This window comes from Mesorhizobium sp. WSM4816 (assembly GCF_055811535.1).
Genome location: NZ_JBVVQR010000008.1, coordinates 1 through 57,671 on the forward strand (window position 1 = coordinate 1; position 57,671 = coordinate 57,671).

A 57,671-nucleotide genomic window follows, 5' to 3' on the forward strand; every position below is an offset into this window, starting at 1 on the left:
ACACGATCGACCATCCGAATCATCTCCCTCTCTTCCTTACCCCCGGAATCATCAATCCGATTCTGTGCAAAGGCCTCCTATGGGCAGACCCGCATCGCCAACGAAATGCGCAAGCGCGGCCACTCGGTCTCGCCGTCGGGCGTCCGCGGGGTGTGGCGTCACGATCTGGAGACGATGAAGAAGCGGCTGAAGGCGCTGGAGGCCAAGGTCGCCCAGGACGTATCGTGCTCACCGAGAGCCAATTGGCGGCGCTGGAAAAGGCCAAGCTGGACAAGGAGGCGCATGGTGAGTTCGAGAGTGAATGCCCGGGCTATTGCGGCGACCAGGACACCTTTTACGTCGGCAACATGAAGTGGGTGGAACGCATCTATCAGCAGACCTTCCTCGACACCTATTCGAAGGTCGCCTTCGCCCAAGCTCGATGACCGCAAGACGCCGATTACCGCCGCCGATCTCCTCAACGATCGCGTGGTGCCGTTCTTCGACGCCCACGACGGTAAGCTAAGCCGGGTGCTGGCCGACCGCGGCACCGAATATCGCGGCAATTCCGAACACCACGAGTACGAGCTCTATCTGGCGGTCGAGGACGTGGATCATTCCCGCACCAAGACCAAGAACCCGCAGACCAATGGCATCGTGGAACGCTTCCACAAGACGGTGCTGGACGAGTTCAACCGGGTCGCCTTCAGGAAGAAGATCTACGGCTCGATCGAGGAGCTGCAGGCCGATTTGGATGAATGGGTCAGAAGTTACAATGAGCAACGCCCACATCAGGGCCGCTGGTGCTTCGGCAAGACGCCGATGCAGATCTTCCTTGACACGGCCCCGCTGGCGATCGCTGCCTGATCCTATCGGACAGGCAAAACCGACCATTCTCAGATGCCAACTATCCGATCAAGTGAAAACTTCTCCACGTCAGCTGCTTTTCGAGTGAACCGTCGTCATGGGCTTTGGCTAGCATCGCCACGAGCGTGGCCGCCGTGACGAACTGGACGCTGTAGTTCTGCCGGATCGCCTCGCGCCCGAGAGCCACCGCCAGATGTGTATTGCCCGTACCCGGAGGTCCAAGGAACAGGACCGTGTCGCCATGAACAATCCAGCGGCAGGTCGCCAGCTCCCGGATTTGGCGCTGATCCGCGACGGTTGCGCGTCGAAGTCGAAGCCGTCGAGTTCGCGCACAAACGGGAACTGCGCGATCTTGCCTGCCATGGAGATCCGCCGCTCGTCGCGCCTCGCGATCTCGCGCGTCACCAAGGAAGGCCAAAGCCTCACGCAAGGTCATCTCCGAACGCGCCGCTTCGTCCAGCAGCGTATCGAGCTGATCCCGGATCGCGTTCAGCTTCAGCCGGTCGAGCTGAGCCACCAACATCTCATGATCGATCGCCGTCATCACCAGCCGCTTCCCACCAGTGCCTCATATTCGGCCAGTGGCCGCAACAGAGCGGAAGGCGCAACAATCTCCGCCGTCGTCGATCGTACCGGCCCAGCAGCGCCAACCACGCCAGCAACATGCGCGCGCTCGACAATCCGTTGGCGACGTCTCCGGCACAAGGCATGATCCGCCACCACCTCGCCCGTATGACGCACGATAACCCGGCCGCCCAGCACCACGACTTGGACGCTCTCCCCGATCAGCCGCCCGGAACCGAGTAGCTGTTCGTGTCCAGGTCGATTGCGCAGTCCGCCTGGACCTTGCGCACGAGATCCCGCAGCTGCCCGAACGGCGCCCGGCCGCCGAGCAGGCGAAGCGCCACGGCCTCTTCGGCAAAGCGCTCCGCAGGAGCCACGCCGGTCGTGCCATGCACACGCTGATCGGCAATCTCACGCGTCCACCGGTCCAGAAGCGCCTCGAACGCCGCCCAGTTCTCGAACCGGCGGCCGGCAATTACATTGCGCTTGACGTAGCCGACCCTCAGGAATTGTAGGGCCACGCGGCTCGCCCCGCAAGACCGACAGCCCTCGACTTGGCCGCCCAGTTCGGCGGTTCCGGCACAACTCGATGGCGCTCATCGTGCGGCGCTCGACGCGTCCGAGATGACCGTCATTAGCCTGCCGATACGCCCTCGCCATGGCGGCGGAAGATATCCGCCACCTCCAGTATCGTAGCGCTGCCCTTGCGCCAGGCCCAGTCGTCGATGCCGACCACCCGCGGCGCGTCCGGCGGCTCGAACCTGGCTGCGCGGATCATCGGCAGCAGCGTATCGCCGCTTACCGGCATGGCGAGTTTGCGACAGGCGCGAGCCGGATTCACCGCCGACCGCGAAGCCGATCACCAACTGGAGCTCGACGAGGCGGGCGGTGCATCTCGCCTTCGGCTGCACCGTTTCCGGCAACCGTTCCGTAAAGATCCGCTGACCGCATTGCGGATCGGCGCAACGGAACCGCCTGGCGTGAAGCCGGGTTTCGACAACCCGTCCCTGCCACGGCAGATCAGCCACCCGGCGCATGTAGTGGCTGTGGACGCGACCGGTTCGGCAGCCGCAGGACTATCGACTTTGGCCGGGCCACAAGCACCACCTTGTCGGCCTGTGGGAGGATTTGGACAATCGAAAGCTCGGGCGAGACCAGAGAGCGGAAGGCATGGAGCACGGGCGAATCACCAGCGTCGACTGCGATTCCGACTCTATGGACTCATTCGCACCGCCCGTGAATCCCGGCACCTGCACCAGATATGCGGAAGATCCCCACATTGTGTGATTGATTGAGGCCAATTCGTCGACCGTGAACATGAGATTGGTCAGGCTTCGATCTCGTTTGGCTGACTTTGAGAGGCGGCGAGGAGAAGCCACAGACGAGCCTTCAGCCACCTGAGCAGGAGGCAGAAGATGATATGGGGCGAGCGGCGAGGGTGTGGCATCCTTCGGCGCTCCAAGAACATCCAGCAGAAGGAGCGTCCCTATGTCGCAATCTTTTGACGCGAGCCGGTCCCTTACCGCTCTTGAGCAGAATAACACGATCATCACCATCATCGAAATGAGCAAGGCGAAGTGGCTGGTTGCCGCGCTTGTTCCGGGCCTCAAGCGCCAGCCGCTCAAGAAGCTCGATGCCGACGCGCCAGCACTGTTGAAGCTGCTGCAGCGCTGGCGCGACGAAGCCGGCCAGGCCGGGCACGCGATCAAGCGGATCGCCGTCGCCTATGAGGCGGCGACGGCTTCTGGTTGGCGCGCTTTTTGCGGGCGCACGGCATCGAGGCATACGCCATCCATCCCGCCAGCGTTGCGGTGTCGCGCGAGCACCGCCGCGCCAAGACCGATCGCCTCGACACCGAGGTGTTGATGCGTGCCTTTCTTGGCTGGCTGCGCGGCGAGAAACGTCATTGCTCCATGGCTGCGATCCCGACCATCGAAGAGGAGGACGCGCGACGGCCGAGCCGCGAGCGGGAGAGCCTGGTCGGCGAGCAGACGCGGCTTATCAACCGCATCAAGGCAGTGCTCGCCCGCTTCGGCATCCACAGCTTCCGGCTGAGCCTGCGCTGCGCGGCGGATAGGCTCGAGAATATCCGCACGGCTGAGGGGACGGCGCTGCCGCACAACACCCGCGCCGAGGTCCACCGCTTCCTCGAGCGGCTCAACCTGGTGCGCCAGCAGTCCGCGCGATCGAACAGGAAAGGGAGCGCAAGCTCTCGGCCGTCCCGGCGGCGGAAAACGGCCCGTATGCGATGGTTCGCCTCATCGCGCGGATTATCGGCATCGGCGTCGAGACGGCGGACATGCTGGTCCACGAGATCCTGTCGCGCGGCTTGCGCGATCGCCGCGCCGTGGCGCGCTATGCCGGGCTGACGGGGTCGCCGGACGAGAGCGGCAAACGCCGCCGCGAGAAAGGGCTGGCACGCGCCGGCAATGCCCGCGTGCGGCGCGGCATGATCCAGTTGGCCTGGCGGTTTCTGCGCTTCCAAAAAGACAGTGCCCTGGCCCAATGGTTCCAGGCGCGCACGAACGACGGCCGCAAGACGAAGCGCAAGACGATGATCGTAGCGCTGGCCCGCAAGCTGCTGATCGCGCTGTGGTGTCTCGTCACCGCGGGCGAGGTGCCGCAAGGCGTCAGTTTGCGCGCGGCGTGACAGCCACATGGGAAGAGGAGAACAAGGCACAATCCTATTGGCGGGCATCTAGCAAGGTCTGCCGATGACGATCCGAGGTGGCGGTGACCCGCGCTACAACATGGTGTTTTACAGGCCGTGCTGAAGAATGGGCCCGCCGCCCCGGAGCTTCGCCACCGATGCGCATGCTGCATCATGGTTCAGATCCACGGGGGATCTACCGCATACAAGTCTGCCGCGCGACCTCCGCGCCTGGCTCGGCGAGCTCGCCTCGGAATCCATCGTCGGCTTTTTGGCCCCCTGCAAGAAAGGGGCTCACCCGACCCCGACAAAGCCTGCCGCCGGTGCTCGTGACCGTCAAGGACAAGTCGCTGCACGATGGGCCTGCGCCCCCACCCTTGACCGTCCCTGCGCGCGGCGGCCCGTTCGAAGCAGGTCGGGACGAGGAGATGGGTCGCCAGTTGGCCGAACCAGGAGATGAGGAAACGAACCACGAACCAAGCTTGACAATCATCGCCCCATACAAGTTGTAGCCGGCGGCGGCCAGAATGGCGTTGACGGCGTCGCCTTGCTTGCTGGCGAGATAGTTGCGGCCCATCCGGTGCTCAGCCTTGATGTGGCCGATCACGGCTCGATCGCGGAGCGGCGGCGCATCTGGCGCTTGATGGCTGGGGTGACGCGGCGCTTCTGACCGCTGGTGAAGACCCTGAACTTGTGGCTCTGCGGTGCGTTGTGGCCGCGATAGCCGGCGTCGGCGAGAACGCGGCTGATCTCGTTGCCGATGGTCTTTTCCATGTCAGGGATGATCGCTGCGAGCGTGTGGCCGTCATAGGGATCGCCGGGCAGCGCTTTTGCATGCAGGGCGAACTGGCCACCCTTTGAGCGCTTCAGCGTGGTGGCCACGGACACTTTCACCCCGAACTCGTAGGGCGAGGGCGCATGCGCCTTGCCCTTACCGATGCATTCCACCTCGTGCGCATGCAGGCTGTAGATTTTGCGGCCGCGCTGGCGCTGGCGCTGCTCGAGAACGGTGGCCGCCTGGTAGAGCGGCCATTTGAAGAGCGCGTCCAGCCCCGCATCGCCGGCGATCTGGCGAGAGATGTCGCGAATGGTCCGGCCGAGATAGGTCTTGAGCCTGCGCAGCGCCTTGTTCGCCCGCTTGAACTGCTTGGCGTGGGCATAGCGCTGGTGGCTGATCAGCGCCAGCTTGCCGACCCGCACATAGCTCTGGCGCAAATGGAGCCCGTTCCTCTTGGCCAGCCGCACCAGCCGTTCGCGGGCCCGGTGGATGAGCTTGGCGTCGGTCGGGAACATGACGTTCTTCGGCTGCACGGTCGTGTCGACGATGACCTGGCGCGTGTCGGCCGGCTTCATCGCCCCGGTCTTGACCGCAAGGCTGAGGCTCTCCTGCAACAGCGCCACGATCCGCTCCTCGCCCATACGGCTGCGCCAACGCGGAGCGGTCAAAGGGCAGTGCGTGGCGGAAGAACTCCTCACCGCACAGATACTGGAAGTAGGGGTTTTCCACCCAGCGCTCGCACAGCCTCGTCCGACTGACCTGCCACCGGATTTTCATCCAGCCGCAATTAGAGCCTCGGCGGGTTTTACGCCGTATGGCGCGGGTTGAGCAACGGGCGATCGGCGGAGCTGGTCGGGGTTGCGCAGCCGATCGTCCGTTGCGGTGAGATTGGCGGCATAGGCCGCGGGCGTGAGATATCCGACGCTGAATGTGGGCGTGATCGGTTGTAGTCGTCCCTCCATTCGGCAATCGTCGTGCGGGCATGGTCGAGGCCGAAGAACAGGGTCTCGTTCAAGAGTTCATCCCGCATACGCCCGTTGAAGCTCTCGCAGAAAACCGTTCTGCATCGGCTTTCCCGGTGCGATGTAGTGCCATTCCACCTGATGGTCCTTCGACCAGGCGAGCATGGCGTTCGAGGTGAATTCCGTGCCGTGATCGGAGACGAGCATGCCGGGCTTGCCGCGGCGGGCGATCAGGTCCGTCAGTTCGCGCGCCACACGCCGGCCCGAGATCGAGGTGTCGGGGATCGCCGCCAGGCACTCTCGCGTCACGTCGTCGACGACGTTGAGAATGCGGAAGCGCCTGCCACAGGCGAACTGGTCGTGGACAAAATCCAGCGACCAGCGCGCGTTCGGCTTCGCCTCAACCAGGATCGGCGCCCGGGTGCCGACCGCACGCCGTCGCGCACGCCGTTTGCGCACCGCCAGCCCTTCCTCGCGGTAGAGCCGGTAAATGCGGTTGATCCCCGCCGGCTCGCCATCCTGCCGCAGCAGGATGAACAGCCGCCGGTAGCCGAAGCGGCGGCGTGCGTTGGCGAGATCACGCAGCCGGCCGCGCAACTCCGTCTCCGGCGGCCGCCGCGGCCGGTAGCGGATCATCTTGCGCTCGGCGCCGACAATGGAACAGGCCCGACGCTCCGACAGACCCAGCACGGTCTGCAGATGCGCGACGGCTTCGCGCTTGGCGGCGGGCCCTACCATTTTTTTGACAGGAGCTCGCGCAACGCCGAGGCTTCCAGCATCTGGTCGGCCAGAAGCTTCTTCAGCCTGGCGTTCTCCTCCTCCAGCGCCTTCAGCCCCTTGGCGTCGGAGACCTCCATGCCGCCATACTTCGCCTTCCAGTTATACAGCGTCGCCTCGGAGATCCCGTGCTTGCGGGCCACATCGCCCGCCTTCGCCCCCGCCTCGTGCTCGCGCAAAACCGCGATGATCTGCTCTTCCGTAAAGCGCTTTCTCTTCATCTGTCCGTCCTTCAATCAGGCCGGACTCTAATCAAAGCCGGAGGAAATTACCCGTGGCAGGTCACGACAGGTTGAAGGTGTGCTTGAGGATCGCCAGCCCCGCCATCAGCCGGGTCGGCAGCGGCGGCATGCCGGGACCGTCCGAATAGACCGCACCGAAACGCCCCTCCAGCATCGGCCAGTCGATCGCCTGCGCCAGGCGCACCAGCTCGTGCTTCATGTTGATGATCTGATCGAGCCTGGAGCGGAAAAGATCCTGCTCTCCCGTCTCGCGCTTCTCGCGTGGCCTGGACATTCGCCGTCCCCTCGATTCGCCGCCGCCGACCGAGTGAATCACGCTCCGCGGCACAAGGGAATCTGGAAACCCGAATTGCAGGAAAACAGCGCCCAAACACCGAAAATCCTGCAATTCCAAACCTGACTTCCGCTTCAATCAACGTGCCAGATCAACGACTTGCGGATAGTTCACGGCCGACCAATTCTGCTTCTGTGTTCGACGTGGGATTTTTATCGCGAGACAGGCGGCGCGCGATTCTTAGCCGAAGATCATCCCTTCGCCGGGACGCGAATTCTTACTCGGTTACTCCGTCGGTAGTTCAACAACTGTCAGACCACCAAACGACCACGTCCGCCGACGGGCGCGTGAGAATGCGGTGTAAAGCGAAGCGCGGTTGAGTGACGGATCTATTCTTCACTGCTTCGCTCTGTTATTTGATGGTATGTTCATCTCCTTGCCGACGCTGCGATGAGATTCGTTGCCCTCCCTTGACGAGTTATTATCGGATATTGATCAGCCTGTGATGAACGAATGTATCAAGCCCTCTGCGCCCACCTTCATATCCGTAGCCACTTTCCTTCACGCCACAGAACGGCGTGAATTCCGTAACAGTGGCGGTCGTGTTGACGAACACACCACCTACATCGAGGTTTTCAGTCAAACGTTCAATGCGTTCGCGTGATTGCGTGTAGACATAAGCGGCTAATCCGTAGGGCAACGCGTTCGCGATGCGCACCGCCTGCATCTCATTGTTGAACCCGATGATCGGCGCGAGTGGCGCGAAATATTCGTCGCGCATTACAAGGCTGTCAAGGGCCGCTTCGCACAGTACTGTGGGTTCAAAGAAATAACCTGGACCCTTGACTCTATTGCCACCGGTGATGATCCGAGCTCCACCCGCTATTGCGTCTTCAACCACCGCCACTGTGCCATCAATTCTACGCGAGTGCGTGAGTGGACCGATATCTGTGTCCGGATCCAGTCCATTTCCGATCCTTAAGCTCCGGACTTTGCACAAGAACGCGTCCAAGAAACTGTCATAAGCCGGCATTTCGATGAGAAGTCGACTAGGAGCGGTGCAGATCTGGCCGGCGTTTGCAAATTTGGATGCAGCAAGTTCACTTGCTGCTTGCTCTATATCAGCATCTGCGAAGACAAGTGCAGCTGAGTGCCCGCCCAATTCCATGCTGGCGGATTTCATTCCCTCGGCCGCCAGACGCGCAAGGGATTTGCCAACTGGGATGGAGCCAGTAAGCGAGATTTTTCGAACCACCGGCGATGCGATCAATTGCCTTGAAATCTCAGCGGGATTGCCAAAGACTAGATTCAGATATCCATTGGGCAAGCCGGCTTCCTGAAGGGCTTGTGCGAGCTCAATTGCTGCCGAAGGCGTTTCCTCTGCCGCCTTCAAGATAACGGGACAGCCAGCAGCTATTGCCATCGCCAGCTTGCGCCCCGGCAGCACCAGAGGAAAATTCCAGGCGGTAAAGGCTGCAACGACACCGATCGGCACTGGTTTCGACGAACGCCTAATCGCTTGTCGGTTATCCCCAAGATCGGCATCACACAATTCCAGCGCCAGTTGCGCATAATATCGAAACAGCTCGACGACCCGGCCGACCTCGGCCCGGGCCTGGCCCAGTGGCTTGCCCTGCTCCAGAACTATACGCAATGAAATCGAGGCTTCCCTTTCCGCAAGGATATCGGCTGCTCGTTCCAATACTTGCTTCCGGTTCTCAGGCAAGAATCGGCGCGAGGACCCGAACGCGCGCTCAGCCGAATGCAGCGCCTTTTCCAGCAATTGGGGAGTGGCCGAAGGGAGAAGACCTAACATTGTCTCGTCAGCTGGGTTTATCACTTCCTTGGGCGCAGCAAAGCTGGACTCGATAAGTTCACCATCGATGAACATTCCGAGGGTCGGGTAGCCTGAATTTGCTCCGGCAATCGTCGAGTTATGCAGACCTGTCACCTTGGTGCTATGCATTGGCTTGTACCATTTGCCAAGTTTCGGCTAAGGCCGCATCAAACCGTCGGAACATCTCGTCTATTTCGGGTTCTGAGATGATCAGCGGGGGGCAAAAAGCGATAATGTCCCCGATACTCCGGATGATCAGTCCATGGTTCTGGCACTGCTGGTTACAGAATGGACCTACTTTCAGCGACTTGTCGAATTGCGCCTTAATGGCTGGGTCAGGCGAGAATTCAATCGCGCCGAGCAGACCGACCCGTCGAATATCCCCAACCATGGGATGGCTGGCGAAGGAATCAATGCGCTGCGCAAAATGATCTCCGACAGACTGGACGTGCTGGAAAATCGAGCGTTCTTCATAAATTTCGAGGGTCCGGAGCGCGACCGCCGCGGAAACCGGATGACCCGAATACGTAAAGCCGTGAGCGAATGCGCCATATTTCTCGCTGCCGCTTATGAGCGGTTCCCAGATAGTCGGCGCCACAATTGCGGCCGAGATCGGCAGATAGGCGGAGGACAGGGCCTTGGCGACTGTGATAACATCTGGCTGCAGATGGTATGTATCGGAGGCAAATGCGCGCCCGGTGCGCCCGAAGCCGCAGATGACCTCGTCCGCCACGAACAGAATCTGATTTTCCTTCAGGATTTTCTTAACTCTATCGAAGTAGCCGGCTGGCGGCGGCACCACGCCGCCGCCGGCTATTACCGGATCGGCGTAGAATGCGGCGATTGTGCCCGCGCCCTCGCGCTCGATCAACTTTCTAAGATCGTCCGCGCAGCGCTCGGAAAACTGCTCTTCGCTTTCGCCCGATAGGCCCTCGCGATAGTAATCTGGGCACATGCATTTTAGAAACCGATCGAGCGGCAGGTCGAAACCATTGTGACACGGTTCCAACCCTGTCATGGAAGCTGTCGCGAGCGTGACGCCGTGATAGCTCCGCAGACGCGTAATGATCTTCTTCTTCTCTGGAAGGCCCAGAATATTGTTGGTGTACCAGATCAGCTTGATAACCGTGTCGTTGATTTCAGACCCGGAATTGGCAAAAAAGACACGCCCGTCAGATATGGGAACCATATCCTTTAGGCGATCGGCGACTTCGATCATTGGTCGAGTCGCCATGCCGTTGAAGCTATGATATGTCGGCAACTTATCGAACTGCTTGGCAGCCGCGGCCGCAAGTTCGGGTTCGCTGAAGCCAAGCGAAGTGCTCCATAGCCCAGCCAGCCCTTCAATATAGCTCTTGCCATTCTCGTCGATGACATGGATGCCGTCACCACGCTCAATTAGCAACGGGCCAGTGCGCTGATGGTCGGCAAGATTTGTGTATGGATGGATCAGCGCATGCTTATCCAAATCCACAAGTGACCTGTTCTTATCGTGCATTTTTCCTCCACATTTCCCGGCCGAGCGGAGCTAACCAACTGCGAATGGGAACGCACTCTGTGTCACAGTTTTGGTTCGTAGCCGTAGTCCTGAATTGCGCCTTCGACGGTAATAAAGCCGTCTGTGATATCGTCTTCGATTGCATTTCTATCGCGCTGCAACGCATCACCGTATCCGCCGCCCCCGCCGGACCGGCAAATGATCAAATCGCCAGACTTCAGCCTGATGCCATTAGCTTTCAGGCGGCTGGTTTCTCCTGCTTCGGAGGATTTTACGATTAGCGATGGCGGACGTCCTTGCTTGCCGCCGAGGAGGCCCCATGCAGGGGTAACAGATCTTTCCCACCAGAAACCAGCAGCGCAATTGTCGGACAGGATCTCATACGTCTTTTTTATGCCGCAGCCGCCACGCCATTGTCCGGCGCCGCCGGAATCGGGGCGGAGGCAATACTCCTTGATCCTGAGCGGATAGCGCGTTTCACAAACTTCTATGGGGATGTCCCTCAGGCCGCCATTAACTTTATTGATCAGTCCGGAGACCCCATCATGACCACGGAACGCCCCCCAGCCTCCGGCATGACACTCGAAATCGATAAAAATCCCTCCACTACGGGGATCCGTGCCCGACATGATCACCGGATTTGAATCGCCATAGTCAGCAGCTGTAACGTTGTCTGGCATCGCGCTGGCGAGTGCCTTGGCGAGGAGGTCGATTTGCAATCCCAGGGAACTGAAGTACCAGTTTGCCGGTGCGGGACTGGTACAGGCGAGAAACGATCCCTCACGCAGTTTTACTGACAGCGATCGAAACGAGCCACCGTTAACCGGCTTGTCCGATGCGAACAGATATTTGAAGCCGACTCGACAGGCTGAGATTGTCTGGGATGCCCCGCTGTTGATCGGGCCAGGCGCCTGGTCACTGGCCTCGCTTACATCGATTTCGATATCGCTACCCTCTATAGTAACTCGCATTTTCACCTGGAGCGGGCCGTTCCCCAATCCGTCATCGTCGACAAAACCTTCCGCCGAGTATTCTCCATCCGCAATCGCTTCGATGGCTGCCCGTTCAAAGCCTTCGGTTTGATCAAAGATGACCTTCTTCGCCTCCGTAACAACTTCAACTCCATATTTGTCGAGAAGTTCGATAACGCGGCGAGACCCCACGCTCGCAGCCGCGATCTGCGCCTTGAGATCGCCGATTACTCCTTTGGGTAATCGGGTGTTGGCTTCGATCACATCAACCACGTCGCGATTGATTTCGCCCCCTATTGCCACTCGGGTGGGCGGAAGGCGTAGGCCCTCCTGGAATATCTCCGTTGAGTCGAACGACTGTCCTGGATCCTTGCCGCCAATGTCCAACCAGTGCGCTCGGGATACAGCGAAACCAAAGAGCTCGCCCCTGAAAAAGATCGGCGCATATACAGAGACGTCATTAAGATGGGTGCCAACCACGTAAGTATCGTTCAGTGCCCAGATGTCGCCTTCGCGCCAAATGTGCCTGCCGAATTTGCGCTCCGTATATTCCGAACAGATTTCCAGATTGCCGAGAAATATCGGCAGGCCCGACGATTGGCCGAGAACCTTATGGTCGCGGTCCAGGATCGCAACAGCGCAATCCTTCATCTCATAGATGATCGGTGTGAATGCGGATCGGATCAGCATCGCGTTCATTTCTTCCGCGGCGGATATCAATCCATTCCTGACGATCTCAACAGTGATGGGGCTCAACATTTTCCATCTCATTTCCCAACTCTGATGCTCATGATCCACCGCTCTTCGAGTTCCACAAATCGACTTCGGTCCGCTCCGCGCTTTCGAACGCTCAAGGCTCGCCGACTCCGACACACCGTCGGCAGCGAGGCCAAGCCCTGCCCTAGGTCCGCAGCGTATTCAATTCTGGCCCAACCTACGGCGGCATGTGCAAAGATCCCCATTCCATGCCCAGAACCATGAGCCTCTTAACTTTCAAAGGTTCCGCCAACGATAGCCGTCACCGAAAGGCTCGCTAATATCAAAGTTTTGCTAGCCACAGTGAAATTGATATGAGCCACGCCGCACCAGTTCTGGTCTTCTAGCGTTACCTTGAACCTGCGGCGCTTCGTAGGTTCGACGCTTTGATCGCGGCAGAAGTGTATCGAGGGAGGAGTTCCACCCAGGTCAGGTGGGGCACCTTCTGCGGTGTCGGTCATTCCGATGGATTACCGCTTCTCGTCAAGCGCGATGCTGCGGCTCATGCAATGCGTTGTTCAAAAGGCACTCGCAACGAAAAAATGTGGAAATTCATCAACATGGACGGTCATAAATGAACCTGGTCAAAACCCCTCTTACTGAAGCTGACGTGGTGCGCGACATCGGCTACGCACCTATGAAGGATGGAACACGTATCGCTTACATTTCATATCGGTTGAAACTTGGCCGCTATCCAAGCGTCTTTTGGTATTCCCATTATAAAGCAAGTGCCGCACCTTTCGAAATGGCAAAGCAATTTCTCGAAGCCGGCTACGCTTTCGTTGGTGCCAACTTCCCCGCGACGGGTTGCTCGGAAGGTGTGGTGGACTATTTTTGGGGCGATCGCAGGGAGGGAATCTGCGGAGCCGAAGTGGTCGAGTGGATTGCTCGGCAGTCCTGGAGCGACGGCAATGTCGGTATGATTGGGAATTCAACTCCCGGCACAGCTCAATTCTGGGTCGCAGCAGAGCGGCCGCCTCACCTAAGAGCTCTCGTTGCGAGTGGCGTTGCGGATGGCTACGAGAACGGCATGTACACGGGCGGGATGTTCCAGTTGGGTGCTGCGGCGTGGGAAGTCACGACTAAGTCCACCCAGGCGGCCGGTGCGGAATGGCGGATAAGCGCGGGTGATAACCAGTGCGCCGCAATTCGCGAGCGAAAGCAAGTCGTGAAACGCGGGTTTCTCGACGAGGTTAGAAGCCGCCCATTCAAGGATGAATGGTGGGATTCAGTCACGTTGGCTCGCAAGGAGGTTGCGGGCAAGGTCAATGTGCCCACTATGCTTATTGCCTCCTGGCAGGATGAGTTTGGCGGCGTCGCCATTCAAAGCATCCGGCTATTTACTCAACTACTGACAAGCGTGAAGCACAAGAAACTTTTGCTCATGAACGGCGATCACAATATCGCCGGTCCCCACTCGACTATGGGAATTCGAAGCTATGGCTTTGTCGATACGGAGCAGATGAGGTTCCTGGACCGTTGGGTGAAGGGCATTGAGAATGGTGTAGAAAACGAAGCTCCGGTCACCGTGTATTGGGACGTTCGAGAGGTTGATGGGAACGCTAAGAAAGCGTTTGCGGGTTGGACCACGATGCATGAGACTTGGCCAGAACCTTCCGTTGAGCGTCTTCCATTATATCTGACGGCCGATGCCGCGCTCTCTTTTGATGAGCCGATTGGCAGTCCAACCGATGGCGTCCGCGCCTATCTCTATCCGACGGCAGCGGAGCTCGTTGGCAGCAGCCAGCAGTTCGCGCTCCAGCCATATTCCCCCGGTGTTCTGAACTACCGAACGGCCCCGGCCGATTCGGACATGGTGGTGCTTGGTAACCCCGAGGTCACACTCTATCTCAGTATCGACTATGGCGATGACGCAGATCTCGGGTTAACACTGAAAGATGTCGATGCCGAAGGCAATGTCCTCTTTCTGCAGGGAGGCTTGCTGCGAGCTTCGCTGCGAGCGATCGACACAGAGCGGACATATGAAGACGAGGTGGTTCATTCGTTTCGCAAGGGCGAAAAGCTCATACCGGGTAAAATCTACGAGATAAGGATGTCGTTGCTGAACCCGATTGCTCACGTTGTCCGGCAAGGGCACCGCCTCGAACTGACTATCGGCGCTCCTAGTTCTATTCTTGACCAGACATCGGCTCCCGATCGATATCCGCACAATTTTTACAGCAGCATCCCTGTCGCAGGACCGTCCGTCAACAGGGTCTATCACTCAAAGAAGTACCCTTCGAAAATCCTGCTTCCCGTCATACCGGGGGCAGTAGCCCAAGCGTCGGCGCCTGCCCCCCTCACGTTGCGAGGCCAGCCTTCTCGAAAGCAAACCGAGTTTGTGCCCGGAGGGCTGCCGATTCTGTAGCTTCAGCTCCTACCGGCCAGGGTCGATGGCTGAGTTGCGCGGATCTTCTTGCGCAGCCACAGCTTGAGCTCGAACTCGGTGACGATCGGCCAGGTCTTATGGCGAATGGCGCGGCGCGCTCCCCTGATGGGCCCAGACCTCGTTCTCGATCCCGTAGAGTGGTAGAGTTGGGTGATACGCAGGAGCGCCTCGCTGGAGGTTTGCGCGGGGCTGGCTGCGGCCAACGCGTCGACACCAGCGGCCATGATAGCATGGACGCATCCTTCCGGGGAGGCTTGCCCGCAAACGAATTTTTCGGGTCGGCCGCTACGGAGCGTGGAGCGTGGGCACGACGTCCTCTTTTTTCGTGATGCCGCCGCGAGAGGCACGCTGCCACGCAGTCACACGGCGGAATGCGCGCCGTTCCCATGAAGGAAGAGAGTCGCTCCGTCAGAGAGATGCTCATCCCGCATCTAATCAACGCAATTCGCGTAATCGATGCAATCACCAGGCGGAATTCGAAGTTATCGGACCGAACCGGCTGATGACAACCGGGTACACAACCTCAGCCTGCTGACCGACTGAGCTGCGCCGTCGTCGAACAACTCGGAGGGGTTATTAAGCTGCGCTTCTTCCAGGTCCCATCGCTGGGATGAGGGCCCGCAGGGTGGTCGCCAGTGGTGCTGTGAAACCCTCGACAAATCACGCCTCCTAGTTAACCTGTCGACCAAAGATCTGATGGCATGATGTCGAGTCGTCGCGCTGACCACGACAGTAGCATGATACAGCAATATGATGCCAACTCGAAGGGGACATGATGAGCATACGCCTATTGCAGAACCATAGCGCGCAATCACGCGTGTCGTCTGGGCCAGTTATAATCAGCAGGCATTGGCTCAACTCCGCGGGCATCGGGTAGTGCCATAAGGCGACGGTCTTCGTCGTCGTCCTGCCAGCACGCGGTGATCTCGTCGCAGGTCGCGAACCAAACCCCCTCGTGAGACTTGAAGTATTCGATGAGACGCCCCAACATGATCATGTGATGTGCCTGGCCGATAATCTGCGGATGCAGTGCCATTACATAGATGCCGTTGGGCTGGTTGTTATAGCAGTAATCGAATATGTCCTTCCAGCGGCGGAGAACGGTTTCTGTATCGCCCATACTTTCGTTAGCGCCGGTGTAAGCCAATGGGGGGAAATCGTCCAAATACCAGCTTACGGGGAGCTCGAGTACCTTGCTAGCCGCACCAGCGACGTTACCCAATTCCCAACGTACCTGCCAGCGCTGCGGACGGTAAGGGACGAAATCCCGTGCCATCAAGCTGCTGTCGTACTTGAAACCTGCTTCCTCGATCAGATCGAGTGTGCTTTCACTATAATCCCAATATGGAGAACGATAGCCGACCGGCCGAAGGCTGAGCACGCTCTGGTATGTCTTGAATGCAAGATCCATAAGGCGCTTCTCCGTCTCACGGGAAATCAAGGTCGGGTTCTCATGGTAGTAGCCGTGATGGCCTATCTCATGGCCCTCGTCGCAGATTCGTCTGCTGATTTCTGGGAAAGTGTCAATTGTATGGGCGGGAGTGAAAAACGTGGATTTGATGCCTGCCCGCTTGAAAAGGTCAAGAATTCGCGGCACGCCGACGGCAGCGCAAAATTCACCGCGGGACATGGAGGACGGGGTGGGGCGGTTGAAGCCGCCCAGCCACAGTGCCTGAGCATCGAAATCGACTCCTAAATTTACGGCAATCTTTTTGCCTCGCGGCAGGTTAAGTTTACCCATTGGTCTGTCCTTTCGGGCTGTGGACTCTTCGCGAAATCCCTCGAGCATGACGCCCCGATGATCAATTACGCCGCAGGCGGATTGCCGCGCAGGTTGGAGCGATGATAATTCCGCCCACAAACCACTACTCATTCCGCGGTTTCCAGCGCGGTTGGTTGTCGAACAAGATGTCGAGGTCGGGATTGGCGATCGAGGGGATCGTCATGCGGCGGGCCTTTCAAAGATGGGGTTCGTTAGTGAGAGTCACGCTTCGGCAACCATAATGGTGGCACCTTTTGCGGCCGCCCGCATATTCACGCAGCTTCATGCAGGTCTCTTTATCGGTGACGTTTTTCGGGCGCTAATGGACGGAAGCATGCGTAAGCCCGTCGTCCCGGCTTTTCTTCGCAAAGCGCGGGCACCGATGAGCGACACTCGTTCACCGCCCAACAGCAACGGGGTGCGAAGGCGCAGCCGGGAGGGCGGTTGAGAGGGCTCGGGACCTCGCCGTCGAGCGGTGGGGACTGGCGCCGTCGCCGAGGATCGATGACGGGCACGGCGTCGAGCAATGCCCGCGTGTAAGGGTGGCGCGGATTGGCGAACACCTCATTAACGGACCCGCTCTCAACAATCCGGCCAAGATACATGACCGCGACACGATGGGCGATGTAGTCGACGACACCGAGATCGTGTGTGATGAACAGGTAGCTGACGTTTGATCTGGCCTGGAGAGCCTTAAGGAGCTTCAGAATCTGGGCTTGCACGGAGACATCGAGCGCCGCGGTAGGCTCATCAAGCACAAGCAGCCGTGGTTCAAGCGCCAACGCACGTGCGATGGCGACGCGCTGCATCTGCCCGCCCGAGAGCTGATGGGGATAGCGGTTGAGGTAGTCCACGCTGAGTCCAACTTGGCTCAGCAATTCGCCGGCGCGCCGGGTGACGGCTTCGCCCCGCATGCCTAAAATACCGCTCAGCGGTTCGCCGACGATCGAGCGCACCGTCATCCTCGGATCGAGCGAGGAATGCGGGTTCTGAAACACCACGCCGACGTCGCGGCGTGGGGGCATTGTGGTCCCGTGAAGGTGAGCGGTGACTATATTGCCGCCGATCTCGATTGTGCCTGCATCGAATTTCATAAGCCCCAGGAGTGCAGAGGCGAGCGTGCTCTTGCCGCAGCCCGACTCGCCGACGAGCGCTAGCGTCTCGCCCGGCGCGATCTGAAAGCTGATGTCGTCCAAGGCCTTTATGGCGCCGTGACGCGTGGGATACACTTTGCACAGGCCCTCCACGGAGACCAGGCGAACGGGCGGTGCGGCATTCATGGTGCCTTCGTGACCTGCTGATGGCGAACGGCATGATGGCATAGCGCCCAGTGGTCCTCGCCAAAGGTCCGGGCCGGCGGATCCGCCTCTGCGCAGATGCCAGTCGCCCGGTCGCACCGGTCGTGAAACGCGCAACCCTTCGGTATCACGCCAGGATTGGGTACATGGCCGGGTATAGAGACGAGATCGCGGGTACCGCGGCCAACTACGGGAACCGTACCCAGCAGCTTTGCCGTGTAGGGATGGCGAGGCTGGTCAATCACCGCCTCCACGCTGCCCATCTCAACGATCCGGCCCGCATACATGACGGCCACGCGGTCGCAAAGTTGCGAAACGATGCCGAGATCGTGTGTGATGAACACGACGGCAAGGCCTTTCTCATCGGCCAGGCGACGCAGGAGCCAGACGATTTGTACCTGGATGGTCACGTCGAGCGCCGTCGTTGGCTCATCGGCGATCAAAAGGCGCGGCTGGCAAGCGAGCGCGAGCGCAATCAGGGCGCGCTGGATCTGTCCGCCCGAAAGCTGGTGCGGGTATTTCTCAAGCGCCAGCTCCGGGTCAGGGATGCGCACGGCCTTGAGCTCGCTCAGGGCCACAGAACGCGCTTCGGGCCGGCCGACCGGTCGGTGGCAAGAAATAACATCGATCATCTGCCGCCCAAGCGTGAAGAACGGGTTCATGGAACGCATAGGATTTTGGAAGATCATCGCAATGCGGCTGCCGCGCATCGCGCGCACCTCGGACTCGGGCCGCCCAATGACCTCCTGCCCGTCGATCCTGATGCTGCCGGTGACGCAACCGGGCGGCGGCACCATGCCAAGACAGGCGCTCGCGGTCATGGACTTCCCGCAGCCCGACTCACCTACCAAGCCGAGCACTTCGCCTGCGACAACTTCGAAATTAACACCGCGCAGGATCGAAGTCGATCGGAAAAGGCCGGGAAAAGTCACTCCGAGGCCGCTCACGTGAAGAACCGCGTCGCTCATTCCCGTCGACCCTGCTTTGGGTCCAGAATATCGCGGAGACCGTCGCCAACGAGATTGAGCGCAAGCACTGTCACGAAGATGGCCAGACCCGGAAACAGCGCAGTCCACCAATGATCGAGAAAGTCGACGCGGGAATCCGCCGCCATCAGTCCCCACTCGACCGCCGGAGCCCTTGCGCCCAAGCCGATAAAGCTCAGCGATGCCCCAGCCAGAATCGCGTAGCCAAAATCTGCCGAGGCCGCAACGATGACCGGCGTCAACGAGTTTGGCAGCACGTGGCGAACCAGAATGCTCGGATGCCCCAAACCGATCGTTCGCGCGGCACCGATGTAAAGTTCCTCGCGCACTCGCAGAACCGCGCCGCGCATAATGCGCGCCGTTCCTGGGAACCATGAGACACCGAGCGCGATCACAGCGCTCCAAACGCCAGGACCAAGTGCGGCAATGATGGCGATCGGCAGAAGCAGTGGCGGAAACGCCAAGAAGACATCTGCTATCCGCATCAAAAGAAGATCGGTCCTGCCGCCGAAATACCCAGCCACAAGTCCGATGGGAACGCCGATGACTAACGATAGAAGGACAACACAAAGGCCGACGAGCAGCGATATCCTTCCTCCATGAAGCACCCTGGCGAAGATGTCCCTGCCGAAGCGATCCGTGCCCATCAGATGCTCAGCGCCGGGGGCTAAAAGCCGCTCCGACAACATGATTTTGGTCGGCTCATAGGGCGCAATCCAGTCGGCTAGCACGGTACCTGAAACCACCACCATGAGAATGGCCGCGCCAAAAACGAACAACCGGTGCTGTCCGAAGAATGCTCTTGCACGGATCAACCGGCCAGGCCACTCGATGACATCGGTTTGCATCATCATCTCCATTACGCTGTTCTGAGCCGGGGATCGACGACCGCATACAGAAGGTCGACAATCAGATTGACCAGAAGGTATGTGCCGGCAAGAAAGAGTGTGGCACCGAGCGAGGCGGGGTAATCGTTCTGCGCGATCGATGAGATCACAAAGGCACCCAGCCCTGGCCAGTCGAAGACAGACTCGACCACAACGGCTCCGCCCAGAAGGTATCCATAGGTCAACCCAACGACCGTCAGGATTGGTATGAGGGTGGCCTTCAACGCATACCGATAATAGATCACGGACTTCGGGAGACCATAGGCAAACGCCGTCCGAATATATTCCTCCTTCAGAACCTCAATCATCATGTTGCGCGTGATGCGTGTCACGGTAGCAAGTAGCAGGATGGTCAAGGTGAGAAGTGGTAGGGCGATGTGTGCTAGAGCGCTCGTGAAACCCTCCCAATTGCCGGTAAGAGGGGCATCGATAAGGAAGAGGCCGGTGATCGGACTAATCGGGCTGCCCAAAAGGATCGAAGTATCCACGCGACCCTGGAGCGGTAGCCATCCGAGTGCGCCGTAAAAGAGGAGCTGCAGCGACATCGCCAGGATGAAAGAGGGGATCGCGACGCCGGCAACCGAGACCGTCCGGACGACATTATCGATGATCGAGTTCTGCCTTACCGCGGAAAGAATTCCGATAGGAACGCCCATGAGCAAAACGAGCACCATCGCCAAGGTAGTGAGTTCGAACGTCGCGCCTAACCGTTCGCGTACCTCCAACAGTACGGGCCGTCCGGTGAGCAGGCTGTTGCCGAACTCTCCGCGCATCGCATTGCCGATGAAACCCAGATATTGAACCGCGAGCGGCCTATCGAGTCCGAGTTCGGCATTCACCCTGGCGATCATCTCAGCGGGAGGCCGCCCCCCCAGCATCAATTCCGCTGGGGAGGGGGAGAGCACTCGGCTCAAGACGAACATTATGGTCATCACCCCTAAGACGACGCCAACAATCATTAACAGCCGCTGGGCCAAGTGCACTGCCACAGGCATGATGTTCTCCGCTACTTCTCCACCTCCCGCGGCCGCCTATCTGCTCAGGTTGTACAGCGAAAGCCATTCGTAGGCAGGATTGTTGGCTTCCTCCATTCCCTTGATTTCGGAAGAATAGGCGACGACCCGGTTAACGTCGGCATAAAAGATGGCGACGGCATTCTGCATCAGCCTGTCTTGCGCGGCGATATAGGCCTTAGCCGCAGCGTTTCGGTCTGCGCCTTCCAATTTGAAGCCCTCGCCCACCAAACGATCGAACTCTTCATCATGGTAATAGGAGAAGTTCCAGACGGGCTTCTCTTCGCTCTTAAAGATCCCCACACACTCCTGCGGCGACGGATAACTTGGCCACATTACCATCGCGTTCAGGTGACCGGTGGTTTCAGGAGACCGCGCCTTGGTGTTGTAGGTGGTGGCAACCGCCTCAAGCTCAAGCTCGACTTCGAGACCGACAGCCGCGGCGTTGGCCTGGAACAATTCTATTGCGTCGATCTGCTCCTGATTGCCGCCGTAGAACAGCGCTGTTATCTTCCAGTCCTTCTTCGGAACGCCGGACTCTTCTAGCAGCCCCAGCGCTTTTTGCGGATCGAATGTGCCCACGTCGTATGATCCATGCCCCCACAATGTCGATACGACGGGACCCACCGGCTTCTTGGCGATGCCATGAAAGATGTCCTTCAGCACCGACTCGTAATCCCAAAGATGCACCAAAGCCTGCCGGAATTTCAGGTTATCCGTGGGATATTTTTGGGTGTTGATCATATAGTACTGTGAGCGCCAACTGGAAATATTCGCGACGGAAACATTGGGCAAGGCCTCGAGGCTCTCGATCTGCGAAGCCGGAATACGCGGGCAAATGTTCGCCTCGCCGGAACGGATCATCTGTACGCGGGTCGACACTTCGGCGACATAGGGATGAAGGACACGGTCGATTTGTCCGGTTTCCCATCCGGCCCAGTAATCTTCGAATTTGTCGAGAACGATAAGCTTTCCCTGCTGGAATTGCGTTAGCTTGTAGGGCCCGGTGCCGATTGCATTACCCTGGTTCAGCCATTCGTCGCCCTTGTCGATGCCTGCTGGTCCGATCACGAAACTAGCATATTGTGCACCCGCCACGAGATCGAAGGCGATGATATCCTTAAAACGAAAGATAACAGTGTGTTTGTCGGGCGTTTCGATATGTTCCAAACCAGCGTAAAGCCAGCTCGACCCCTTCCCAAGGTCACGCGTATATTCGAACGACTTCTTAACTGCCTTCGAATTCAGCGGCGATCCATCGTGAAACTTTACCCCTTCGCGCAATTTGACGGTCCAGGTCTTGCCGCCGTCCGAACGCTCCCATTCGGTCGCGAGTTTCGGCAGGACCTTACCATCCTTATAGGAAAAGAGGGTCTCGTAGACGCTGCCGAGCACATAAAGTTCGCCCGCGTTGGCAGCGGCTGGATTCATATTCTGGTACGCTATATCCCAAATCCAGGTCAGCGTGTTCTTTTTTGTCTGCTGCGCGAACGCTTGAAGGCTGGACCAGTTCAGTCCAGCAATGGCAACGGACGAACCTGCCGCACCCTTCAGAATATCACGTCGATTCATCGTCATTGTATTTACCCTTTGCTTGGTTTCGCTTCTTAGTGAATGCTCCAGCAGGCCGACAACCCGCTCAGACCTCCGCGGCGAGTTTGGCCATCATCTTCACCAGAGGACCTTGGAAGTTGGGATCGGGGTCGGGGTCGCCCGTGTTCTCGAGCACGCTAAAGTAGACGACGACGATGCCGGTGTCAGGATTCGCGAGCATGTACTGACCGCCGTAGCCGCCGTGGCCGAGCCAGATGCCGTCGGTCGTTAGCTGGCGGCTATAACGCATCCAGTCGCGCGGTTTCGGCATGGGAGGACCGGGATTACGGCGTGAATCTTCAATGAAGGCGGTATCGCCGACGCGGCGCCCGTCGATACCCTCCCCCTTGCGCGCGAAGAGAAGGCCGTAGCGCGCGTGATCGCGGGCGGAGAGGCAGGCGCCGCCACTAATCAGTGGAACGCCCTCGCGGTCGCATGTCATGTGAAAGCATCCCTCGAGACCGGCCGCTTCGACGATCTCGATCAGCCAATCGCGCAGCGCCCGGCCGCTGGCGCGCTCGATAATCCAGCCAACGACATCGCTGTTCGTCGTCTTGTAAAGCGCGTGGCCGGTGCGATTCGCCAGATCGCCACCGGTGATGCCGCAGATGAAGGAGCGAGTCGTCTCTTGCTTCTGACCCTCCACCGGCAGGCGCCACCCGTTGGCGGCATCCAAGTTGGACCACGTGTAGGAATCGGTGTAGTCCTCTGTGTAATCGTTGGCGACGTTCATGTCGGCGACCGTCTTGACGGTCGCCTCGGCATAGCCCGTACCGATCTCCGGGAGATACCTGCGTACTTGGTCATCGAGGTTGACGAAACCGTCGGCCACCGCGCGGCCGAGCATCAGGTTGAGTGTCGTCTTGGTGACAGACATGATGGGATGCGGCCTGTCAGGCCCGAAGTCCGGCGCATAGCGCTCGTAGAGAATGCGCTCGCCGCGCACCACGATGAAGGCCGAGAAATGCGGCACGGCAAGGAAGCGTGCGACGTCGGGCCGATCGCCGATGGTCCAGTCGATCTGCTTCCTGAGCGGCAGGATGCGGGGAGCACGCAGCGACATCGCGTAGCGCGTCGCGGTGTGGAGGTTATGGAAACCGCGGCGGCGGTAGTCCGGCAGGTTCCACCGCGGCTGGTTGTCGTAAAGGATGGCGAGGTCGGGATTGGCGATCGATGGAACGGCCACGCGGTGGGCTCTCCCTTTTCTTAGCTTAAACATAGGGTTCGTTCGTGAGACTCACGCGTCGGCAACCATAATCTTGGCACCTTTTACGGCCGGCAGATCAAAACCGTTGCGCATACGGCTGGAACGGACGTGCCAGGTTGCCGGCGTCGGCAACGTCAGCGCACCCATTTAGATGAACGGATCGCGACCACCCCGTTCGTGCCTTGCAGATATTTGCCTCAATCACGTAACTAGATTCGTGATTGATTTTATCCCCTGCTCTAGATCCATTCTTGGCTCTTTTTTTCTCAGCTTAGCGATGGTTCCGGAACCGGCTAATATCAAGTCTTCGGTGGCCACCTCCAAACTGATATGGGGAACTGCCCCCGTTTCAAACGGCCACGAAATACCATGGAGGCTTGGGGAACATCTTCAAGGACAAACCCCGTTGTTACGTGTGAAAGTAAGCGCGAATTTCTACGCATCTTTTGGTGGTTGAGTGCTCTGATTGCATGAGGTGTCCACCAAAATAGGTGGACACCAATTTATGGAAGACGATGAGCAGAAACTGCGGGTGAGGTTTGTCGGTCGGAACGGGCGACGCCGATACGACCCTGCATCGAAGGACCGTTTTGTCGCGGCCAGCCTTGAGCCTGGCGTGTCGGTATCGAGGCTTGCGGTCGAACATGGGGTCAATGCGAATCTTCTTCGGAAGTGGATAAAGAAGCGCGCGGAGACCCAGTCCCTCCCGCCGTCCTCACCACCGGCGTTTATCCCGGTTCAGATTGAAAGCACTGCCGATCGGGCCTTTCTACGACAGAGTGATATGGCTGCGGTGGATTTGCCGGCGACCTGTGATGAAGTGCGTGGGTCGGAACCCAAAAGGGCTGCATCTTTTCCCTCTCCAGCCAATATGAGCGTGTCGCTGCCGAACGGCGTGAAGCTGACGCTGGAATGCGGTGATGTGGATGCGTTGGCAGCGGTAATCGGAGTATTGGGTCATGTTCAGGCTTGGCGTTCAGGTCTACCTGCACCGCGAGCCGATCGACTTTCGGGCCGGGATCAACAGCCTTGCGGTTCTGGTCCAAGAGACGATGGCGCTCGATCCGTTTGCTCCGGCGGCTTTTGCGTTCTGTAATCGCTGCCGCGACCGGATGAAGCTCCTGTTCTTCGATCGGTGGGGCTTTGTGCTGGTCCTGAAGCGGCTGACCGAGGACAAGTTCCGGTGGTCGCGCCGGGAGGCAGCGGTGGTCACGCTTACGACGGAGTAATTGCACTGGATCCTCGACGGCATCGATATCGATGCGATGTCCGCCATCCGGTGCGGCAATATCAGGTTGCCGGTTGAGGGCTCTCGAATTGAGCGGTTGACGCGGCGGCATGCTTTCGATTCAAGAATCTGATGAGTCGACCCGGCGAACCGACTGTTGGAGAGTTGATGGCGCGCATTGCTGCGCTGCAGGCGGAGAACCGTCACCTCGCCGAACGCGTCGTCAAACTCGAGGAAGAGCGGGCGCTTGCGTGGCTGCATCGTTTTTCGCCGAAGAGCGAAAAGCACATTGACCGCCTCTTCAATGAAGCCGAACAGGCCGCGGATGAGGACGACGCCGACAGCGAAGATGGCGATGTCTTTTGTCCTGCCGGACACGGGCTTGCCGGCGAGCGAAGGGGCGACGGGAAAGAAGCGCGGCCGCAAGGCCTTGCCGGAAAACCTGCCGCGCGAGCGTGTCGAGTATGAACCTTCCCGACGCCCAGAAGGCCTGTCCTTGCTGCCGTCACCAGATGCATCGCATGGGCGAGACCGTTACCGAGCAACTTCATATCGAGGTGAAGGCGAAGGTCCTGCAGAAATGTACGGTTCAAATATGCTTGCCGTCATTGCGACCGCACCGGGATCAACACGCCGGTCGTGATCGCGCCGATGCCCACGCAACCTTTGCCGGGCAGCATCGCTACGGCCTCGACGCTGGCCTTCGCGCTCGTTCATAAGTATGTTGACGGCATACCGCTCTACCGCTTGGCGCAGGCATTCGAGCGCGCCGGCGTTCCTGTCAGCCGAGGCGCTCTGGGCCACTGGGTGATCGGCTCGAGCGAAAAGCATCTCTCCCGCATCTATGAGGCGCTGAAGCTGCGGCTCAGATGGCAGCCCCTTGCATGTTCGGATTGCGGCTATTTGTGCAAGATAGCTGTACTCCCCGACGGATGGCCGTCCGCCGGGGAGTGGACGGATGGGACCGTACGCCCCTTGGTGTGAGCCGCGGATGAGCAAGATCCATTCGTTCTCACATTGGTCCTGAACAGATGATGGGGAGCAAGTCCCGCATGCAAGGCAAGGTATTGTCCGAACCGAATGCGACGCCGCCAGTCTATGCCGGCATCGACATGTATAAAGAGTGGCTGGATGTCTATGTCCATCCGGCCGGCAGGAGCTTCCGCGTCGCCAATGACAGTGGCGGACTGCGGCGGCTGAAGCGCCTGCTCGGCGAGCTTGCGGTGAGGCGGGTGGTCATGGAGGCGACCTCCAGATATCACGCAACGCTCGCTGCACGAGGCGGGATTGGCCGTGGCCGTCGTCAACCCGCTGCGCGCTCGGCTCTTTGCCGAAGCCTGCGGCCAGATCGCCAAGACCGATAGGATCGACGCCAGGCTGTTGGCCTTGATGGGGGTCGCACTCGAACCGGCCGAGACGGTACCGGCTTCGCTCGCGTTGGAAGCATTGCAGGAAATCGTCGGCGTGCGCGGCGCCGCCAGTGCCGAACGCACGCGCTCATCAACCGCTTGGCGACACTCCAAAGCCCCTTTCTGCGCGCCGAACTCAAGCGCAGACTGACCGGCATCGCCCCCGTCGCCCACGACAGCGGGCCGCGCCAGGGCCGCCGTGCAACAAAGGCGGACGCAAGGCTGTCAGAAACGTCCTCTACATGGCGGCGCTGTCGGCAAGCCGCTACAACAAGGATCTTGCCGCCTTCGCCGCACGCCTGCGCAACGCCGGAAAGGCCGCAAAGGTCATCCTCGTCGCCGTCATGCGAAAGCTCGTCGTCATGGCCAACGCACTCATCGCCCAAGACCGCTTCTGGAGCCCAATCGCCCCTTGACAACAAACACAGATGCTCATCCATGGTGACGAGACCAAGGTCCAGGTGCTGAAGGAAATGGACAGAGAGGCCGCCAGCACCTCGTATATATGGGCTTACCGGAGCGGCGAGGAAAGTGACGAGCCGATCGTGCTGCTCGATTATCAGCCGGGCCGCGGCCAGATACACCCGCAGGCCTTCCTCGGCGATTACCGCGGCATAGTGATGAGCGACGGCTATTCCGCCAGGCGCACGCTGGAAGGGGCAACACATCTTGGACGCATGGCCCATTCCAGGCGGCGCTTCGTCGACGCACTTAAAGCTAGAAAGAAGAGTGGCGGGCCGGAACAGGCGCTCCGCTTCTTCGAACAGCTCTACAGGGTCGAAAGGCAGGCGCGGGACGGGATACCGGAGAAGAGTGAAACACAGGCCGAATGCATTCGCCGCTTCCGCCAGCAACATAGTGTCCCCATCCTAAATGCTCTCAAGGTATGGCTCGATGACATCGCCCCGAAGGTCTTGCCTGACAGCAAGCTCGGCGGCGCCGTGTCCTACCCGCTGAACCAGTGGGATTATCTGACGCGCTACAACGGGGTCGGCAGCATGCCGATCGACAACAATCTTCTCGAGCGCGACATCAGGATTTTTGCGATTGGCAGGAAGAGTTGGTTGTTCAGCGATGCCGTCGGCGGAGCCAAGACCAGCGCCATCGTCTATAGCTTGGTGCTGACCTGCCGCGCCTGTAGCGTCGAGCTGTTAGCGTGGTTGCGCCACGTCCTCACTGAACTGCCTCAGCGCCCCGAGAACGTAGCTATCGACGATCTCCTGCCCTTCAACTTCCTAAAAGCCGGCGCAGCCTGACCCGACGCGTCCGTCTGAAAGCGATCAGCTGTTGCAAGGGCCGTCAACGTGCGCGGAAATGAGCGCTTACGTTTGAAAGAGGCTGCGTGAGGCCGCCCACGCGTTTTTCAGGGGGCCGTGCACTCACGGCGCCCACGCGGCCATGGGTGGCGTCGATGGGTTCGAATTTGTGCTGTGGAGCGGTTTGGGTCGGATAGGACGACGAGGTTTCGGACCACGGAGAAAATCGGACTCGCGTTCGCCCCCGTTTTCGGGCCAGCAGTCCTGCCGAACTTTGGCTGGGCTGTGGCGCCGTTCCCTTTCCACGGTCAGCCGCGAAATGGTGGCCGGCGACGCTATCGCGCGACGAATGTTGATGAGCTGGTAATGAGATCGAGACCGGCCGGGCTAAGATCCAGGCCGGTCTCGACAACACAAAGGGCAAGCAGCACGTTCACGCCTGCCGCGAAAGGGCTTTGCTCGCGGGGCGTCAAACCTAGTTTAGTTTCTTGCTTCAGCGTAAACACGGAGCCTCCGCGGCGGATATCGGTCGTTTGTGAGCAATTTCAACAAACATGGAATTCAAGATTTACTTTCTTGTCGCCCCACAACGATGCGCATAATCCCTTTCGCCTCGATAACGAGACGCGATCCGGGAGGAACGACAGTGGTGGAAAGACCGGCGTCGACAATAAGCGGACCATCCAGCTCGTCCCCTTGGCACAGGTCTTCGCTGTTGAAGAGACGCGTTTTCAGCCACTTGCCGCCGAACATCACATCGCGTTCGGTGAATGTCAGTTCTGTCGTTCGCGTGCTGGATGTGTCGGCGGCAACGCCATTTCCCATGGGAGCGGTCGCTACCAAGCGCAATGCGACGATCTCTATCGACGCATCAGGATGGGAATGACCGTAACGCTGGTTATAGGCCTGATGGAAAATCTCGGAAATTTGGTGAACGGACGTCCTGTTTTGCGGGAGTTCCACCGTGACAGTATATTCCTGCCCGTCATACCGAAGATCGAGAAGGTACTGGTAGCGTATCTCGGCCCTACCGCCTGTTTCCGCGTCCAAATGAGCTCTTGCCAACTCTGACTGTTGTTCAAATCTGCGAGAGATCTCGCATTCCTCGACATCCTTTATGAATTTGTTGAATGGAACAGCGATATCGTGGCGCATGGGCGAATGCAGCATTCCCCAGGCGGAGAATACGCCCGCATGCGGGGGCACTACGACGTCAGTTATTTCTAAGGCTTCTGCCAGAAAGGCGGCGTGCATAGCGCCGGCGCCGCCAAACGCGACGATAGAGAAATCCCGCGGTTCGATACCCTGTTCGACGGTAATCCTGCGGATAGCATCGGCCATTTTTGCATTCGTGATGTCCAGTATGCCTTCTGCAAGCGTTTCCGCATCCATTCCAAGCGACTTTGCTACCCCCGTTAGCGCGGCCTCCGCTTTTGCACGGTCGATCCGAACTGTTCCGCCTAGCTCCGCTCGTGGCAAGAAGCGATTCAAAAACACTTGTGCGTCGGTAACCGTGGGTGCTGTGCCGCCTTTCCCGTAACAGGCCGGCCCCGGTTCGGCTCCTGCACTCTCAGGGCCCACGCGCAGGCCGCCCGCTTCGATATAGGCAATAGAACCGGCGCCAGCACCAATCGATTCAATTTCAACAACAGGCATGATAATGTCCATGCCAGAAAGCGTCGTCTGATTGACAACCCGCGGCTTACCGTCAACGATGAGACTGACATCGAAGCTAGTCCCTCCGACATCCGCGCATATGACATTGTCAGTGCGGAAAAGCTTTGTCATTTCCGCCGCTCCAATGATGCCGCCGACCGGGCCAGAAAAGAGAGTTTGAATAGGCTGTTTAATCGCCTGTTTGACAGACATCAGGCCGCCGCTAGACCGCGTTACATAAAGCGGTACTGTAAGTTCTCTCTCTTTAAGGCGCGATTCTACGACCCCAAGATATTGCCGAACCAGAGGGCTGATATAAGCATCCGCCACGGTCGACGCCGATCGCTCCGCTTCGCGCCACTCACGTGCGACTTCGTGCGAAAGTGACACCGAAATTCCTGGGACGTTCCGCTCCAGAAATTCGCGAGTGGCAATCTCGTGATCGGGATTTTTGTAACTGAACAAGAAGCAGACCGCCACCGATTGGATCCCGTTCAGCCTAGCGTGTTCGGCCGCGGCTTGCAGGTCGTCCAGATTTATTTCCGCTATTTCGTTGCCTTGATAGTCAAGGCGACCACCTATCTCCAGTGTATCCCGTCGGCTCACGAACTGTTCGGGGCGCTGGAACTTGTTGTTGTACATCTCCCTTCGCGGTCGCGATCCCCGCATGATGAAGAAGCTGTCGCGGGCGCCGGCGGTCGTCAAAAGCATAATCCTGCCGCCGGAGTGAGATAGCAGCGCGTTCAATCCTTGCGTCGTTCCGTGTACCGCAAACTCGGCCTCGGCGAAATCGTCGATGACCTGGCCGAAAGCGCGCAATATACCCTCCGACAGATCACTGGGTGTGGTCGGATGTTTCGCCGCAAAATACTCACCTGTGCTCGTATTCTGAACGACGACATCCGTAAACGTGCCGCCTATGTCGGCTGCAATCCTGTACCGGCTTTTTCCGACATTGGTGCTGATTGTAGTCATTTAGCCCGCCTCGTATTACTTGCGACCGGTGAGCGTATTCGTAATCACCGCTAGAATGATGATGGTTCCGGTCACTATCTCCCGGAGATATGCTTCGAGATTCATAATGTTGAAAGCGTTGTTGATGATAGCCAACAGAAACACTCCGACTACCGTGCGCCAGATGGCGCCCGCACCGCCAGCAATCGAGGTACCGCCGAGAACAACCGCCGCGATAGCCTGCAGTTCCAGCCCGGCGCCGCTGTTGGGTATGCCGGTGGAAATTTTCGATGACAGGAGGATGCCAGCAAGGGCAGCTGCAAATCCCGCAATCGCAAAAGTTGATCCCTTGATGATTTTGGTTCGGATACCCGAAAGAAGCGCCGCTTCCTCGTTTCCACCGACAGCAAATATGTATCGGCCATACTGGGTGCGGTGGAGAACAAGCATTGAGATTAGCACGAATAGGATCAAAGCAATGCTAGGATAGGTGATCCCGTAAACAGTACCTCGCCCCAGCGTGGAATAGGACTTTTCCGTTACGCTGATCAGGTATCCGCCGGAAATTGCGATGCCAAAGCCCCGAATCACGATACTGGAAGCCAATGTGATCAGGAACGAATTCAACTGAAGCCTGGCAATAAGGATGCCGTTGGCCAAGCCAATCACCGTGCCGACCACGACACCCGACATCAAGCCGAGCGCCGGCGACGACGCATTAGCAATGAGAGCAGCGGTAATCCCGCTAACTGCGAACGTTGCTGATACGGACAGGTCAAAACCGCGAGCTATGATCACGAACGTCATTCCACACGCGATGATTCCGATTCCGGCGTTCTGATCGAGAAGATTGCGCAGATTCCTGAATGTGAGGAACGCCGGTTCGACGACCGCAAGGACAATGATTGCCAGTATCACCGCTATGAAGATGGCATAGTCCTTCAGGAGGCGCAGCCCGTATTTCTTGAACCCCACCGGCGTCCCCACTCTCTCGGTTTCAGCGGCTGCAGACATTTTCGTTCTCACCTGTTTGAGTGGAGATCGCTTTCAAATACGCCAAGACATTCGCGCAGGATTGCCCCGATCTCGATTTCATTGGTGGATTTTTCGCCAACGATCCTGCCTTCTCGCATGATGTAGATCCGGTGGCACAAGCCAACCAGCTCCTCGATCTTTGACGAAACGATCAGGATAGCCATCCCGCGCTCTGCCAGTTCGGCGATCAGATTGTAGATTTCGGATTTTGCGCCGATGTCGACGCCGCGGGTCGGCTCGTCGAGCAGCATGACCGACGGATTGCCGGCCAGCCATTTCGCGAAAAGCACCTTCTGCTGGTTACCCCCTGAAAGCGAGGAAACCAAAGCGTCGGCTGAAGCGCATTTGATGTTCAGACGGCCGGCCCACTTGCTTATCTCATCCCCCTCTTTGCTCCGGTTCACAAAGCCGAAAGGACGAAGTTCACCGAAATTTACCAGCGAGATGTTCTCCGCGATTGAATGTTCGAGGAACAATCCCTGCTCACGCCGACTTTCCGGCACCATGCCCATGCGGTTGTGCATTGCGGTTATCGGCGTATGCCGGGCCACCGAACGGCCGTCGATCGCAACCGCGCCGCTCTGGAACTCGTCGGCACCAAATATGGATCGCAACACCTCAGAGCGGCCGCTGCCGACAAGCCCGGCAATTCCGACGATCTCGCCCGCCTTGACCTGGATGTTGATGTTCTCGAACTTGCGCCGTCTCGTGAGGCTACTGGTAGACAGCTTGATAGCGCTGTTCGGCGGCGGAGCCTTTTTTGGCGGGTAGGCTTCGGCAAGGTCCCGACCCAGCATTGCTGTTGCCAGTGACGACTGCGTTTCATCTGTAGTCGGCCTTGTTCGTACGTGCTTGCCGTTTCGAAGGACTGTTACAGCATCACAAGTTGAAAGTATGTGGTCGAGGAAATGGGACACATATATGAATGTCGTCCCGCGATCCTTTGCCAGCCTTTTGACAACCTGGTGTAGGTGTTCAATTTCGGTAGGGGTTAGGGAGGATGTAGGCTCGTCCAGCACGATCAGTCGGGCATTTCGGGAAAGTGCCTTGAGTATCTCGACCTGCTGTTGATCTGCGACACTTAGCGAGCCGATCTTCGCATTTCCGTCGAGGTTGAATCCTAGCTGGTCACGCAGCTGGTTGAATTCCTGCAGGTTCGCTTGGCTTCGCAAAAACCCCAGTTTTGTCGTCTCGCGCCCAAGATAGACGTTGGCTGCGACACTCAATTCCGGGCAGAGGATCAGCTCCTGCTGGACGACAGCAATGCCGCGCTCAATCGCTTCACGTGGTGACGACACCGAGGTGCCGTCACGATCGTAGATCACGCGCCCACCGCTTGGCTGGAGAATCCCGCCGACCAGCTTTCCCAGCGTAGACTTGCCCGCACCATTCTCACCGACGAGGCCGTGAATGATTCCACTGCGGATTTCAAACGAGACATTCTGAAGTGCGGCGGTGCCCGCAAAATGCTTACTTACATCGTCGACAACGATCTGCATTGTACGCCTCTAGCCATCCCACTTCGAAGACCAGTCTGGATGGGCATTGAGATTTTTCTTCGTGGCGATTGCTGAACCGACCGGCGAACGCGCTTCCAGATCGATAATGGGTTCAAACTCCTGACCGCGTATAGCTGCGATGATGTTCTTGCCACCGAGATAGCCTTCCATACATGGCAGTTCCACATAGGTACCATACCAGCGCCCTTCACGGATGGCCGCTATCGCTGTTTGCGTAGCACCTAGGCCGATCAGTTGAACGCCTTCACCACCTACATCGATACCTGCACCCGTCAGCGCAACCTCCGCGCCGGCCCCCGCCTGGTCGGCGAAAGAGGTGACAACGTCGAGGTCCGGATTCGACTGCAAAACGTCCTGTGTTACCTTGAGCCCAAGTTCCCTTCCCCACCAGGTGTCTTGGGTGGAGACGAGCTCAATCGAGGGATACAACACAATATGTTTATTGAACGCCTCGATCTTGGGAACGTCCTGGGCTGCTGACCGGCTGCCGACGAGCAGCGCGACCTTGCATGGATCCCTGCCCTGGCAGGCTTCCACAGTGGCCTCCGCCAGCCGAAGGCCAATGCTGGCTACATTATAGCCAACGAATGTCGTCAGCCCCTCAACCTGCAACTTGTCGGTTGTCGTTGGATCAGGTCCTAGCGGATATTCGAGCGAACCGAACTTGATGCCTGCTTCGATCGCCTGTTCGGCGGCGGGGACTACCGAAGAATAGCCCATCGGCAGGATCAGCATCCCGTCAAACCGTCCGGAAGCGACCGCGTCCTGGATTTGATTGAACTGCCTGGCTGCATCAAAAGCCCCGTCGAACAATTCAACTTCAACGTCGCCAGCTTCTTCCGCCGCGTCCTTTAAACCTTCTAGGCTAGCCAGTGTGAAGGCATTGTCGGCGGCGAAGCCGAACAACGCGATGCGGATCGGATCGGCAGCATATGCCGGTCCGGACAAAACCGCTGCGACACCTGCCAAGGCTGCAATCCTATGGATCAGATTCATTTGACTTCTCCTCCCGTCACAAGGACATGCTCAAGATAGCAGTGGGCCGCAGGCCCCGCTAATATCAAACTCTTGGCGGCTACGGTCGAATTGGTATGAGCCATGTCGCCTCAAGTCTGATTTCTTAGCCAGCGGATAGACCAATTGGCCGCTCTTTTGCGATGGAGCTACGCAGCGCCGTGGCGATGAGCCTACCGGTAACAACGCGTTTGTCCATGCGCGATTAGGGAATCTACGATGATACGTGTGGGAATTGATGTCGGAGGAACTTTCACCGATTTCGCGTTGATGGACACGAAATCTGGAGAGGTCATGTACTTCAAGGAGCCCTCGACGCCGGACGATCCATCTGAAGCTATCGAAAGAGGACTGGCCAGCGCGCTGGTGAATTTTGATCTGAAAGCCGGAGACATCGCATTCGTCGGTCACGGAACAACCGTCGGCACGAACATGGTCATCGAGCATCGCGGCGCTAAGACCGGCCAGATAACTACAAAAGGGTTCCGTGACGTGCTGGAAATTGGCCGGCAGGTTCGCCCTGACGTATATGACTACCGTGTAGTCAAGTCGGCTCCCTTGGCCAGGCGACAGTACCGGATCGAGGTCTCGGAACGCGTTGATGCTCGCGGAAGGCTACTCGTGGAACTCGACGAGGCGGAGCTTCGGCGCGGAGTGGAATACCTGGCCCGCGAGGGCGTCGAAGCGGTCTCTATTTGCTTCCTGCACAGCTACTTGTACCCGGAACACGAAATACGTGCCGAAAGCATTGTGAGGGAATTGATGCCGAGTGCGTTCGTTAGTCGATCAAGCGACGTTTTGCCGGAATTTCGCGAGTATGAACGATTTTCGACCACGACGGCCAATGCTTATCTGGGGCCGAAATTCGAGAACTACGTCGCACGGCTGGTCGAGAGGCTGACGAAGTTAAGGATATCGACGAAACCCTACACGGTTCATTCGAATGGCGGGCTTTTGTCGATAGATACGGTTCGCCGCTACCCTGTTCGCACCTGCCTCTCGGGTCCGGCCGCTGGGGTAATCGGTTCTGCTGCCATCGCAGCGCAGGCCGGATACAAAAACGCGATCACTTTTGACGTTGGCGGCACAAGCACGGACGTTTCGCTTATCACTGATGGAATGGCGCATTTTACGACAAGTCGCGAAGTGGCGTCATATCCTATCAAGACGCCGATGGTGGATATCCACGTTATCGGTGCTGGCGGCGGCTCTGTCGCTTATATCGACAATGCCGGTGCGTTGCACGTCGGACCACGGAGCGCTGGCGCCGTACCGGGGCCGGTTGCGTATATGCGAGGCGGCGTCGAACCTACGTTGACCGATGCCAATGTTGTCCTGGGGCGTCTTAATCCTGTCGCGATATTGAACGGGACCATGCCCATCGACCTCGAGGGCGCGCGCAAGGTTATCGAGGAAAAGATCGCCAAACCTTTGGGAATAAGTGTGGAACAGGCAGCGTATGGGGTCATACGGATTGCCGTTTCGAACATGGCTCGCGCCATCCGCTCGGTGACAACGCAACGCGGCGTCGATCCGCGGGAATATGCATTCATAGCCTATGGCGGCGCTGGGCCATTGCACGGCGTTGAGACGGCGATCGAATGCGGACTGTCGAGGGTTGTGGCGCCGAGGGAACCCGGAACGATGTGCGCGCGCGGTATCCTTGTTTCCGATACCAGCCTCGATTTCGTTCAAAGCAAGATCCGCCCGTTCCTTCGCGAATGCTGGTCGAGCATCACGGCGGAAATGGAAGTTCTTCGCGGTGAAGCCGAGCGTTGGCTGGCCAGCGAGGACGTTCCCGAATCAAAACGGCAATATGAGAATGTGTTGGAGGCCCGCTACTTTGGACAGAACCACGAAGTGCAGGTCCCGCTCCCTCATCCGCTGCCCGATGCCGAGACGTTCTTGCGAGAATTTGAACATGCGCACCGCAAGGAATACGGCTATTCGCTGCCGGACCGCCAGATCGAGCTCGTAAACTTTAGGGTCCGTGGATCAGCCGAACCTTCCGGAAAGACCTGCAATCCACGTAAATCGGTCGGCGCGCTTGAGACGGCTGTCGTTGGACGGCGCGACTTCTTTGTTGACCCGGATGTCAAATGGGTGGATGCGGCTGTGTATGCACGCGACAGGATTCCGGTTTCGGCGCGGATCGTCGGGCCTGCAATTCTCGAAGACATGAGTTCCACCTGCGTGATTTTCCCCAACCAGTCTGCGTTTGTCGACAGTGCAGGGAATCTTATCATCGAGCTGAACAATGGTGGCGGAGAATAGTCAAATGGCAATGACCATCAAACATGGCGCGAACGGCCAAATCTCCGATCCGATTGCGATGGAAATATACAACAATCGCCTGATGACGATTGTCGAAGGGATGCTACACATCCTCGTGCGCTCATCCTTCTCCACGAACGTCAAGGAGCGGCGCGACTGTTCTGTGGGGTTGTTCGACGCTTCCGGCCGGGTTCTCGCCCAGACAGCCCACACCCCCCTGCACTTGGGCTCCACAGTCGGTGCGGTTTCCCAGTTGCTGAAGGAGTTTTCGCTGGAGCAAATCGGCGAAGGGGATGCCTTCATGTGCAATGATCCCTATGCTGCCGGGGGCACCCACCTCCCCGACATCACCGTGGTCTCGCCTGTCTTCCACAATGGCAAGCTGTCGTTCTTTCTCGCAAATATCGCCCACCACTCCGACGTCGGCGGCGCGGTTCCCGGTTCCATTTCTGGTACGGCCCAGACAATATTTGCAGAAGGAATCCGCATCCCGATTGTCCAATTGCGCCGCAAGGGCGAGGTGCAGAATGATATCGTTCGGCTTGTCACGCTGAATACGCGTGACCCTAAGGAGCGAGAGCTCGACTTGGGAGTGCAACTCGCAACGAATGACCGTGGCGTTGCCATGGCTCAGGAACTTCTTGACCACGTTGGCGATGACCGTCTTACGGCAGTTGTAGAGGATATGCTCGCCTACACGCGGCAACGCCTTCGCAATCAGCTCACAACGATGGCGCCTAAAGAGGCCAGCTATCAGGCATTCCTCGATGATGACGGCATTGGCGATGAGCCGGTAAGGATCGCCGTTCGGGTCGCCGTTTCGGGCGGAAAACTGCTATTCGACTTTGCAGGCACCGGTCCGCAAGCTGCAGGCGCAATGAATGTACCGTTCAATGCCCTGCAGGCAACCGTGGTTTATTGCGTCAAAATGATGATCGATCCGGGGTTGATGCCCAATCACGGCATTTTCGATTGTATCGAGATTCAGACGTCCGGCCGGTCGATCGTCAGTCCCGCACACCCCGCAGCAGTCGGCGCACGATCGATCACCGCGAACAAGGTTGCGCGCGCGGTGATTGGAGCGCTTGCGCAAATGCTGCCGCAAGAGCGCGGAATTGCGTCGGGTCAGGATATCGTTCCCGGCATCTGCTTTGCCGGTAAGCGAAGCAATGGCGACGATTATGTCTACATGGAAACCATTGGCGGAGGTTCTGGAGGGACAGCGGAAGTCGATGGAATGGACGGGGTGCAGCTTCACGTTACCAATACGTCCAATTTGCCGGTCGAAGCCCTGGAGCACGAATACAATCTTTTAGTCGACGAGTACGCGCTGGTGGAGGACAGCTGTGGCGCGGGCAAGTACCGAGGTGGCCTCGGCATAGCACGTCAGATTGCCGCTACAGAGGATGACGTCGTCTTCTCCGTGCGTTCTGATGGCCATATCTATCCGCCTCCCGGGCTGCGCGGCGGCCAGGATGGGCGTTGCGGAAAAATATTGTTCAATTTCGGGTCGGCCGAAGAACGTGAGATCGCTTCAAAGACCGCGAATCTGATCCTCAACTCCGGAGACAGCATAAGGATCGAAACGCCCGGCGGTGGTGGGTTTGGTCCTGTCACCGAGCGAAGCAATGAGCATCTTATCGACGATATCGAGAACGGTAAGACGTCGCTGGGATTCGCGAAGAAAGCTTACGGCACAGCACGGCTAGAGGAAATTCTGAAGAAATCCGAACAGCCGGCCTTTGACCCAGTTAAAGCGGCCGAATGATCTGACATCCTTTGCATCCGCAGCAGCTATGGACTCGCACAGAACCAATTTCGATGTGGTGATTGCCGGTGGCGGTCTGGTGGGGATTTCCATTTCCCTGGGGCTGAGACTGCGCGGCCTTGATGTGCTCGTGCTTGATGGCTGCGATGACGACAATCGTGCCGCACGGGGCAATTTCGGCCTCATTTGGGTCCAGACCAAGGGCCACACCTTCCGACCCTATGCGCAGCTTTCGCGCAAAGCGGCAAAGATATGGCCGGCCTTTAGTTCGCAGTTGAAGGAATTGAGCGGAATAGACGTCTGCCTGGAGGGCGACGGGGCCTTTTATCTCTGCATGTCGGAGGCGGAATGGAAAGATCGCGCGGAATTGATGAGAAAACAATTCGACGACGATCTTCCCGTGGCTGCCGCGTATGAGATGATGGAGCGCGGCGAACTGGACAAGCATATTCCCGGCCTTGGAAATTCAGTGGTCGGTGGCTGTTACGGCCGTCTGGACGGCGCGGTGAACCCCTTGAAGTTCTTCCGGGCGCTACATTCGGCATTTGGCGCAATTGGTGGCGAATACAGGGCATCCAGCGCTGTCACAGAAATCCGGCCCGCAGGGTCCGATTTCCAGGTAACAGCCGGGAACTCGACATATAGCTGTGCTAAATTGGTGCTGGCCGCAGGGCTAGGCAACAACCAGCTGGCACCCATGATCGACATCGCAATGGATGTCAGACCCGTCAGGGGGCAGGTGCTGGTTACGAATAAACTGCCGAAATCGCTGCGTTATCCAACCCACACAATCAGGCAAATGGATGAAGGCGCCTTCATTATCGGCGATTCTCGGGAAGAGGTGGGACTCGACGCCGGAACCACGCCGGAGATCATGTCAGTCATTGCAAGGAAAGCCATAGCGTCTTTTCCCGCTCTGGCCGATGCGCAGCTTTTGCGCGCCTGGGGCGGGCTGCGAACATTCACACAGGATGGGATACCGCTCTACCTGCGCTCCAACTCCTATCCCAATGCCTATGCGGTGAACGTTCATAGCGGAGTCACACTGGCTCCCGTGCATGCGCAAGATCTGGCGTCGGCCATTGAAGAAGGAAACCTGGAGGCTCGATTCCCGGACTTTTCAAGGAAGAGATCATGAATTTCCGCCCGATATTTGAGGAAGAGGCCGCCAAGCGGACAATCATCCAGATCAACGGCGTGCCGGTAACCGCTAGGGTTGGCCAAACGCTTGCACTGGCGCTGCTGGAAAACGGCCTCGACCATTTCAATGTCAACCCGGTATCCGGAAAACCGCGTCTGCCCTATTGCATGATGGGCGCCTGTTTTGAAGCCGGATCATTGTCGACGGAGTGCGTGACGTTCTGGCCTGCAGGGCTGAAATTCGTGACGGCATGGCCGTCGAAACGCAGGACAACTGCCATGCAAAAATTTGAACTGGTCGTCATCGGCGCCGGTCCTGCCGGATTGGCAGGCGCCTTACAGGCGCACGAACTCGGCCTATCTGTCGTGATCCTCGACGACGGGAAACGGCTTGGCGGCCAGATTTACCGCAATCTTGACAAGCTGACTGACAAAATGCGGCCGGTGCTCGGGAAAAGCTACGAGGATGGCGAAAGATTGCTGAAAGCCGCCCAGCACATGCGCCTTGATATAAGGACAGAGGCGGCAGTCTGGCAAATTTCGGCGGACAAGACAGTCTATTTCGTGCAAAAGGACGAAGTGGCAGCGGTTGAAGCTGATGCCATAATGCTTGCCTCGGGCGCGCTCGAGCGACCTTTTCCTATACCTGGGTGGACGTTGCCAGGCGTCATGACCGCGGGTGCAGCGCAAATAGCCATGAAATCCGGCGCAGCCATTCCTGCCGGACGAATCGTGCTGGCGGGCTGCGGCCCGCTCTTGTACCTCGTTGCGGGACAGTTGGCGCAGGCCGGTGCCGACGTCCGAGCTGTGCTCGACACGACCCCACGCGGAAACTACTGGCGCGCTATTCGCCATGCCGCCCTTGGGTTCACGAGCCGCAAGCAGCTTTTTGACGGTATCGGGATGATCCGCGCGATATCTGCTTACGGCATTCGCCGGATACGCCAGGTCAATGACATCAGGATTCGCGGTGAAAGCCGTGCGGAGGCGGTCGAATATTCTTCGCCCCGCGAATCCGGCGTTGTGGAAGCCGACTGTATTCTTCTCCACCAGGGGGTTGTACCCAACATACAGCTGCACCGACATCTGGGCTGCGAGATCAAATGGGATGATTCACAGCTCTGCTTTCACCCGACAATCGATGGTACCTGGCAGACAAGCGTGCCTGGCATATTCGCGGTCGGCGACAATGCGGGCATAATGGGAGCAAAGGCAGCGGTACATTCCGCGCGTTTGGCGGCACTTCACATCGCAGAAAACAACAAGCTGATTATCGATCCGAAGACCAGGAACTCCATCCAGCGAAAATTCCGCCAACTTACTGAAATACGCAAATTTATTGATACGCTGTATCGACCACCATCACAGTTCCGAATTCCGCCGCAGGAAAATACGGTGATATGCCGCTGCGAGGAAATTACCGCCGGCGAGATCACAGAGTTGGCAGCCGCTGGCTGTGTAGGGCCAAACCAGGCCAAGTTTTTTACTCGATGCGGCATGGGCCCTTGTCAGGGGCGCAATTGCGGGCTCACAGTCACCGAATTGTTCGCGCACGCTACAGGAAAGTCGCCGGACCAAGTGGGATACTACAGTATCCGTTCTCCGATACGGCCTTTACCATTGGCAGCCCTCGCCCGTGTCGAAACGAATTGCCTCGCAACGGATATCGAGTTTTCCTGACGGGAGCGTTCAATTGTTAAGCTCTCCAAAAGCTGTGATCCCGTCGTCGTAACATGGGGATGCCATGATGAAGTCGAGGCTCGCGGGCGCGCTGACCGCCTTCATCCTGCGCCAATCTCGTGGTATGAGACCGAAATTGGTCGGCATTCGCTCGGCAGCGGTTGATGAAATTTAATCAAATTGAGGCATATCGCGCTGTCATGCTTGCTGGGAGCGTGAGTGACGCAGCTCATTTCCTGAACGTTTCCCAGCCTGGTATAAGCCGCCTGATCAAGGATCTCGAACGTTCGATTGGATTTGATCTGTTCGACCGAATTCCGGGAAGGATCGTACCCACTCCCGAAGGTGAGGCGTTTTTCAAATATGTCCAGCGGACTTATTCGGGCATTCAATATCTTGAAGGTGCGGCAAAGGACATCGCAAATCTCAAGCATGACCGGCTCCGCATTGCCTCATTTCCCGCTGCCTCCCTTGAAGTGGTGCCGAGATCCATCGTGAGGATGAACGCAGCTTACCCGAACCTGAAGATAAGACTTGAAGTACGAAGCTCACTTAGGATTCTGGATCTGGTTTCGAGTCGGCAAGTCGATGTCGGCATTGCGGCATTTCCAGTTGACTATCCGGGTGTCATTCTCGAACGTGTGTATGAACCTTTCTGCAAGTGTGTTCTGCCGGCGGGACATCCCAAAAGCGGTCTGAGTAGAATCTCGCTCGAAGACCTGAAGAACGAGACGAATATCGGAATCTCGGAAGACCTTACAATCGGAAAGGCGTTGATTCTGGCCGGGACTGAATCAAACGTAAAGATTGACAACCTAATAGAGACGACCTCAGGGTATACGATTTGCAAAATGGTTGAAATGGGACTGGGTGTCGGTCTGGTCGACCCGCTTGCCGCATCCTTGTTCCGAGAGACTAGTGTCGTGGCTGTTGAATTCAAACCGGATGTCAAGTTCGGGTTTGCGATTGTGCTGTCTGAACACGCAATTCGATCACGCGCCGTGGATAAATTCATCAAGATCCTGAATGACACGGTAAAGCGGTCGATATATCCGGCGGAGTTTGAGCCTCATGAAAGACCTGACCCCTAGAATAGATGCCGTTGTCATGCGCGAATACCTGATCGCCGCAAGATGGGATCACGGGAGGATCTTCCAGTGTAATGGACGCGGTGTGTATGTGGTCACGTTCACCTGCGCATCAGCGAAATGAACCGATCTACCTCCCAGCATATGTGAACGGCTCCCTGCAAGATGTCGAGCGGTATTTTGATCGTATCGCTTGCGTGCACATGTCCGGCCTGTTGTCGCGCTCCCGTATGAACGCTGGCCAAGATGGCTCCGCGACGCGTATTCCAAACAGGGATGCGACCTACCGACAGTCAGTCACTCACGGTGGGCTGTTTATGAAGCTACCGCGCTGGTCTGATGCGTGAACTTGCAAGAAAGGGCAGATGGTTGGCTTCGGTCGAAGACCACATGCTGCATCGGAACCGCCAATCGCTGATCTATTCGATTATGTATCTTTGCAATCAAAAGCCGATCCATTATCGGATTTTACAAATGTGGCGGGAGATACCTCAAAATATCTCATCGTCATATCATTGTAAATTCTGTCCCCGACATAGAAAAACCCGATCTTCATATTTTTGCGAAGCGAACGCGTGTTCGTTGGTAGAATAAACCCAGTCACTTTCCCAAGCTTTAAACGTTCGAAAGCAAATTGGACAGCTGCTCTGCCGGCCTCGACGGCGATCCCCTTCCCCGAAGCCGCAAGGTGGAGGCCTGTTACGATTTCCACGTTATTCGGATCTTCGGGCAGATACTTGCCGCTACGCATCAATCCACAATAGCCGGCGAATTTTCCGGCTTGACCTTCATCTTTGGCGAACAGCATCCATAAGCCGAAACCATTGTGCTCCCAATGATTGATTAACTCAAGCAGTTCACCTTTCGACTGGTCTATCGTCGGATAGACTCCATCCCTGACGGCATTTACCACGAACGGATCGCTATTAAGTCCATGTAGAAGAAGCTCGTCACTATGCAACGGCGGCCTTAGGATCAGGCGCGGCGTTTCTAGAATGTACATTAGAAGAGCCCTTTTCTGAGCCGCACTTATAATTGAGCGGCGCCTATAACAAACGTGGGGCCATGATATCCTTGAATGCGCGTCTCTTGGGATAAAGTTGAATTAAATCTCTGCAACAATCTTGTTCTCAGATGGCCCTGCTGGACAAGCTCCTCAAACCTTCACGTTCGACGCCGTGCCGATGATCTCCAAGGCTCAGGTGATGGCGATCACCGCTGGCGAGGCTTCCTGATCGGTTTAATCGAAAGCTCGGCGCACGGTGCGGCTAGGCGAAAGCCAGGCGGCGATCGGCTTTGCGGTGGGTGGCGAGTCGGGCTCGCGCCTGTCGGACAGACTTGCTATGCCCGTGAGCGGCGACACGCTGTTGTGGATGATCCGCAAGGCCGGGTTCGAGCCGCCGCAAACGCCGCGTGTGGTCGGCATCGCGACTGGGCTTGGCGTAAAGGACAGCGCTACGGAACGATCATCTGCGATCTGGAGCGCAACCGCGTCCTCGATCTATTGCCGGATCGATATGCCGACATGGGCGCATCATGGCTGGAACGCTATCCTGGCAAGAGATCATCGCTCGCGATGGTGCCGGCGTTTATGCCGAGGGCGCCCGTCGCGGTGCTCCCGATGCAACGCAGGTCGCCGACCGCTGGCATCTTCTCCAGAACCTGGGCGAAGCGTTGCGTCTGGCCGTCGGTCGCCATCGCAAGGCGGTCAGCGCTGCCGGACAAGCCATAACATCCGAGATGGCCGGAAACGACGATGCCAGGCCGGAACAACCGGTAGAAACTTCCCGAAACTTGATTGCCTGCGCCAGTCGAGGCGCAACCAACGCAGCGAGTTCTATGCTGAACACTCCTTAAGTTGCGGGAGACGGGCCCCTCGCGGCTCGCCCGCTGTTTTGCTGCAGTGATACGCGGCGACGATGATGCCGGCCTCGAGTAATGGATCGCCGATGCCATGGGCAGTGAGCTGACTCCCTTGCAGCAGGCATCGGCCGTGACATTGAGGCTGTCCGGGCGGCAATCACCCAGCCCTGGAGTACGAACCCGGTCGAAGGCCAGATCAACCGACTCAAGACGATCAATCGCCAAATGTATGGGCGCGCCGCGTATCCACTCCTCCGGAGCCGACTGCTGGCAGTCGCTTGACCCAACCGGAAAAGGAACATCCGAAAAAGTAGTCCCTGCACCAAATATGCGGAAGAACCCCAGATTGCTGGGATGCATTGCGCAACATGCAGCGCTCGGTTGTCACTCGGTCAATGACATGGAGGAACTGCTCGATATGCAGGGCCGGTCGCTCGGCATTGCCGAGTGGCTGGGGGCAAAGTGATCCGGAATACGAAAGGCCGTATTGATTTCGAGAACGTCCATTTCCATTACTCCAGCCATCGATTGTGGCTCTACAGCGATTTCTCGGTGTCGATTAAGGCCGGTGAGCGGGTTGGATTGGTTGGCTCCTCCGGGTCCGGCAAGATCAGCTTCGTGAAGCTCATCCAGAGGCTCTACGACCTGAACGGCGGCAGGATCCTGATAGACGGCCAGGATATCTCCAAAGTGACCAGGCGTCGCTTCGTTCGCAGATCGCGATCGTGCATCAGGAACCGATCCTGTTTCATAGGTCGTTTGCCGAGAACATCGCCTACAGGAGGCCATGTGCGAGCCAGCTCGAGATCGAGGAAGCGGCGCAGCTCGCCAGCGCGCATGAGTTCATCGCACGCCTGCCGAAGCGCTATGGGACGCTGGTGGGCGAACGCGAGGTGAAACTTTCCAGCCGGGAACGCCAACGGGTGCGATCGCACGCGCCTTCCTCGCGAATGCACCCATCCTGATCCTCGATGAGGCGACCTCAAGCCTCGATTCGCAATCGGAGGTTCTGATCCAGAAGACGATTGTCAATGCCACTCGAATTTTCCCCAAAAGTGCCGAAGTAAAATTCCCCAGCTCGGCCGGTCAGGCTGTCGCGGAGGGGTGTCCATTTTTCGGCGGCCGGCCGCGCGGTCGCGACGGTGCGTTGAGTGCCGGCGGCGTGATGGCGGCTTTTGATCACAGGTGTTCCGGCATCAGTTCGGCGTGTTGCCGGAGCCGATAGCTTGACCCCTCGATCTGGACGACCACGGCGTGGTGAAGCAGCCGGTCGAGAAGTGCGGTTGCGACGACGGGATCGCCGAAGACCTCTCCCCATTCTGCAAAGCCGCGGTTGGAAGTGAGGATCATGGCGCCCCGCTCATAGCGGGCATTGACGAGCTGGAAGAACAGATTGCCGCCGCCGGGAACGACAGGCAGGTAGCCGATCTCGTCGACGACGAGGAGGGCCGGACGGCAGAAGAAGCGGATGCGCTCCTGCAGCCGGCCTTCGCGTTCGGCCCGTGCCAGCGCGGCGATGAGTTCGGCGAGCGTGCAGAAGTAGACGCTCTTTCCGGCCTTCACGGCTTCGACCGCCAGCGCAATGGCCAGATGGCTCTTGCCTGTGCCGGGCTGGCCAAGGAAGTGGACGACCTCGCAGCGGGTTACGAAGCCGAGCTGGGCGAGGGTGAAGATACGGTCTCGATCGAGCGAGGGCTGGAAGGAGAAGTCGAAGCCGGCCAGTTTCTTGATTGTGGCGAGGCGGCCCCTGCGCAGCGCCGTCTTGATGCGACTGTTCTCGCGCAGTCCATGGCTTCGAGGGCGGCGATCTCGCCTTGTTCGAGGCGCCTCACGACATGGTCGAGCGCCTCCAGTGCCCGCGGCATCTTCAGGCCGACGAGGTCGTGGCGGATCCGGTCGATCATGGATGGAGTGGTGTCGAGCGCTTTGGTCATGGACGCTGCTCCTTCGCCATGACCCGCGCGACGGCGTCGTAGAAGGCGAGTGGGCGCTGAGCGACCCTGTCGCCTGAACCGTCAAGGATGACCTCGTCCGGCTTCGGTCGACGCAGTCCGACATGAACAGTGCGATGAACGGGCACGACGTGACGCTGATGGCGGCCTTCGAGAACGGGGTGCGCGGCAATCAGCACGCCGTCCTCAAAGATGCGCACCTCTTCGGCCAGAGTGTGCACTTCGACGACGCGCGCCTGGTGGCGTCGGGCACGCTGTAGGAATTGCCACCGACGCTGACCATGCCCTCTCTGCTGATGCGCCGCTCGAGCTTCAGGACCGAACGGAACGGCGCCAGTGGCAGCGGCCGCAATGAGGCGTGTTCCTCGGCGAAGGCTTCGTTGACGACGCGCCTCGTGGTGGCGTGAATCCGCGGCTTGGCGACCGTGTCCAGCCAGTGCCGCAACTGCGCGTTCAGGTCCTCCAGATTGCGGAAGGACCGGGCAAGGAAAAAGTCCTCGCGTATATAGCGAAACGGCCGCTCGACCTTGCCTTCGTTTTGGCGGTAACGGCTGTGTAGCCGCCGCCATAGCCGAGTTCCTTCAACTCCCGGAACAGCCGCCTCCCGGTAAGACCGGGATATCGTGTCACGCGCTCGCGAAGATAGGCCGTGAAGGGGTCGATCACCGCTTGGCGCGGGTCGCGAGGCCGGTAGACCGGAGCCTCGAGTCCTCGCTCGATGTATTTGCGCACCGTCTTGCGGTCGATGCCACTCTGCCTGGCGATCGCCGACACCGACAGGCCCTGTCGATGCAAATCCAGTATTATCACAATCTCCCCGATCCTGACCACCGCAACCCCTCGTCCGACCATCGGAAGAAGCATCGGCGAACACGCGCCGCCGGTCTCCCGGAGCGCGCTCCGGAAGACCGGAAAGGGCGCTAAACTGGGGAAGATTCAAACGGCACTTCTGGGGAGTATTGAGCCGGCATCGACAGACGATGGAACAGCTGACGGTCGGCAGGACCACGCTGGTCAATGCGCACCGGCTCTCAACGGTACGCGCGCTCGACAGGCTGCTCGTCTTCGAGCGCGGCCGCATCATTGAGGAAGGTAACCATGCGGCGTTTAGTCCGTCTCGACTGCGGCATTTACCGCCGCCTGTTCGAGCTACGGTCGCTGGAGCTGACGAAGGGGCTGGTCTGAGGCCAATGCGGAACGCTGTCGAATGAGGGCGGCTTCCACTTTGTAGCGGCGGAGTCCTGTCTGCCGTCTTGGGAAACGACGGGCAACCGACATCTACTGTCGAGTTTGTCGAATCCGCGACACCGAGGCTGTTCGGCCTAGCTCCTGCTGCACTCGCTGCACTCTCGTTAAGTCATTGAAAATATGCAGAGTCTTTTGTCTAGGGCTCTTTCTGCGCAATGGGCACGGTTTTTGGTGCTCCCTCGTTGCGAGGCGGCAGAAGCTGACGACCGACCTTCATGTCGCGGGTGAGATCGCGATGGCGATTTACCTTAACTTGGACACGGCGGCATCGTTCTGCCTTGCGGATTGATTTCTGGCCACGGCTCCCGCCGCAGCTTCCACGCCACGATCACTCGCATGTGGTGAACGCTGCTTTGTGGAGATCGAACGAGGAGATTTCGGACTGCTAAGAATATTTAGACGGAACGTTGAAGGCTTTCCGGTGATCGAAAGCCCTGTGCCCAATTTCACTGCGGCGGGCCTTTTTATTATTGTCACCGCAATCGTCACCGCTACTTTGGCGGCACACGCACAACAACTGGAGCAGGAGGGAAGTTACAGATCGAAGCGATCCCCGCGGTTACCAAGAAGTCTATCTCGCCGATATGGCGGCCAACCACAATGTCGATGGCCGCCTATATATTCTCAACACTGCATCCTGATGGGCGACTGTTTCTCGCCAATGTGCCGGGCATCGAGAACTCCGGCTTTTTGGATAGTCGCCCGGCCACTGAACTGGGCGCTCGATCATTGAGGCGATCGCTCGATCAGTGAGACTGGCCCGCCGCTGACCGGCGATGAAATCAGGCGTCTCGAGAAGATTCCGGTGGACGATCTCACTCGCCTGCGTTGCCGCATCGCGGATGACCTCGCAGCTCAACGCATCGATATCGGGTCTTATTCGGCGCAGTGAGTTCAAATCGGCATCAAACGGGAGCTCGACATAAATCCGGCCCACGGCTCCGGAAAGGCCGCGCCAACCAGGGAGATCGTAGATAAAATGGCATGGAATAGCGAACGTCTTAGGGCTCTTCATAACAAATATAGAGAAGGCGATAGCGGTGAGCCTTTCGATCCGAAGTTCCGCCGTGTCGCCAACAAGATTTCCTCTGTTCCTGGCTCCGGCGGCGCGCCCTACGCCGGCATCCCGACCTTCCTTGACGCGCCCTGCCGCCCGATCGACCCCTCCAATCCCGATTTCGGCGACATCCAGGTGGCGATCGTCGGCGTGCCGATGGATCTGGGCGTCACTAATCGCACCGGCGCCAGCTTCGGGCCGCGCGCGTTACGCGCTATGGAGCGTGTTGGTCCCTACAACCACATACTCGACTGCGCGCCGGTGTTTGATCTGCGCGTCGCAGACATTGGCGACGTCCCCTTTTCCAGCCGCTATCGGCTCGAGCAGTGCCACGCCGACATTGAGGCCTATCTCGACAACATCGTCACGGCCGGCGTGATACCACTCACGGTCGGTGGCGACCATTCTGTCACCCATCCGATCCTCAAGGCGGTCGGCAGAGAACGTCCCGCCGGACTTATTCACATCGATGCTCATTGCGACACCGGCGGTGCTTTCGGCCAGACCAGGTTCCATCACGGTGGCCCTTTTCGCAATGCGGTGCTCGACGGTGTGCTCGATCCGACACGAACTATCCAGATCGGTATCCGTGGTGCGGCCGAATATTTTTGGGAGTTTTCCTACGAATCCGGCATGACGGTGATCCATGGCGAGGATATCCCCTCTGTTGGCATTCCCGCGATCATCGAAAAGGCGCTGCAGATCGTCGGCGACGGCCCCACTTATCTCTCTTTCGACATTGACAGCCTGGATCCCGCCTTTGCCCCCGGAACGGGTACGCCTGAAGTGGGTGGGCTCTCCACCCGGGAAGTGCTGGAGTTCCTCCGCGGCCTCAAGGGCATCGACTTTGTTGGCGGCGATGTCGTCGAAGTCGCTCCGCAATATGATGCCACGACCAATACTGCTCAGGCCGGCGCTCAGGTGCTTTTCGAGATACTGAGCCTGATGGTTTTCAGCCCGTCCATGGCCCACAAGCCGGGCTAGGGAGCCATAGGATCAACAACAACGATGACAACGAAACGGGCCGGGGATTTCAAAAGGGAGAATGACGACTCGGGATGCTCCTGTCGATCGCGAGAGCGCGCAGTAGACCACCGCTGGCGGCGCTGGCCGTCTGCTAGCTAGAACACCTTCAACAGCCCCCGGCTTGTCGTCCCCCAACTGAACAAGAGGCTATTTGCAATCTCATGCTGCCGCGCCACGTCGTAAACAACAGCCGGGTTCGAAGCTTTCCTCGGCGATCAGGATCTTGTCCTCATCCCGCCAGCGCCGATCACTGGTTGGCACTCCAAAACCTCATCGACCTTAAGGTCGGAGATTCCGACGAACCCCTTCAACACGCAAGGCAGCGCCCACCTCTACCGGGACCAATGCGCATCGGAAGAGCTGGCTGACGTAAATACCCGCCGATCACGTGACCTCCAACGCCGTCATACCGCCTCAAAGAATGCTGTACCCGATGCCCCTTCCCATCGCGCGACTGCCGCCAGCGTCTCTCAACCGAGGTGAACACCTCTACATGTATCATAGGGCTACTCCCCGGCGTCCTTTTCCCTCCATAAAATCAGCGATGCCGACGCCCTCCGCTCAACCCCGCTCCACGCTAGTGTGGCGACTTTCAGACAGACTTGTTGGTTATGCGGCATGTAGTCTTAAAGCGTTCATGTTGTTCAGAAACGATTTTTTCCTTTGGTACGGCACATGCATGTTTATCCGCAAACGTACCACGGACTGAGGAGAAAGCCTTGCCGTCCGCGCAACTCATCTCAAACTACACCGTCGTCAAGCTGCCCGTCAGCCAGCTCCGACCATCCGAGGAAATCAACATTGAACGTGCTCGGACGCTGGCGAAGATGATCACCGAAAAGGGGCGGTGGACCCGGCCGATCTTTGTCGAACATCGCCATTCCGTAATCATGGACGGTCATCATCGCCTTTTCTGTGCCGGGGAGCTCGGTCTCTTGTCTGTTCCATGCGTGATGCTTTCCTACGATGATCCAAACTTGCGTGTGATCTACTGGTCCAAGCCCGGGCCCGTTGACGTGGACAGTATCATCCAGGCCGGCCTATCTGGCGACCTGATGGGCTTCAAGACGACAAACCACAAGTTACGGATTGCTCTACCATGTTGCTCAATCGATCTTGACGAACTGAGATGAGGAACGGTCAATGTTCCAGAAATACTTTTCTGACGAACCGGCGCCGCTACTCAGCGATTGGGCGGTCGATTTACTCAACAGCCGATCCGAACTGGCCGCTTGGGTCGATGGTTTCGGGTCGCCGCTGCATGTGGTGTATCCAGACCAAGCCACCAAAAACTACCTCCACTGGCTGAACGAGTTGCGGACCGTCTATGGCGATTGTCAGGTCCAGTTCGCGTTGAAGGCCTGTAAGTCTGCTTCGCTCCTGCGCGCATTCGCACTGGTTGGCGCCGGCGCCGACGTATCTTCTGCCCACGAGATGGCTTCGGCCTTCATGAACCTAGTTCCAGCGGGGCGCGTGTCGATAACAGGGCCGGCGAAGTCGGATTACGAAATCAATCTTTGCATACGCCATAAAGTGGCCATTCATATCGACTGCATCGAAGAACTCAAACGCGTTCTCACGCTGGCAGACGGCGTGGGTATTGGTAGTCTGTTCCTTCGGGCTCGTCCCATAACCGAGCCCGGCTCGCGCTTTGGAATGACCGAGGATCAGCTGGTGGCGTGTCTCACGCTGCTTGAAAAGACCAAGGTAGATCGGGTTGGCGTGTCATTTCATATCAACGACTACCAGGTCCAGACGCGCGCAGAACAATTGCGCTTCTGCATCGCCTTCCTACGACGTGTCTGTGACAAATGCCTGACGCCCGGCGGAATCGACATCGGTGGCGGATATCCCATGCGCTACCTTCAGAGGTTCGATCCGGTTGCATACGGTCGTGGCATCCACTGGGGTAACGTAGCAAAACCCGGCAACTATCCTTACGTTCCGGAGCTTGCTGGAGCTCAGCACGCGGCTGCAGTGATCCAGACCGCTCTAGCCGACCCGGGAGACCGCGACTTCCTCCACCGTCACCAGCTACCGATCCTACTGCAGCCTGGTCGCTCGCTTCTAGACCAGTGTGGGATCAGCGCCTTCGTTGTGATCGACGTCAAGGACCTTGGAGACCGTCGATTCGGGGTAGTGCTTGACGGCATGTCGTTTTCACTCTCCGAAACCTGGTTTGGCGCTGATTTCGTGCCGTCTCCGGTGGTCGTGTGGCGAGAAAAACGCGAGGTGCCGCGACACGATGCAAGCTATTTTCTGGTCGGGCGCAGCTGTCTTGAATCCGATGTCATCCGCTGGCGCGGCCTGACAATCGAGGGTGGCATCGCCCCGAGTGATCTTGTCGTCTTCGCCAATACCGCCGGTTACCAAATGGATTCGAATGAGAGTTCGTTCCACCAAATTCCCTTGCCCAAAAAGATAGCCGCGGTCCGGCGTCCGTGCGGGTGGAAGATCTTTGCCGACGAAACCCTAAGCAAAGAGGGGTTTTTCCCCAATGATCGTTAATAACATTCTTGAAACTATTGGACGCACGCCCATGCTGCACTTTCCTTTGCGGTGCGGTGAGGTCAGCCTGTATATCAAGTTAGAAATGTTCAATCCTACTGGCTCGATGAAGGACCGCATGGCCTTGAGCATGGTCGACAGCCTGCCTATCACGCTAGATGAAGCCGCTGTCAGAATTGTCGAATCCTCCTCAGGGAATACGGCTAGCGCGTTGGCCATGATCTCCGCTGTCCGCAGACTCGAATTTACCGCCCTCATGGACTCTCATGCAAGTTTAGATAAAATCCTTACTGTTCGTGCATTCGGCAGCAACGTCCAAGTCGTTGGTAGCGGCGATGGTGTCCTAGCCACCGACCAGCGTGACGAGGAGGCCCGGCGGATTGCCATCGAAGATGGCTCTAACTGGACCGAGCAGCACAACAACCCCGCCAACGCCGCTGGTTACATGGGGCTGGCGGCTGAATTGCTAGATGATCTCGGACCGACAATTACGCATTTCGTGTCGGCCATCGGTACGGGGGGGTCACTTTGCGGGACCGCGCGTGAACTGCGGCTGCATATACCCGAAGTCCAAGTGATTGGCGTGGAACCTGTCGGAAGTATCATCTTTGGCGGTCAGGGCGGGTGCTACCGTCAATCGGGCACTGGTACACCCGAAGGGGCCAATGTGGGCATGGTGATCGATTACGACGCGATAGATTGGGGTCGGAAAGTAAGCGACGACAATGCCTTTTCGATTTGCCACCACCTGGCGCGGCGGCATGGATTCCTTGTGGGGGGCTCGACTGGCGGGGCGATCTACGAGGCGCTCAGCGTGGCCCGTGAAGCGCCGGTCGGATCGCGTATCGTGACCCTCGCCTGCGACAGCGGCACAAAGTACCTGGACACAATCTTCAATCAGGACTGGCTGTCGACTCACGATATTCACTTAATTGACGTTGAGGCGAAATTTGCCGAGCTTTTCGCGAGTGCACCGGCTGTGCCGCAGCCGCCCGCCAAGGACAATTGTACGCCTACAAGAGTCTGAGGTCAGGGCACGGCTGAACAAGCTGATACTGATGTCCTCGAAACCGCCACATTGCACGCACTCTCGGGGTATTGACCAATGGCAAAAAGAGCACTCATCCTGATTGAAGGCGATTCAACGGGCAATGGTCTGCTGTTCGTCCAAGCGGCCCAGCGTCTTGGCCTTCATCCAATTACCCTGTCGGCTGATCCAACTCAGTACGAGTATCTTGCGGCGGAAAGGACTGAGGCAATCCGTCTCGACACAGATAATCTGGACGCGCTGATCCGCGAATGCTGCCGGCTGCTTGCGACCTATGACATTGCTGGCATTACGAGCCCCTGGGAACCATTCTACGCGACAGCTGGCAAGCTCTGCCGGCATTTCAATCTGCCGGGACCGAACCCCGCATCCACAGAACGATGCTGCAACAAATTCACTCAACGTGAGGTCCTCGCAGGGGCCGGCGTTCCAATGCCTGCCTATCGCGTGGCAGCGAATGCGACGGACGTAGAAAGCGCTGCTGCGGAGATCGGCCTGCCGGTGATTCTCAAGCCAACCGTAGGCAGAGGCAGTAGCGGTGTCCGATTGTGCCGCAACGTCGATGAGCTAGCCGAACACACGGCCTATCTGTTGAGCGGGAAGCACATATGGCGCTCTCTGCCGAGGATACTGGTCGAAGAATTTGCACAGGGCCTCCAATATACGGCCCATACAATGGGAAATGAGGTCATTGGGATTGCCGCCGCTGACTTCGATCCCCTACCGCATTTCGTTTATCGTGGGTTCACCTTTCCAGCCCCGCTAAATAATGACGAACATGAGCGTATCGTCGATGTTTCACTGAGCTGTTTGCGAGCTCTCGGCCTTGGTTGGGGGCCAACGAACATTGAACTCCGGTGGACGATGCGCGGCCCGGTCGTCATTGAAGTCAATCCGCGTCTTGCTGGCACGCCCGATCCTCAATTGGTTCATCTGGCCTATGGTGTTGATCTCATCACCGAGCACCTCAAGCTTGTCACCGGCGACGAATGCGATTTACGCAGAAGGCATTCGCAAACTGCGGCCGCCCGGTCCCTGGTTCCTGATCGCGATGGCATCCTTGAGTGGATCGACGGCGGCAGTCAAGCAGCTGCTGTACCGGGAGTCGCCGAAGTCAAACTGTATGTTGAACCCAAGACGCCGATCGTCAGGAAAGGCGATGACCGAGATTGGATCGGACATGTTATAGCTGCTTCCCCCAGCGTTGCTCAGACCGAGGCGATACTTCAGCGTGCTGTCGACTTAATCGATTGGTCGATCACACCATTTCGGACCCGTGACGAATAGAAATAATGCCAGCGAGAACATCTCCTCATTTCGATTGATGGGTTGGCGAGGAACTTCCGCCAGACCTCGTAGGCCTTTTGAAGATTCTCGAAAAAAGCGAGCAGTCAGCCTTTGACGCATTCAGGGCGGCTGAATGAACTTCTATGAACTCACCCAGAAAAATTTTCGACGTGATTGTTGCCGGTGGCGGTCTGGTGGGGATTTCCATTTCCCTGGGGCTGAGACTGCGCGGCCTTGATGTGCTCGTGCTTGATGGCTGCGATGACGACAATCGTGCCGCACGGGGCAATTTCGGCCTCATTTGGGTCCAGACCAAGGGCCACACCTTCCGACCCTATGCGCAGCTTTCGCGCAAAGCGGCAAAGATATGGCCGGCCTTTAGTTCGCAGTTGAAGGAATTGAGCGGAATAGACGTCTGCCTGGAGGGCGACGGGGCCTTTTATCTCTGCATGTCGGAGGCGGAATGGAAAGATCGCGCGGAATTGATGAGAAAACAATTCGACGACGATCTTCCCGTGGCTGCCGCGTATGAGATGATGGAGCGCGGCGAACTGGACAAGCATATTCCCGGCCTTGGAAATTCAGTGGTCGGTGGCTGTTACGGCCGTCTGGACGGCGCGGTGAACCCCTTGAAGTTCTTCCGGGCGCTACATTCGGCATTTGGCGCAATTGGTGGCGAATACAGGGCATCCAGCGCTGTCACAGAAATCCGGCCCGCAGGGTCCGATTTCCAGGTAACAGCCGGGAACTCGACATATAGCTGTGCTAAATTGGTGCTGGCCGCAGGGCTAGGCAACAACCAGCTGGCACCCATGATCGACATCGCAATGGATGTCAGACCCGTCAGGGGGCAGGTGCTGGTTACGAATAAACTGCCGAAATCGCTGCGTTATCCAACCCACACAATCAGGCAAATGGATGAAGGCGCCTTCATTATCGGCGATTCTCGGGAAGAGGTGGGACTCGACGCCGGAACCACGCCGGAGATCATGTCAGTCATTGCAAGGAAAGCCATAGCGTCTTTTCCCGCTCTGGCCGATGCGCAGCTTTTGCGCGCCTGGGGCGGGCTGCGAACATTCACACAGGATGGGATACCGCTCTACCTGCGCTCCAACTCCTATCCCAATGCCTATGCGGTGAACGTTCATAGCGGAGTCACACTGGCTCCCGTGCATGCGCAAGATCTGGCGTCGGCCATTGAAGAAGGAAACCTGGAGGCTCGATTCCCGGACTTTTCAAGGAAGAGATCATGAATTTCCGCCCGATATTTGAGGAAGAGGCCGCCAAGCGGACAATCATCCAGATCAACGGCGTGCCGGTAACCGCTAGGGTTGGCCAAACGCTTGCACTGGCGCTGCTGGAAAACGGCCTCGACCATTTCAATGTCAACCCGGTATCCGGAAAACCGCGTCTGCCCTATTGCATGATGGGCGCCTGTTTTGAAGCCGGATCATTGTCGACGGAGTGCGTGACGTTCTGGCCTGCAGGGCTGAAATTCGTGACGGCATGGCCGTCGAAACGCAGGACAACTGCCATGCAAAAATTTGAACTGGTCGTCATCGGCGCCGGTCCTGCCGGATTGGCAGGCGCCTTACAGGCGCACGAACTCGGCCTATCTGTCGTGATCCTCGACGACGGGAAACGGCTTGGCGGCCAGATTTACCGCAATCTTGACAAGCTGACTGACAAAATGCGGCCGGTGCTCGGGAAAAGCTACGAGGATGGCGAAAGATTGCTGAAAGCCGCCCAGCACATGCGCCTTGATATAAGGACAGAGGCGGCAGTCTGGCAAATTTCGGCGGACAAGACAGTCTATTTCGTGCAAAAGGACGAAGTGGCAGCGGTTGAAGCTGATGCCATAATGCTTGCCTCGGGCGCGCTCGAGCGACCTTTTCCTATACCTGGGTGGACGTTGCCAGGCGTCATGACCGCGGGTGCAGCGCAAATAGCCATGAAATCCGGCGCAGCCATTCCTGCCGGACGAATCGTGCTGGCGGGCTGCGGCCCGCTCTTGTACCTCGTTGCGGGACAGTTGGCGCAGGCCGGTGCCGACGTCCGAGCTGTGCTCGACACGACCCCACGCGGAAACTACTGGCGCGCTATTCGCCATGCCGCCCTTGGGTTCACGAGCCGCAAGCAGCTTTTTGACGGTATCGGGATGATCCGCGCGATATCTGCTTACGGCATTCGCCGGATACGCCAGGTCAATGACATCAGGATTCGCGGTGAAAGCCGTGCGGAGGCGGTCGAATATTCTTCGCCCCGCGAATCCGGCGTTGTGGAAGCCGACTGTATTCTTCTCCACCAGGGGGTTGTACCCAACATACAGCTGCACCGACATCTGGGCTGCGAGATCAAATGGGATGATTCACAGCTCTGCTTTCACCCGACAATCGATGGTACCTGGCAGACAAGCGTGCCTGGCATATTCGCGGTCGGCGACAATGCGGGCATAATGGGAGCAAAGGCAGCGGTACATTCCGCGCGTTTGGCGGCACTTCACATCGCAGAAAACAACAAGCTGATTATCGATCCGAAGACCAGGAACTCCATCCAGCGAAAATTCCGCCAACTTACTGAAATACGCAAATTTATTGATACGCTGTATCGACCACCATCACAGTTCCGAATTCCGCCGCAGGAAAATACGGTGATATGCCGCTGCGAGGAAATTACCGCCGGCGAGATCACAGAGTTGGCAGCCGCTGGCTGTGTAGGGCCAAACCAGGCCAAGTTTTTTACTCGATGCGGCATGGGCCCTTGTCAGGGGCGCAATTGCGGGCTCACAGTCACCGAATTGTTCGCGCACGCTACAGGAAAGTCGCCGGACCAAGTGGGATACTACAGTATCCGTTCTCCGATACGGCCTTTACCATTGGCAGCCCTCGCCCGTGTCGAAACGAATTGCCTCGGAGCGGATATCGAGTTTTCCTGACAGAGCGTTTGAATCGTAAGCCTCAAAAAGCTATGTTCCAGCCGTCGAAATAAGGGATTCCATGAAGAAGTCGAGGCTTTCGGGGAAAGCCGATACTTCGCTGTGTATCAAGAGCCACAAAACTTCAATCGCTTAAGCCGTTCTTGAGGGCGAACTACTCAGCCTGAAGGGCAATTGACGCACCGGCTTTCCGGTGAGCCGTGCGATGGCGTTGGTAAATGCCGGAACTAAGGGGGCAGGCCGGGCTCACCCATGCCGGTAGGCGCTTCGGCAACGTGATGCCCGCGTGTATCCGCATCAGGAACATGCAGCGTGGCGGCAGTTATTAGCCAACTGCGGTTTCCCAACGGCCTTCGGACAATCTTGGCGCAGCGCTGTTACGGCAGACACGGCACGTCGAGATCTGTCGAGCATCAGCCATTGCGAAAGGTGTAGCCATAACCGTTGATGGCCGGCCCGCCGCCGAGATGCACGTAGAGGATCCTCGAGCCCCCTGGAAAAAAGCCTTTTTGGACGAGGTCGATCATCCCTTGCATCGATTTGCCCTCATAGACGGGATCGGTAATCATGCCCTCGAGCCGCGCACACAGGCGGATCGCCTCCTTGGTTTCCTCGGATGGAATGCCATAACGCGGGTACGCGTAGTCTTCGAGCAGCACCACGTCATGCTCGACAGGTTCCGTTCCGAGCTCGATGAGCATCGCCGTATGTCGGGCAATGCTAAGCACCTGCGCCTTTGTCTTTGCGGGAGTGGCAGAGGCATCGATACCGATCACGTTGCGCTGTCGACCGTCCTTGGCGAACCCGACGATCATGCCGGCATGCGTTGAACCGGTCACAGTGCAAACGACCATGTGGTCGAAGGCGAACCCAAGCTGTTTTTCCTGGGCGCGCACTTCCTCCGCGAACCCAACATAGCCGGGCCTCCGTTCGGATGAACAGACGCCCCGGCCGGTATCGCATAGGGCCTGCCGCCCCTTGCCTTGACCTCATAGAGCGCTTTTTCCCAACTATGGCGGATGCCGATGTCAAAGCCATCGTCGACCAGACGCACCTCCGCTCCCATGATGCGGCTCAAGAGAATGTTGCCAACGCGGTCGTAGACAACATCCTCATGTGGAACCCAGCTCTCCTACGACGAGGAGGCTGCCTATGGCGACCAGGCCTACTACACCCATGCCCGGCATGCCCGGCTTAAGCAGGCCGGCATCAAGGACCGGTTGATGCATCGGCCCAACAAGCACCATCCGCTGACGCCACGCCAGAAGCAGCGCAACCGGTTGATCTCCAAGGTGCGGGCGGCGGTGGAGCGGCCGTTTGCGGTGTTCAAGCAGCGCTACGGCATGCGGCGGCTGCGCTTCTTCAACCTGGCGACCAACCGGACGCAGTGCGTGCTTGCCGGCTGCGGCTACAATCTGCAACGGGCGGCCGCCGT

General features: G+C 58.2%; 36 protein-coding genes and 18 pseudogenes (1 of these 54 running past the window's edge). 27 read left to right on the forward strand and 27 right to left on the reverse strand.

Going from position 1 to position 57,671, the window contains the following annotated elements; genetic code table 11:
- Positions 1-75 precede the first annotated feature (75 nt).
- A pseudogene (locus tag AC0L3H_RS11700) lies at positions 76-846 on the forward strand (integrase core domain-containing protein); the annotation flags it as partial.
- 40 nt (positions 847-886) lie between these two features.
- On the opposite strand, the gene AC0L3H_RS11705 reads toward AC0L3H_RS11700, so the two are convergent.
- From AC0L3H_RS11705 to AC0L3H_RS11720, 4 genes and pseudogenes are all read right to left on the reverse strand, one after another.
- Positions 887-1,390 (reverse strand): ATP-binding protein, encoded by a 504-nt coding sequence (locus AC0L3H_RS11705; RefSeq protein ID WP_473585552.1) that lies wholly within the window; start codon positions 1,388-1,390, stop codon positions 887-889.
- Positions 1,390-1,910, reverse strand: a pseudogene (locus AC0L3H_RS11710) (Mu transposase domain-containing protein); the annotation flags it as partial. The pseudogene AC0L3H_RS11710 and the gene AC0L3H_RS11705, both read right to left, overlap by 1 nt.
- Before the next feature lie 8 nt (positions 1,911-1,918).
- Positions 1,919-2,101, reverse strand: a pseudogene (locus AC0L3H_RS11715) (transposase zinc-binding domain-containing protein); the annotation flags it as partial.
- A 277-nt stretch (positions 2,102-2,378) separates the two neighbouring features.
- Positions 2,379-2,471, reverse strand: a pseudogene (locus tag AC0L3H_RS11720) (hypothetical protein); the annotation flags it as partial.
- A gap of 427 nt (positions 2,472-2,898) precedes the next feature.
- On the opposite strand from AC0L3H_RS11720, the pseudogene AC0L3H_RS11725 reads away from it, so the two are divergent.
- Positions 2,899-4,060: pseudogene (locus tag AC0L3H_RS11725) on the forward strand (IS110 family RNA-guided transposase).
- A gap of 505 nt (positions 4,061-4,565) precedes the next feature.
- Here the strand turns inward: AC0L3H_RS11725 and AC0L3H_RS11730 are convergent.
- From AC0L3H_RS11730 to AC0L3H_RS11755, 6 genes and pseudogenes are all read right to left on the reverse strand, one after another.
- Positions 4,566-5,588 (reverse strand): annotated as a pseudogene (locus tag AC0L3H_RS11730) (IS5 family transposase); the annotation flags it as partial.
- A gap of 23 nt (positions 5,589-5,611) precedes the next feature.
- Positions 5,612-6,798, reverse strand: a pseudogene (locus tag AC0L3H_RS11735) (IS3 family transposase).
- Positions 6,799-6,862: 64 nt separating this feature from the next.
- Positions 6,863-7,093, reverse strand: a pseudogene (locus AC0L3H_RS11740) (transposase); the annotation flags it as partial.
- 481 nt (positions 7,094-7,574) lie between these two features.
- The gene (locus tag AC0L3H_RS11745; protein WP_473585553.1) at positions 7,575-9,059 is read right to left on the reverse strand and encodes an aldehyde dehydrogenase family protein; all 1,485 of its coding nucleotides are present in this window, start codon (positions 9,057-9,059) and stop codon (positions 7,575-7,577) included.
- Positions 9,052-10,428: an aminotransferase gene (locus AC0L3H_RS11750; RefSeq protein ID WP_473585554.1), complete on the reverse strand. Its 1,377-nt coding sequence runs from the start codon at positions 10,426-10,428 to the stop codon at positions 9,052-9,054. Before AC0L3H_RS11750 ends, AC0L3H_RS11745 begins: the two co-directional genes overlap by 8 nt.
- 62 nt (positions 10,429-10,490) lie before the next feature.
- Positions 10,491-12,158, reverse strand: coding sequence for a hydantoinase B/oxoprolinase family protein (locus AC0L3H_RS11755; protein ID WP_473585555.1), 1,668 nt, complete (start codon positions 12,156-12,158; stop codon positions 10,491-10,493).
- A gap of 571 nt (positions 12,159-12,729) precedes the next feature.
- Here AC0L3H_RS11755 and AC0L3H_RS11760 point away from each other — a divergent pair.
- Complete coding sequence (locus AC0L3H_RS11760) at positions 12,730-14,523, forward strand: CocE/NonD family hydrolase (RefSeq protein WP_473585556.1); 1,794 nt, start codon at positions 12,730-12,732, stop codon at positions 14,521-14,523.
- A 2-nt stretch (positions 14,524-14,525) separates the two neighbouring features.
- Here AC0L3H_RS11760 and AC0L3H_RS11765 read toward each other — a convergent pair whose 3' ends face one another.
- The 8 genes from AC0L3H_RS11765 to AC0L3H_RS11800 form a co-directional block, all read right to left on the reverse strand.
- Complete coding sequence (locus tag AC0L3H_RS11765; protein ID WP_473585557.1) at positions 14,526-14,768, reverse strand: hypothetical protein; 243 nt, start codon at positions 14,766-14,768, stop codon at positions 14,526-14,528.
- Between the two features lie 587 nt (positions 14,769-15,355).
- Positions 15,356-16,285, reverse strand: coding sequence for a polysaccharide deacetylase family protein (locus tag AC0L3H_RS11770; protein ID WP_473585558.1), 930 nt, complete (start codon positions 16,283-16,285; stop codon positions 15,356-15,358).
- Between the two features lie 317 nt (positions 16,286-16,602).
- On the reverse strand, positions 16,603-17,586 hold the full coding sequence (locus tag AC0L3H_RS11775; RefSeq protein WP_473585559.1) for an ABC transporter ATP-binding protein: 984 nt from the start codon (positions 17,584-17,586) through the stop codon (positions 16,603-16,605).
- Positions 17,583-18,572, reverse strand: a complete 990-nt coding sequence (locus tag AC0L3H_RS11780; RefSeq protein WP_473585560.1) for an ABC transporter ATP-binding protein — start codon at positions 18,570-18,572, stop codon at positions 17,583-17,585. Before AC0L3H_RS11780 ends, AC0L3H_RS11775 begins: the two co-directional genes overlap by 4 nt.
- Positions 18,569-19,438 carry an ABC transporter permease gene (locus AC0L3H_RS11785; protein ID WP_473585561.1) on the reverse strand — a complete coding sequence of 290 codons (870 nt, stop codon included), beginning with the start codon at positions 19,436-19,438 and terminating at the stop codon, positions 18,569-18,571. The genes AC0L3H_RS11780 and AC0L3H_RS11785 overlap by 4 nt, the downstream gene beginning before the upstream one ends.
- 11 nt (positions 19,439-19,449) lie before the next feature.
- A complete protein-coding gene (locus AC0L3H_RS11790) occupies positions 19,450-20,472 on the reverse strand; it encodes an ABC transporter permease (RefSeq protein WP_473585562.1) in 1,023 nt (340 codons plus the stop codon).
- Positions 20,473-20,508: 36 nt separating this feature from the next.
- Positions 20,509-22,068 carry an ABC transporter substrate-binding protein gene (locus tag AC0L3H_RS11795; protein ID WP_473585563.1) on the reverse strand — a complete coding sequence of 520 codons (1,560 nt, stop codon included), beginning with the start codon at positions 22,066-22,068 and terminating at the stop codon, positions 20,509-20,511.
- Between the two features lie 61 nt (positions 22,069-22,129).
- Positions 22,130-23,269, reverse strand: a complete 1,140-nt coding sequence (locus AC0L3H_RS11800) for a serine hydrolase domain-containing protein (protein WP_473585564.1) — start codon at positions 23,267-23,269, stop codon at positions 22,130-22,132.
- A 526-nt stretch (positions 23,270-23,795) separates the two neighbouring features.
- Here AC0L3H_RS11800 and tnpA point away from each other — a divergent pair.
- From tnpA to tnpC, 6 genes and pseudogenes are all read left to right on the forward strand, one after another.
- Positions 23,796-24,266 (forward strand): annotated as a pseudogene (gene tnpA, locus AC0L3H_RS11805) (IS66-like element accessory protein TnpA); the annotation flags it as partial.
- Complete coding sequence (gene tnpB / locus AC0L3H_RS11810; protein WP_473585565.1) at positions 24,250-24,519, forward strand: IS66 family insertion sequence element accessory protein TnpB; 270 nt, start codon at positions 24,250-24,252, stop codon at positions 24,517-24,519. The pseudogene tnpA and the gene tnpB, both read left to right, overlap by 17 nt.
- Before the next feature lie 131 nt (positions 24,520-24,650).
- Positions 24,651-25,412 (forward strand): annotated as a pseudogene (locus AC0L3H_RS11815) (IS66 family transposase); the annotation flags it as partial.
- A 399-nt stretch (positions 25,413-25,811) separates the two neighbouring features.
- Positions 25,812-26,078: an IS110 family transposase gene (locus AC0L3H_RS11820; RefSeq protein ID WP_473585659.1), complete on the forward strand. Its 267-nt coding sequence runs from the start codon at positions 25,812-25,814 to the stop codon at positions 26,076-26,078.
- A gap of 91 nt (positions 26,079-26,169) precedes the next feature.
- Complete coding sequence (locus AC0L3H_RS11825; RefSeq protein ID WP_473585566.1) at positions 26,170-26,343, forward strand: hypothetical protein; 174 nt, start codon at positions 26,170-26,172, stop codon at positions 26,341-26,343.
- A 3-nt stretch (positions 26,344-26,346) separates the two neighbouring features.
- Positions 26,347-27,183, forward strand: a pseudogene (gene tnpC / locus AC0L3H_RS11830) (IS66 family transposase); the annotation flags it as partial.
- Positions 27,184-27,518: 335 nt separating this feature from the next.
- Here the strand turns inward: tnpC and AC0L3H_RS11835 are convergent.
- Genes AC0L3H_RS11835 through AC0L3H_RS11855 form a run of 5 tightly spaced genes read right to left on the reverse strand, consistent with a single transcriptional unit; the run spans position 27,519 to position 33,344 of the window.
- On the reverse strand, positions 27,519-27,689 hold the full coding sequence (locus tag AC0L3H_RS11835; RefSeq protein ID WP_473585567.1) for a hypothetical protein: 171 nt from the start codon (positions 27,687-27,689) through the stop codon (positions 27,519-27,521).
- Between the two features lie 55 nt (positions 27,690-27,744).
- Positions 27,745-29,814, reverse strand: coding sequence for a hydantoinase/oxoprolinase family protein (locus tag AC0L3H_RS11840; protein ID WP_473585568.1), 2,070 nt, complete (start codon positions 29,812-29,814; stop codon positions 27,745-27,747).
- A 15-nt stretch (positions 29,815-29,829) separates the two neighbouring features.
- Positions 29,830-30,807 carry an ABC transporter permease gene (locus tag AC0L3H_RS11845; protein ID WP_473585569.1) on the reverse strand — a complete coding sequence of 326 codons (978 nt, stop codon included), beginning with the start codon at positions 30,805-30,807 and terminating at the stop codon, positions 29,830-29,832.
- Positions 30,808-30,815: 8 nt separating this feature from the next.
- Entirely contained in the window at positions 30,816-32,327 is a 1,512-nt protein-coding gene (locus tag AC0L3H_RS11850) for a sugar ABC transporter ATP-binding protein (RefSeq protein ID WP_473585570.1), read from the reverse strand.
- 9 nt (positions 32,328-32,336) lie between these two features.
- Positions 32,337-33,344, reverse strand: a complete 1,008-nt coding sequence (locus AC0L3H_RS11855) for a sugar ABC transporter substrate-binding protein (protein ID WP_473585571.1) — start codon at positions 33,342-33,344, stop codon at positions 32,337-32,339.
- A 237-nt stretch (positions 33,345-33,581) separates the two neighbouring features.
- Here AC0L3H_RS11855 and AC0L3H_RS11860 point away from each other — a divergent pair, with 237 nt between their 5' ends.
- From AC0L3H_RS11860 to AC0L3H_RS11880, 5 genes are all read left to right on the forward strand, one after another.
- Positions 33,582-35,636, forward strand: coding sequence for a hydantoinase/oxoprolinase family protein (locus AC0L3H_RS11860; protein ID WP_473585572.1), 2,055 nt, complete (start codon positions 33,582-33,584; stop codon positions 35,634-35,636).
- Between the two features lie 4 nt (positions 35,637-35,640).
- Complete coding sequence (locus AC0L3H_RS11865; protein WP_473585573.1) at positions 35,641-37,404, forward strand: hydantoinase B/oxoprolinase family protein; 1,764 nt, start codon at positions 35,641-35,643, stop codon at positions 37,402-37,404.
- A gap of 28 nt (positions 37,405-37,432) precedes the next feature.
- Entirely contained in the window at positions 37,433-38,542 is a 1,110-nt protein-coding gene (locus AC0L3H_RS11870; protein WP_473585574.1) for an NAD(P)/FAD-dependent oxidoreductase, read from the forward strand.
- Positions 38,539-40,224: an FAD-dependent oxidoreductase gene (locus AC0L3H_RS11875; RefSeq protein ID WP_473585575.1), complete on the forward strand. Its 1,686-nt coding sequence runs from the start codon at positions 38,539-38,541 to the stop codon at positions 40,222-40,224. The genes AC0L3H_RS11870 and AC0L3H_RS11875 overlap by 4 nt, the downstream gene beginning before the upstream one ends.
- A gap of 164 nt (positions 40,225-40,388) precedes the next feature.
- Positions 40,389-41,315, forward strand: coding sequence for a LysR family transcriptional regulator (locus AC0L3H_RS11880; RefSeq protein ID WP_473585576.1), 927 nt, complete (start codon positions 40,389-40,391; stop codon positions 41,313-41,315).
- A 424-nt stretch (positions 41,316-41,739) separates the two neighbouring features.
- On the opposite strand, the gene AC0L3H_RS11885 is transcribed toward AC0L3H_RS11880, so the two are convergent.
- Complete coding sequence (locus AC0L3H_RS11885) at positions 41,740-42,315, reverse strand: GNAT family N-acetyltransferase (RefSeq protein WP_473585577.1); 576 nt, start codon at positions 42,313-42,315, stop codon at positions 41,740-41,742.
- A 533-nt stretch (positions 42,316-42,848) separates the two neighbouring features.
- Here AC0L3H_RS11885 and AC0L3H_RS11890 point away from each other — a divergent pair.
- The 4 genes and pseudogenes from AC0L3H_RS11890 to AC0L3H_RS11905 all read left to right on the forward strand — a co-directional run bounded on the left by AC0L3H_RS11890 (position 42,849) and on the right by AC0L3H_RS11905 (position 44,140).
- Complete coding sequence (locus AC0L3H_RS11890) at positions 42,849-43,169, forward strand: hypothetical protein (RefSeq protein WP_473585578.1); 321 nt, start codon at positions 42,849-42,851, stop codon at positions 43,167-43,169.
- A 103-nt stretch (positions 43,170-43,272) separates the two neighbouring features.
- Positions 43,273-43,457: pseudogene (locus tag AC0L3H_RS11895) on the forward strand (ISL3-like element ISAzba9 family transposase); the annotation flags it as partial.
- Between the two features lie 270 nt (positions 43,458-43,727).
- Positions 43,728-43,877 (forward strand): annotated as a pseudogene (locus tag AC0L3H_RS11900) (ATP-binding cassette domain-containing protein); the annotation flags it as partial.
- 23 nt (positions 43,878-43,900) lie between these two features.
- Positions 43,901-44,140, forward strand: coding sequence for a hypothetical protein (locus AC0L3H_RS11905; protein WP_473585677.1), 240 nt, complete (start codon positions 43,901-43,903; stop codon positions 44,138-44,140).
- A 121-nt stretch (positions 44,141-44,261) separates the two neighbouring features.
- On the opposite strand, the pseudogene istB reads toward AC0L3H_RS11905, so the two are convergent.
- Both istB and AC0L3H_RS11915 read right to left on the reverse strand, forming a co-directional pair.
- Positions 44,262-45,109, reverse strand: a pseudogene (gene istB / locus AC0L3H_RS11910) (IS21-like element helper ATPase IstB).
- Positions 45,106-45,958: pseudogene (locus tag AC0L3H_RS11915) on the reverse strand (Mu transposase domain-containing protein). Before AC0L3H_RS11915 ends, istB begins: the two co-directional pseudogenes overlap by 4 nt.
- Positions 45,959-46,098: 140 nt before the next feature.
- Between AC0L3H_RS11915 and AC0L3H_RS11920 the strand changes: the two are divergent.
- The 8 genes and pseudogenes from AC0L3H_RS11920 to AC0L3H_RS11955 form a co-directional block, all read left to right on the forward strand.
- Positions 46,099-46,312: pseudogene (locus AC0L3H_RS11920) on the forward strand (ABC transporter ATP-binding protein); the annotation flags it as partial.
- A gap of 1,042 nt (positions 46,313-47,354) precedes the next feature.
- Positions 47,355-48,416: an agmatinase gene (gene speB / locus AC0L3H_RS11925; RefSeq protein WP_473585579.1), complete on the forward strand. Its 1,062-nt coding sequence runs from the start codon at positions 47,355-47,357 to the stop codon at positions 48,414-48,416.
- Positions 48,417-49,177: 761 nt separating this feature from the next.
- The gene (locus AC0L3H_RS11930) at positions 49,178-49,591 is read left to right on the forward strand and encodes a hypothetical protein (RefSeq protein WP_473585580.1); all 414 of its coding nucleotides are present in this window, start codon (positions 49,178-49,180) and stop codon (positions 49,589-49,591) included.
- Positions 49,592-49,601: 10 nt separating this feature from the next.
- Positions 49,602-50,966 carry a type III PLP-dependent enzyme domain-containing protein gene (locus tag AC0L3H_RS11935; protein WP_473585581.1) on the forward strand — a complete coding sequence of 455 codons (1,365 nt, stop codon included), beginning with the start codon at positions 49,602-49,604 and terminating at the stop codon, positions 50,964-50,966.
- The gene (locus AC0L3H_RS11940) at positions 50,956-51,993 is read left to right on the forward strand and encodes a PLP-dependent cysteine synthase family protein (RefSeq protein WP_473585582.1); all 1,038 of its coding nucleotides are present in this window, start codon (positions 50,956-50,958) and stop codon (positions 51,991-51,993) included. The genes AC0L3H_RS11935 and AC0L3H_RS11940 overlap by 11 nt, the downstream gene beginning before the upstream one ends.
- Positions 51,994-52,071: 78 nt before the next feature.
- A complete protein-coding gene (locus tag AC0L3H_RS11945; protein ID WP_473585583.1) occupies positions 52,072-53,301 on the forward strand; it encodes an ATP-grasp domain-containing protein in 1,230 nt (409 codons plus the stop codon).
- A 143-nt stretch (positions 53,302-53,444) separates the two neighbouring features.
- A complete protein-coding gene (locus AC0L3H_RS11950) occupies positions 53,445-54,554 on the forward strand; it encodes an NAD(P)/FAD-dependent oxidoreductase (protein ID WP_473585584.1) in 1,110 nt (369 codons plus the stop codon).
- Positions 54,551-56,236, forward strand: a complete 1,686-nt coding sequence (locus AC0L3H_RS11955) for an FAD-dependent oxidoreductase (protein WP_473585585.1) — start codon at positions 54,551-54,553, stop codon at positions 56,234-56,236. The genes AC0L3H_RS11950 and AC0L3H_RS11955 overlap by 4 nt, the downstream gene beginning before the upstream one ends.
- 413 nt (positions 56,237-56,649) lie before the next feature.
- Here AC0L3H_RS11955 and AC0L3H_RS11960 read toward each other — a convergent pair.
- Positions 56,650-57,368 (reverse strand): annotated as a pseudogene (locus AC0L3H_RS11960) (pyridoxal-phosphate dependent enzyme); the annotation flags it as partial.
- 19 nt (positions 57,369-57,387) lie between these two features.
- Between AC0L3H_RS11960 and AC0L3H_RS11965 the strand changes: the two are divergent.
- Positions 57,388-57,671: pseudogene (locus AC0L3H_RS11965) on the forward strand (transposase) (its annotated part continues 28 nt past the right edge of the window); the annotation flags it as partial.

Bases quoted from the DNA above. Each gene is read 5' to 3' on its own strand.
- AC0L3H_RS11705 (WP_473585552.1), bottom strand. From the start codon at position 1,390: ATGACGGCGATCGATCATGAGATGTTGGTGGCTCAGCTCGACCGGCTG.
- AC0L3H_RS11745 (WP_473585553.1), bottom strand. From the start codon at position 9,059: ATGCATAGCACCAAGGTGACAGGTCTGCATAACTCGACGATTGCCGGA.
- AC0L3H_RS11750 (WP_473585554.1), bottom strand. From the start codon at position 10,428: ATGCACGATAAGAACAGGTCACTTGTGGATTTGGATAAGCATGCGCTG.
- AC0L3H_RS11755 (WP_473585555.1), bottom strand. From the start codon at position 12,158: ATGTTGAGCCCCATCACTGTTGAGATCGTCAGGAATGGATTGATATCC.
- AC0L3H_RS11760 (WP_473585556.1), top strand. From the start codon at position 12,730: ATGAACCTGGTCAAAACCCCTCTTACTGAAGCTGACGTGGTGCGCGAC.
- AC0L3H_RS11765 (WP_473585557.1), bottom strand. From the start codon at position 14,768: ATGGCCGCTGGTGTCGACGCGTTGGCCGCAGCCAGCCCCGCGCAAACC.
- AC0L3H_RS11770 (WP_473585558.1), bottom strand. From the start codon at position 16,285: ATGGGTAAACTTAACCTGCCGCGAGGCAAAAAGATTGCCGTAAATTTA.
- AC0L3H_RS11775 (WP_473585559.1), bottom strand. From the start codon at position 17,586: ATGAATGCCGCACCGCCCGTTCGCCTGGTCTCCGTGGAGGGCCTGTGC.
- AC0L3H_RS11780 (WP_473585560.1), bottom strand. From the start codon at position 18,572: ATGAGCGACGCGGTTCTTCACGTGAGCGGCCTCGGAGTGACTTTTCCC.
- AC0L3H_RS11785 (WP_473585561.1), bottom strand. From the start codon at position 19,438: ATGCAAACCGATGTCATCGAGTGGCCTGGCCGGTTGATCCGTGCAAGA.
- AC0L3H_RS11790 (WP_473585562.1), bottom strand. From the start codon at position 20,472: ATGCCTGTGGCAGTGCACTTGGCCCAGCGGCTGTTAATGATTGTTGGC.
- AC0L3H_RS11795 (WP_473585563.1), bottom strand. From the start codon at position 22,068: ATGACGATGAATCGACGTGATATTCTGAAGGGTGCGGCAGGTTCGTCC.
- tnpB (WP_473585565.1), top strand. From the start codon at position 24,250: ATGTTCAGGCTTGGCGTTCAGGTCTACCTGCACCGCGAGCCGATCGAC.
- AC0L3H_RS11825 (WP_473585566.1), top strand. From the start codon at position 26,170: ATGGCGGCGCTGTCGGCAAGCCGCTACAACAAGGATCTTGCCGCCTTC.
- AC0L3H_RS11840 (WP_473585568.1), bottom strand. From the start codon at position 29,814: ATGACTACAATCAGCACCAATGTCGGAAAAAGCCGGTACAGGATTGCA.
- AC0L3H_RS11845 (WP_473585569.1), bottom strand. From the start codon at position 30,807: ATGTCTGCAGCCGCTGAAACCGAGAGAGTGGGGACGCCGGTGGGGTTC.
- AC0L3H_RS11850 (WP_473585570.1), bottom strand. From the start codon at position 32,327: ATGCAGATCGTTGTCGACGATGTAAGTAAGCATTTTGCGGGCACCGCC.
- AC0L3H_RS11855 (WP_473585571.1), bottom strand. From the start codon at position 33,344: ATGAATCTGATCCATAGGATTGCAGCCTTGGCAGGTGTCGCAGCGGTT.
- AC0L3H_RS11860 (WP_473585572.1), top strand. From the start codon at position 33,582: ATGATACGTGTGGGAATTGATGTCGGAGGAACTTTCACCGATTTCGCG.
- AC0L3H_RS11865 (WP_473585573.1), top strand. From the start codon at position 35,641: ATGGCAATGACCATCAAACATGGCGCGAACGGCCAAATCTCCGATCCG.
- AC0L3H_RS11870 (WP_473585574.1), top strand. From the start codon at position 37,433: ATGGACTCGCACAGAACCAATTTCGATGTGGTGATTGCCGGTGGCGGT.
- AC0L3H_RS11875 (WP_473585575.1), top strand. From the start codon at position 38,539: ATGAATTTCCGCCCGATATTTGAGGAAGAGGCCGCCAAGCGGACAATC.
- AC0L3H_RS11880 (WP_473585576.1), top strand. From the start codon at position 40,389: ATGAAATTTAATCAAATTGAGGCATATCGCGCTGTCATGCTTGCTGGG.
- AC0L3H_RS11885 (WP_473585577.1), bottom strand. From the start codon at position 42,315: ATGTACATTCTAGAAACGCCGCGCCTGATCCTAAGGCCGCCGTTGCAT.
- AC0L3H_RS11890 (WP_473585578.1), top strand. From the start codon at position 42,849: ATGGCTGGAACGCTATCCTGGCAAGAGATCATCGCTCGCGATGGTGCC.
- speB (WP_473585579.1), top strand. From the start codon at position 47,355: ATGGCATGGAATAGCGAACGTCTTAGGGCTCTTCATAACAAATATAGA.
- AC0L3H_RS11935 (WP_473585581.1), top strand. From the start codon at position 49,602: ATGTTCCAGAAATACTTTTCTGACGAACCGGCGCCGCTACTCAGCGAT.
- AC0L3H_RS11940 (WP_473585582.1), top strand. From the start codon at position 50,956: ATGATCGTTAATAACATTCTTGAAACTATTGGACGCACGCCCATGCTG.
- AC0L3H_RS11945 (WP_473585583.1), top strand. From the start codon at position 52,072: ATGGCAAAAAGAGCACTCATCCTGATTGAAGGCGATTCAACGGGCAAT.
- AC0L3H_RS11950 (WP_473585584.1), top strand. From the start codon at position 53,445: ATGAACTCACCCAGAAAAATTTTCGACGTGATTGTTGCCGGTGGCGGT.
- AC0L3H_RS11955 (WP_473585585.1), top strand. From the start codon at position 54,551: ATGAATTTCCGCCCGATATTTGAGGAAGAGGCCGCCAAGCGGACAATC.